Annotated in this window: 51 protein-coding genes, 3 pseudogenes and 1 riboswitch (2 of these 55 running past the window's edge); of the genes and pseudogenes, 10 read left to right on the top strand and 44 right to left on the bottom strand. The window is 34.9% G+C overall.

Features of this window, described 5'->3' with window-relative positions; all coding sequences use genetic code 11:
* On the top strand, window positions 1–521 hold the 3' portion of the coding sequence (locus I7822_RS00510; RefSeq protein ID WP_207974851.1) for a hypothetical protein. 358 nt of this gene lie to the left of the window's left edge; the window shows 521 of its 879 coding nt (coding positions 359–879); its start codon lies off the left edge, out of view; it ends in the stop codon at window positions 519–521.
* A gap of 145 nt (window positions 522–666) precedes the next feature.
* On the opposite strand, the gene I7822_RS00515 is transcribed toward I7822_RS00510, so the two are convergent.
* The 11 genes from I7822_RS00515 to I7822_RS00565 form a co-directional block, all read right to left on the bottom strand.
* A complete protein-coding gene (locus tag I7822_RS00515; protein ID WP_207974852.1) occupies window positions 667–2,658 on the bottom strand; it encodes a beta-galactosidase in 1,992 nt (663 codons plus the stop codon).
* Between the two features lie 47 nt (window positions 2,659–2,705).
* Window positions 2,706–3,383 (bottom strand): rhamnogalacturonan acetylesterase, encoded by a 678-nt coding sequence (locus I7822_RS00520; RefSeq protein ID WP_207974853.1) that lies wholly within the window; start codon window positions 3,381–3,383, stop codon window positions 2,706–2,708.
* A gap of 52 nt (window positions 3,384–3,435) precedes the next feature.
* The gene (locus I7822_RS00525; protein WP_207974854.1) at window positions 3,436–4,470 is read right to left on the bottom strand and encodes a glycoside hydrolase family 88/105 protein; all 1,035 of its coding nucleotides are present in this window, start codon (window positions 4,468–4,470) and stop codon (window positions 3,436–3,438) included.
* Window positions 4,471–4,511: 41 nt separating this feature from the next.
* A complete protein-coding gene (locus I7822_RS00530) occupies window positions 4,512–5,810 on the bottom strand; it encodes an ABC transporter substrate-binding protein (protein ID WP_372442068.1) in 1,299 nt (432 codons plus the stop codon).
* A gap of 509 nt (window positions 5,811–6,319) precedes the next feature.
* On the bottom strand, window positions 6,320–6,958 hold the full coding sequence (locus I7822_RS00535) for a YesL family protein (protein ID WP_207974856.1): 639 nt from the start codon (window positions 6,956–6,958) through the stop codon (window positions 6,320–6,322).
* A gap of 107 nt (window positions 6,959–7,065) precedes the next feature.
* The gene (locus tag I7822_RS00540; protein WP_207974857.1) at window positions 7,066–7,959 is read right to left on the bottom strand and encodes a carbohydrate ABC transporter permease; all 894 of its coding nucleotides are present in this window, start codon (window positions 7,957–7,959) and stop codon (window positions 7,066–7,068) included.
* Between the two features lie 3 nt (window positions 7,960–7,962).
* Window positions 7,963–8,862: a carbohydrate ABC transporter permease gene (locus I7822_RS00545; RefSeq protein ID WP_207974858.1), complete on the bottom strand. Its 900-nt coding sequence runs from the start codon at window positions 8,860–8,862 to the stop codon at window positions 7,963–7,965.
* Between the two features lie 89 nt (window positions 8,863–8,951).
* Window positions 8,952–10,262, bottom strand: coding sequence for an ABC transporter substrate-binding protein (locus I7822_RS00550; protein ID WP_207974859.1), 1,311 nt, complete (start codon window positions 10,260–10,262; stop codon window positions 8,952–8,954).
* 262 nt (window positions 10,263–10,524) lie between these two features.
* The gene (locus I7822_RS30120; protein ID WP_207974860.1) at window positions 10,525–12,069 is read right to left on the bottom strand and encodes a response regulator; all 1,545 of its coding nucleotides are present in this window, start codon (window positions 12,067–12,069) and stop codon (window positions 10,525–10,527) included.
* On the bottom strand, window positions 12,062–13,828 hold the full coding sequence (locus I7822_RS00560) for a cache domain-containing sensor histidine kinase (protein WP_207974861.1): 1,767 nt from the start codon (window positions 13,826–13,828) through the stop codon (window positions 12,062–12,064). The genes I7822_RS30120 and I7822_RS00560 overlap by 8 nt, the downstream gene beginning before the upstream one ends.
* A gap of 236 nt (window positions 13,829–14,064) precedes the next feature.
* On the bottom strand, window positions 14,065–14,436 hold the full coding sequence (locus I7822_RS00565; RefSeq protein ID WP_207974862.1) for a sensory rhodopsin transducer: 372 nt from the start codon (window positions 14,434–14,436) through the stop codon (window positions 14,065–14,067).
* A 631-nt stretch (window positions 14,437–15,067) separates the two neighbouring features.
* Between I7822_RS00565 and I7822_RS00570 the strand changes: the two genes are divergently transcribed.
* Window positions 15,068–15,574, top strand: coding sequence for an acyl-CoA thioesterase (locus I7822_RS00570; RefSeq protein ID WP_207974863.1), 507 nt, complete (start codon window positions 15,068–15,070; stop codon window positions 15,572–15,574).
* Between the two features lie 65 nt (window positions 15,575–15,639).
* Here I7822_RS00570 and I7822_RS00575 read toward each other — a convergent pair whose 3' ends face one another.
* The 4 genes from I7822_RS00575 to metE form a co-directional block, all read right to left on the bottom strand.
* Complete coding sequence (locus I7822_RS00575; RefSeq protein WP_207974864.1) at window positions 15,640–16,101, bottom strand: SRPBCC family protein; 462 nt, start codon at window positions 16,099–16,101, stop codon at window positions 15,640–15,642.
* A 368-nt stretch (window positions 16,102–16,469) separates the two neighbouring features.
* Window positions 16,470–17,924 (bottom strand): catalase KatA, encoded by a 1,455-nt coding sequence (gene katA / locus I7822_RS00580; RefSeq protein ID WP_207974865.1) that lies wholly within the window; start codon window positions 17,922–17,924, stop codon window positions 16,470–16,472.
* Window positions 17,925–18,657: 733 nt separating this feature from the next.
* Complete coding sequence (locus tag I7822_RS00585) at window positions 18,658–20,076, bottom strand: NAD-dependent succinate-semialdehyde dehydrogenase (protein ID WP_207974866.1); 1,419 nt, start codon at window positions 20,074–20,076, stop codon at window positions 18,658–18,660.
* A 360-nt stretch (window positions 20,077–20,436) separates the two neighbouring features.
* The gene (gene metE / locus I7822_RS00590) at window positions 20,437–22,725 is read right to left on the bottom strand and encodes a 5-methyltetrahydropteroyltriglutamate--homocysteine S-methyltransferase (RefSeq protein WP_207974867.1); all 2,289 of its coding nucleotides are present in this window, start codon (window positions 22,723–22,725) and stop codon (window positions 20,437–20,439) included.
* Between the two features lie 152 nt (window positions 22,726–22,877).
* A riboswitch (cobalamin riboswitch) is annotated at window positions 22,878–23,073 on the bottom strand.
* 360 nt (window positions 23,074–23,433) lie between these two features.
* Here metE and I7822_RS00595 point away from each other — a divergent pair.
* Window positions 23,434–23,841: a coiled-coil domain-containing protein gene (locus I7822_RS00595; protein WP_207974868.1), complete on the top strand. Its 408-nt coding sequence runs from the start codon at window positions 23,434–23,436 to the stop codon at window positions 23,839–23,841.
* A 75-nt stretch (window positions 23,842–23,916) separates the two neighbouring features.
* Here I7822_RS00595 and I7822_RS00600 read toward each other — a convergent pair whose 3' ends face one another.
* Window positions 23,917–24,417: a phosphatase PAP2 family protein gene (locus I7822_RS00600; RefSeq protein ID WP_207974869.1), complete on the bottom strand. Its 501-nt coding sequence runs from the start codon at window positions 24,415–24,417 to the stop codon at window positions 23,917–23,919.
* A 140-nt stretch (window positions 24,418–24,557) separates the two neighbouring features.
* Here I7822_RS00600 and I7822_RS30125 point away from each other — a divergent pair, with 140 nt between their 5' ends.
* Window positions 24,558–24,683 carry a hypothetical protein gene (locus tag I7822_RS30125; protein ID WP_260445562.1) on the top strand — a complete coding sequence of 42 codons (126 nt, stop codon included), beginning with the start codon at window positions 24,558–24,560 and terminating at the stop codon, window positions 24,681–24,683.
* A 63-nt stretch (window positions 24,684–24,746) separates the two neighbouring features.
* Here I7822_RS30125 and I7822_RS00605 read toward each other — a convergent pair whose 3' ends face one another.
* Window positions 24,747–26,042: a DEAD/DEAH box helicase gene (locus tag I7822_RS00605; RefSeq protein WP_207974870.1), complete on the bottom strand. Its 1,296-nt coding sequence runs from the start codon at window positions 26,040–26,042 to the stop codon at window positions 24,747–24,749.
* 417 nt (window positions 26,043–26,459) lie between these two features.
* Here I7822_RS00605 and I7822_RS00610 point away from each other — a divergent pair, with 417 nt between their 5' ends.
* The gene (locus I7822_RS00610) at window positions 26,460–27,299 is read left to right on the top strand and encodes an STAS domain-containing protein (RefSeq protein WP_207974871.1); all 840 of its coding nucleotides are present in this window, start codon (window positions 26,460–26,462) and stop codon (window positions 27,297–27,299) included.
* A gap of 82 nt (window positions 27,300–27,381) precedes the next feature.
* Here I7822_RS00610 and I7822_RS00615 read toward each other — a convergent pair whose 3' ends face one another.
* The 12 genes and pseudogenes from I7822_RS00615 to I7822_RS00670 form a co-directional block, all read right to left on the bottom strand.
* Window positions 27,382–28,941: a fatty acid--CoA ligase gene (locus I7822_RS00615; RefSeq protein WP_207974872.1), complete on the bottom strand. Its 1,560-nt coding sequence runs from the start codon at window positions 28,939–28,941 to the stop codon at window positions 27,382–27,384.
* 227 nt (window positions 28,942–29,168) lie between these two features.
* Window positions 29,169–29,375 (bottom strand): hypothetical protein, encoded by a 207-nt coding sequence (locus I7822_RS00620; RefSeq protein ID WP_207974873.1) that lies wholly within the window; start codon window positions 29,373–29,375, stop codon window positions 29,169–29,171.
* A gap of 89 nt (window positions 29,376–29,464) precedes the next feature.
* Window positions 29,465–29,671, bottom strand: a pseudogene (locus tag I7822_RS30545) (EAL domain-containing protein); the annotation flags it as partial.
* Between the two features lie 77 nt (window positions 29,672–29,748).
* Entirely contained in the window at window positions 29,749–29,964 is a 216-nt protein-coding gene (locus I7822_RS30550) for an EAL domain-containing protein (protein WP_372442069.1), read from the bottom strand.
* A gap of 117 nt (window positions 29,965–30,081) precedes the next feature.
* On the bottom strand, window positions 30,082–30,615 hold the full coding sequence (locus tag I7822_RS00635) for a nitroreductase family protein (protein WP_207974875.1): 534 nt from the start codon (window positions 30,613–30,615) through the stop codon (window positions 30,082–30,084).
* A gap of 503 nt (window positions 30,616–31,118) precedes the next feature.
* On the bottom strand, window positions 31,119–32,114 hold the full coding sequence (locus I7822_RS00640) for an ABC transporter permease (protein WP_207974876.1): 996 nt from the start codon (window positions 32,112–32,114) through the stop codon (window positions 31,119–31,121).
* 19 nt (window positions 32,115–32,133) lie between these two features.
* Window positions 32,134–33,624 (bottom strand): sugar ABC transporter ATP-binding protein, encoded by a 1,491-nt coding sequence (locus I7822_RS00645; protein WP_207974877.1) that lies wholly within the window; start codon window positions 33,622–33,624, stop codon window positions 32,134–32,136.
* A gap of 157 nt (window positions 33,625–33,781) precedes the next feature.
* Window positions 33,782–34,759 (bottom strand): sugar ABC transporter substrate-binding protein, encoded by a 978-nt coding sequence (locus tag I7822_RS00650; protein WP_207974878.1) that lies wholly within the window; start codon window positions 34,757–34,759, stop codon window positions 33,782–33,784.
* A 706-nt stretch (window positions 34,760–35,465) separates the two neighbouring features.
* Window positions 35,466–36,479: a LacI family DNA-binding transcriptional regulator gene (locus I7822_RS00655; protein WP_207974879.1), complete on the bottom strand. Its 1,014-nt coding sequence runs from the start codon at window positions 36,477–36,479 to the stop codon at window positions 35,466–35,468.
* Window positions 36,480–36,696: 217 nt separating this feature from the next.
* Complete coding sequence (locus I7822_RS00660; RefSeq protein WP_207974880.1) at window positions 36,697–37,695, bottom strand: LacI family DNA-binding transcriptional regulator; 999 nt, start codon at window positions 37,693–37,695, stop codon at window positions 36,697–36,699.
* Between the two features lie 323 nt (window positions 37,696–38,018).
* Complete coding sequence (locus I7822_RS00665; RefSeq protein ID WP_207974881.1) at window positions 38,019–38,882, bottom strand: methyl-accepting chemotaxis protein; 864 nt, start codon at window positions 38,880–38,882, stop codon at window positions 38,019–38,021.
* Window positions 38,854–40,029, bottom strand: coding sequence for a cache domain-containing protein (locus tag I7822_RS00670; protein WP_207974882.1), 1,176 nt, complete (start codon window positions 40,027–40,029; stop codon window positions 38,854–38,856). Before I7822_RS00670 ends, I7822_RS00665 begins: the two co-directional genes overlap by 29 nt.
* A 303-nt stretch (window positions 40,030–40,332) precedes the next feature.
* On the opposite strand from I7822_RS00670, the gene I7822_RS00675 reads away from it, so the two are divergent.
* Both I7822_RS00675 and I7822_RS00680 read left to right on the top strand, forming a co-directional pair.
* Window positions 40,333–41,388, top strand: coding sequence for an ATP-binding protein (locus I7822_RS00675; RefSeq protein WP_207974883.1), 1,056 nt, complete (start codon window positions 40,333–40,335; stop codon window positions 41,386–41,388).
* Window positions 41,389–41,784: a (deoxy)nucleoside triphosphate pyrophosphohydrolase gene (locus tag I7822_RS00680; protein WP_207974884.1), complete on the top strand. Its 396-nt coding sequence runs from the start codon at window positions 41,389–41,391 to the stop codon at window positions 41,782–41,784.
* A 62-nt stretch (window positions 41,785–41,846) separates the two neighbouring features.
* Here I7822_RS00680 and I7822_RS00685 read toward each other — a convergent pair whose 3' ends face one another.
* Window positions 41,847–42,011, bottom strand: a complete 165-nt coding sequence (locus I7822_RS00685) for a hypothetical protein (protein WP_207974885.1) — start codon at window positions 42,009–42,011, stop codon at window positions 41,847–41,849.
* A 437-nt stretch (window positions 42,012–42,448) separates the two neighbouring features.
* Window positions 42,449–43,777: a 6-phospho-beta-glucosidase gene (locus I7822_RS00690; protein ID WP_207974886.1), complete on the bottom strand. Its 1,329-nt coding sequence runs from the start codon at window positions 43,775–43,777 to the stop codon at window positions 42,449–42,451.
* 209 nt (window positions 43,778–43,986) lie between these two features.
* Here I7822_RS00690 and I7822_RS00695 point away from each other — a divergent pair, with 209 nt between their 5' ends.
* Together I7822_RS00695 and I7822_RS29680 are read left to right on the top strand one after the other, a co-directional pair.
* On the top strand, window positions 43,987–44,718 hold the full coding sequence (locus tag I7822_RS00695) for a MurR/RpiR family transcriptional regulator (RefSeq protein WP_207974887.1): 732 nt from the start codon (window positions 43,987–43,989) through the stop codon (window positions 44,716–44,718).
* Window positions 44,719–44,778: 60 nt separating this feature from the next.
* A pseudogene (locus I7822_RS29680) lies at window positions 44,779–45,298 on the top strand (tyrosine-type recombinase/integrase); the annotation flags it as partial.
* A gap of 68 nt (window positions 45,299–45,366) precedes the next feature.
* On the opposite strand, the gene I7822_RS00700 reads toward I7822_RS29680, so the two are convergent.
* The 3 genes from I7822_RS00700 to I7822_RS00710 form a co-directional block, all read right to left on the bottom strand.
* Window positions 45,367–46,329, bottom strand: a complete 963-nt coding sequence (locus I7822_RS00700; RefSeq protein ID WP_207974888.1) for an alcohol dehydrogenase catalytic domain-containing protein — start codon at window positions 46,327–46,329, stop codon at window positions 45,367–45,369.
* 91 nt (window positions 46,330–46,420) lie between these two features.
* Window positions 46,421–47,533, bottom strand: a complete 1,113-nt coding sequence (locus tag I7822_RS00705) for a flavin monoamine oxidase family protein (protein ID WP_207974889.1) — start codon at window positions 47,531–47,533, stop codon at window positions 46,421–46,423.
* Window positions 47,530–47,676 carry a hypothetical protein gene (locus tag I7822_RS00710; RefSeq protein ID WP_207974890.1) on the bottom strand — a complete coding sequence of 49 codons (147 nt, stop codon included), beginning with the start codon at window positions 47,674–47,676 and terminating at the stop codon, window positions 47,530–47,532. The genes I7822_RS00705 and I7822_RS00710 overlap by 4 nt, the downstream gene beginning before the upstream one ends.
* 719 nt (window positions 47,677–48,395) lie before the next feature.
* On the opposite strand from I7822_RS00710, the gene I7822_RS00715 reads away from it, so the two are divergent.
* Window positions 48,396–48,998, top strand: a complete 603-nt coding sequence (locus tag I7822_RS00715; RefSeq protein WP_243459181.1) for a carboxymuconolactone decarboxylase family protein — start codon at window positions 48,396–48,398, stop codon at window positions 48,996–48,998.
* A 411-nt stretch (window positions 48,999–49,409) separates the two neighbouring features.
* Here I7822_RS00715 and I7822_RS00720 read toward each other — a convergent pair whose 3' ends face one another.
* The 10 genes and pseudogenes from I7822_RS00720 to I7822_RS00765 all read right to left on the bottom strand — a co-directional run.
* Window positions 49,410–50,081 (bottom strand): ArsR/SmtB family transcription factor, encoded by a 672-nt coding sequence (locus tag I7822_RS00720; protein WP_207974891.1) that lies wholly within the window; start codon window positions 50,079–50,081, stop codon window positions 49,410–49,412.
* 300 nt (window positions 50,082–50,381) lie between these two features.
* Window positions 50,382–50,720: a bacillithiol system redox-active protein YtxJ gene (gene ytxJ / locus I7822_RS00725; RefSeq protein ID WP_207974892.1), complete on the bottom strand. Its 339-nt coding sequence runs from the start codon at window positions 50,718–50,720 to the stop codon at window positions 50,382–50,384.
* A gap of 295 nt (window positions 50,721–51,015) precedes the next feature.
* On the bottom strand, window positions 51,016–51,354 hold the full coding sequence (locus I7822_RS00730; protein ID WP_207974893.1) for a thioredoxin family protein: 339 nt from the start codon (window positions 51,352–51,354) through the stop codon (window positions 51,016–51,018).
* Window positions 51,355–51,561: 207 nt separating this feature from the next.
* Window positions 51,562–51,763, bottom strand: a pseudogene (locus I7822_RS00735) (metal-sensing transcriptional repressor).
* Window positions 51,753–52,064 carry a sulfurtransferase gene (locus I7822_RS00740; RefSeq protein ID WP_243459182.1) on the bottom strand — a complete coding sequence of 104 codons (312 nt, stop codon included), beginning with the start codon at window positions 52,062–52,064 and terminating at the stop codon, window positions 51,753–51,755. Before I7822_RS00740 ends, I7822_RS00735 begins: the two are co-directional and overlap by 11 nt.
* 369 nt (window positions 52,065–52,433) lie before the next feature.
* The gene (locus I7822_RS00745; protein WP_207974894.1) at window positions 52,434–53,204 is read right to left on the bottom strand and encodes an SDR family NAD(P)-dependent oxidoreductase; all 771 of its coding nucleotides are present in this window, start codon (window positions 53,202–53,204) and stop codon (window positions 52,434–52,436) included.
* Between the two features lie 479 nt (window positions 53,205–53,683).
* On the bottom strand, window positions 53,684–54,610 hold the full coding sequence (gene trxB, locus I7822_RS00750; RefSeq protein WP_207974895.1) for a thioredoxin-disulfide reductase: 927 nt from the start codon (window positions 54,608–54,610) through the stop codon (window positions 53,684–53,686).
* 313 nt (window positions 54,611–54,923) lie between these two features.
* Entirely contained in the window at window positions 54,924–56,120 is a 1,197-nt protein-coding gene (locus I7822_RS00755; protein WP_207974896.1) for an MFS transporter, read from the bottom strand.
* A 255-nt stretch (window positions 56,121–56,375) separates the two neighbouring features.
* Window positions 56,376–56,696, bottom strand: coding sequence for a thioredoxin (gene trxA, locus I7822_RS00760; RefSeq protein WP_207974897.1), 321 nt, complete (start codon window positions 56,694–56,696; stop codon window positions 56,376–56,378).
* Window positions 56,697–57,117: 421 nt separating this feature from the next.
* Window positions 57,118–57,671 carry the 3' end of an MFS transporter gene (locus I7822_RS00765; RefSeq protein WP_207974898.1) on the bottom strand. 739 nt of this gene lie beyond the right edge of the window, so the window shows 554 of its 1,293 coding nt (coding positions 740–1,293); the start codon falls outside the window, past its right edge; its stop codon occupies window positions 57,118–57,120.

Raw genomic sequence — 57,671 nt, forward strand, 5'->3', positions numbered from 1 at the left:
TCTATTCTGACGAAATTATGGAAGGGTTAAGACAAGCTCTAAATATCAAAAATCATACAACTGAATCTAATAAAACCATCATGTCATTAAAAAAAGCGGAAGTGATGGACCTATTCCTTAAGAAATATAATATTGATACATATGAGGAAATGATAAGGATCGTTAATTTAATCTACGGCATAAACCTACCAGGGATTTCATCACTAGAGGATTCACGTATTTCTCTATATTCTAAAAATCAATGGTTGCTTCAAAAAGATACAAATTTATTTGTCGTCTACACAGGAAAAGGTGATATAGATGTTAAAGTGTATCCTACTCCGTATTACATTAAACAAACTGGTCTAACTGTATTACCCCAAGAACTTCAAAAAGCCTTACTAAATCTCGGCTTTCGTTTTGATGTTGAAAAGGAAGCCTATTACTATCAAAATCCGTCCGGTGAAACAGTATCAGATTCATTCAAAGGACAAACTCTTAATGCGATTCGAGCAGTTGTTGGTAACATGATGGTCGATTAATTGAAATGTATTGAATCATTAAATTGAAAAAGACAAAGCCACTACGCATAGAAGCTTTGTCTTTTTTCAAGAAAACGAATTTATGTTTTATACAAATGGCTGAGTGCCATTCATTCTGAGCCATTAAAATGGTACTTATTCCTACTCAATCATTTGTAAACCGAATTATTTTATATTGAAAAGGTTCGATTTCACATTTCCTATTCGAAATATGTTCATATGTTAATTCATCAATTCCATCATAAGGGAGAGTAACTGTTCCGCCCATACCATCCATATTGACAATAATCCATACTAGATATCCATTTCCTTGTCTTGGCGCTACGATTGTCCCTTTTGATACATCTGTTTTGATCGTAACATTTGCTTCTTCAGCATAATGATTGACACATTTTTTCAATAAAATGTCTCCTTGCTCCCCTATTGGTAAAGAGCCTAACATAACAATTTTGCCTTTTCCACGGCTATTTTCTGTTAAGAATGCTTTTCCTGCAGAGATCCCCTTCTTAATTATGCCTACTGACTTTCCTTCTTTTGGTTGAAATACAGAACTCCATATTCCTAAAGTTGCACTTGTTTCCATAAACTCTCCAATTGATTCAGTACCATCCATAGGATACGTAAATAGAGTTTCTACACCAGCAAGTTGATCTAACTCTCCTAATGCAGCATTTGTATGAAACGTATGATTTTTCGTTCTACCACCTGTAAGCGGTCCAACAATCCATATTCCACCCTCCTCAACAAATTTCTCTGCTTGAGAAATATAGTCAGGCGATAAATAGTGAACAAATGGAGTGAACAGTAATTTATATCCATTTAAATTCGCTCGTTCAGGAATAAGGTCACGATGGTAGCCAATCGATAAAATTTTCTCGTAATATTCAATCATAAGTGCTCGATAATCTAAGCCTTGATGAGGCTCCGTTTTTATAAAAGCCTTCGCGATATCTGAATAAGTAATTGCTACTTCAGCTTGAATGGGTTTTGTAGTCAGGATAACTGATTCTATTTCTTTTCTAGCTTTTTCTACTTCCATTACATTCTCAAAGCCAACTGTAGGTTTTCCCCATGCACTAATAACAGATCCATGTGGTTGTTCACATCCTGTGCGTTGCTGTCTCCAAAGCCAATAACAAAAGGCTTCTGCTCCTAATGCATAAGCCGCAACAGCCTCTGCTTTAAGATAGCCATTTGGATGTGGAGCAGCATAGCTTTCTAATGAAGCACTATAAGATGGGCTGGTTTCCATAATCCAAAAGTCTTTACCCTTTTTAAAATTCCGCCACAAATCACAGTTAAATAAATAGGAAGCAAAATTATTTTGTTCTGCATACGTATCAAATGAAGCAAAATCCAGATTTTCGTAAAGTCGCTCATTATCAACATGAAAAAAGGTTGTGCTATTATGTGTGATCGGTGCTTGAGAATGTTTACGAATAATTGCTGCTTGTTCATCTGAAAATTCTGCAATTTTTTCATATGAAAATAACTGATACATTGTCTTTAACGATGAATTATGTAGAAATGGTGCCGGACCAGGCTGTGGAACTTGGTCAAATTGATGATAATGTTGGCTCCAAATATGGGTTCCCCATGCTTCATTTAATTCATCTATTGTTCCATAGCGCTTTTCTAACCATTCATGCCATAGTGTCTTACATGTTGTACACATACATTCACTTACATGACATTTAAATTCATTGTCGATTTGCCAACCTATTACTCCGGGAAGCTTTCCAACTGCCTTAGCAATTTCCTCAGTAATAATTGCAGCTCTTTCACGAAAATAAGCATTATTAGTACAAATATGCTGACGAGAACCGTGTCCCATCACCCGTCCTTCCTCATCAACATACATACGTTCTGGGTGATTGTGGGTTAACCATATAGGTGGGGTAGGTGTTGGTGTACACATGACTGTTTCAATTCCATGGTTACTCAATTTATTAATCATGTTTTCAAAGAAACTTATATCAATCTTCCCTTCTTCCTTTTCAATGATTGACCAAGCGAATTCACCCATTCTGACAACATTTATCCCTGCTTCAATCATTAAATTTATATCGTCTTCTATAGCTTCTTCATCCCATAATTCGGGATAGTACGCAGCTCCATGATATAGTTTATTGCTCATATAGTCTGCCCTCCTCAATCTAATTAGTGAAAAAAAAGAAACCTTGATTAGTCAGTTATATAACACTTAATCGATAAATCTAATTCATTTATACCTTCAATGACTAGCTTTGCTATTTCATAAGCTCCAGCTTCGCAAAAATGGGTATTATCCTCAATCCCATCAGGATAGTTTGGATGTTCGTTTGGCAAGAACATCGTAAATAATCTCCGTGATTCTTCTTCTCCCAAGGCTTCATAAAGGCGCTTTGTTTTTGACCATAAATCAATTAATGGTACATCAAGCCCTTCAGCTAATTGGATCATGGCTAAAGGATATTCTCCTAATGTATTTTCAAGATGTCCATTTTCATCAAACTTTCGACGATGTACGGATGTAAGCAGGATTGGATGTGCTCCTTTTTCACGAGAACCAGTTATATATTGACTTAAATAGAATTGATATGTGGTATACGGCTCTGTCCCATAGGATTTTTGATCATTATGGCCAAATTGAATAAATAAGTAATCGTTTGGCTGAATGTGTTCTAGTATTGCCCTAAGTCTACCTTCTTCTATGAAACTATTTGAGCTTCTTCCACCGAGAGCTTCGTTAAAAACAATGATATTTTCTTTAAAAAAGGTTTGAAAAACTTGACCCCATCCAGCCATTGGAGCTTCATGCTTTGGACAGTTTGCGACAGTTGAATCACCTGCTAAATAGATCGCTTGTCTCTTCTGATCCATTTAGAATCTCCTCCTTGCAAATAGTTGTTAAATGATCAGATTTTTTTACAGATTACCGGTATACCTGTTTGCTAGTCTTTAATAATTCCGCTAAGAAAACGAGTACTAACCCTTGTCCCCATCCTTGAATCCGTTTATATGGTACATTTTTATATCCGGCTGCATCTTTCATAACTGCAGTACCAGCTGAAACCTTAGAGACTTTTCCATCTTCTTCAATTTCATTTATAATTCCATTGATTGCTTTTTGGGTGTACTTATTATAGAGGGTACCTCTAGTAAGAATGGCAGCTGCAATGGCTGATGATCCAGAGACTTCAAAGTATGATGTTGGGTCATCAACAATGGTGTGCCATAAACCTGATTCATCTTGTAGTCTAACAAGTGTACTTAATTGATCTCTTAATGAGCAGTCGATGATCATATAAGACGGATGCTGAACCTCAACTAACTCCAATGCTTTTGCCATTGTTAAGGCAGCCCAACCATTTCCACGAGCCCAGTAAATTGATGACATATGATTTTTGGCAATATTGTCCCAACCATGGTAATAAAGATTTGTCGTTGGATCTTGAAGGAAGTTTTCATGGCCATGATATTGCTTAAGTCCGTCTTCAACATAATCCTCTCGATTTAGTAGTTTTCCAACACGTAATAAAAATAAACCTGCCATCATCATCGTGTCGACCCATGCCTGTTCTGGAAAAACATCCTTCACAGAGTTAACAGTATGCTGAAATACTCCATCAGCAAATCTTGGAGCATCATTTTTAAGGTAATCTGCCATCTCTTTGATAACATTTAAATATTTCTCATCTTCTGTAACGTTAAAAAGTGTAATAAGTGCATGTCCGATCGAGACACCGTTAATTGATAACTTTGGTAATCCATCTTCAAGCCATTCATCAACCCATGATTTTAATAGATCGATATATTCTTGTTTTTCTGTTGCTTCATATGCTTCAGCAACTCCATAAAAAGCCACACCACCAGGCAAATCCCAGTTAAAATCCATTTGAAATGTACGTTCCACTACAAGATCGATTAAATGACGAATTTCCGCTTCATCAAATTGAAGTTTTGGCATACCATTATCCCTCCATTACTTTATCCTACTATTTTAATCTTCTACTTACTTTTTAAAATACTATCTGCTTGGGCTCTGAATTTTTTTGCACCTTCTTCAGGCGTAATTTTTTTGAATAAGATCTGATCTGAAATATCTTTTAGTGCTTTCATTACTTCCGCACTTCCTATTGGATCTGGTGGATAATATTCTTTCGTTATTTTTTTTGCCTCTTCTACATATTTAACAATTTTTGATTCACCTTCTGTAAGCTCTGGTTTAATGGCTTCAGATACTTTCGCGGAAACAGGTACTCCGCGTTCACCTTTTATTAATTTATTTGCTTCAATATTATTTACGAAGAAGTTAATAAATTTTGCGGCTTCAACCTTATGTTTTGAGCTTTTTGGAACTGAGAAAAGCATGCTTGGCTTTAAAAATAATGCTTTATTTTCAAGATGCTCAGGTGGCAGATGCAGTGTTAATTGTGCATCTGTTAATTGATCAAAGGCTGCATACTGGTTTGAATAATTCCAAGTAATCGCAGAAGTCCCCTTTACAATAAAGTCATCCTCCACACCTCGAACTACTGCTCCCTCATCAGGAGTTGGAAATGCATTTCTATCAATTAGCCTTACTTGTCTTTCGAAATAATCGACAAATAATTGATCATCAGTATAGGCAAGACCTGTTCCATCTTCTTTATAGAACTCTTCACCTTTTGTTCTTAAATAGTAAGGAAAAAAAATATCTGGTGGATTCATCCCATTTGATCCGTAAACATTTGCCTTTTTCTTAATATCTAGGGCAACTTGTTCCATATCATTCCAAGTCCAACTATTTCCATCGATGTTGATTCCAGACTTCTGCAAGATATCATCATTTGTAATAACAGATAGAACATTAATACCGAGTGTAAAACCGTACATTTTATCACCGATTTTCCCACTGGATAAAACACTTTCATCAATGGATGAAACATCAATCGTTTTGTCATCTATATACGGTGTTAAATTTTCTAACAAATCGATTTCACCATATTGAGATAAATACGCCATATCCATTTGCAAGACATCGGGAAGCTCGTTAGCAGCAGCCATTGGAGCTAGCTTTTTCCAATAATCATCCCAATATGCAAATTCTGCCTTGATATCAACATTTGGATTTTCTTTTTCATACATTTCAATAACCTTTGTTGTATACTCATGTCGTGGTTGACTTCCCCACCATGCAACTCTTAATGTAATGCTTTCTTCTCCACTTCCTCCACCATCACTTGTCTTCGTTTTACTCTCTGAACTACATGCAGTGAAAGTAAACAAAAACACAAAAATTAGGGCTAAAAGCAAAGCTTTTTTCACGTTCATCCCCCTCATTTTATATGTAAGTGCTTACATATAAAGTTTAATAGGTCAAAGAATTATTTTTAATATAATAACTAGACAAAATTGTTTAAAAAACAGAGGAATCCTTTATTATATCAGTAAAAATATCTATTAACCTATTATTATTGTAATCATTAATTTTCTGTAAGTCTACACCTTTGGATTGTTATGCAGGGATCTTTCAAGAAGGCTCTTTTCTAAGAGATTGTTGCTTTAAAACGAAAACTGCTTAAGGTTGATTGGAGCAGATTGCGAGCCTCCTGCAGGCGTTTACGCCTTCGGAGGCTCACCGCCCTCCCCGCGAAAAGCGAGCATCTGGAACGGAAATCAACCACACAGCACTACTTGGTAAATAGCAACAAAGTTTGCGAAAAAGCCTTCTAGAAAGACAATTCAAAAAAACACAAAGCGAAAGATCGTCATCCTCTTTCGCTAATATGGTCATTATTTAATTTTTGTTATCGATAATTTTTCAATATGATTGCTTAACTATTTTCCATAACTGTTTGGTGCTTTCGATTCATTTTATTGAAGGCGTTGTTCGCAGGCTTCGTAATTGCTAATGCTAAAACATTACCACTACAGATTATGAGTAGAGGGGGAGCATATGAGAGTAATAATAATAATCCAACACTACCTACTAGAATCAAAAGAGTAGAAAGTGGATTGTAAATCATAACAAAAAATGAATTTTTTATTACATCAAAGGACTTCATCTCATAATGAACAAACATAGGAAAAATATAAAATAGCATACAAACAAATATAATTGAAATGATATAAAAAGGAACTAATAAAAGGTTCTGGATTGACTGTGAAGCTTGTTGCAGGAAAAGAAAATCGATCAGTAATACTACACCCATTAACATAATTATTGAACCTAGAATATTACCTTTTAGAAACTCCTTTTTATATGAACTCCAAAATGTTTTAAAAACGGGAATATCCATTTCACCTAATGCCCATTTACGAACAACAGCGAACATTGCTGCCGTTGCAGGAAAGAAGCCAAAAATGATGAAACCAAGTAGTGAAAAGAATATCCATAATAGGTTCAATAGAGCTAGTCTTGAAATCCATTCCAGAATACTGTTTACTCCACCCATAAATCCTGTTGTTTCCATCCTACTTCCTCCTCATTCTTACTTCATCACTCAACTAAAGCTGTATCATGAATAATAGGGTGAAGAATGCATTTGCAAATCGTTTTATTCTCACCCTTTTTTTAACCTTAACCTTTTAAACCACTTGTGCTAATCCCTTCAACAACATGTCGTTGGAATAAGAAGAAGACAACAAATACAGGAATTAACGTAACGATCGACATCGCAAACATCGCACCCCAGTTAGAAACGGTTTCATTACTTAAGAACATATTTAATGCCATTGACACTGTATATTTATCAGGACTGTTTAAATAAAGAACAGGTCCAAGTAAATTATCCCATGTCCAGTAGAATGAAAAGATAGCAGCAGTCGCTAATGCTGGTCTAATTAATGGTAGAATAATTTTATAAAAGATTTTAAATGTGTTACATCCATCAATTGTTGCCGCCTCATCTAGTTCTCTAGGAATTGTTCGGATAAATTGTACCAATAAGAAAATAAAGAACGGATGTCCAAAGTATGCTGGAATAACAATTGGTTTAATTGAATCTAGCCAACCTAGTTTTGAGAATATAATATATTGAGGAATCATGACAACCTCATAAGGTAGCATCAATGTAACCATCATGATAGCAAACCAAAAGCCTTTTCCAAAGAAATTCATTCTAGCAAAGCCGAAAGCAATAAATGCCGAGGATATGACTTGGCCAATCATCGTAAAAATAACTAGAACGACAGTATTTTTAATGAAAACACCGAATGAATTTCCTCCAATCCCTTCCCATCCTTTTGAAAAGTTATCTAATATCCATGGATCAGGAATAAGGGACTTTGCTGTTACAAAGATCATTTCACTAGGTTTGAATGAACTCATTAAGAGCCATATAACTGGATAAAGCATTAATAATGCAAAGCCTCCAACGAGTACATGATAAACCCACCACTTTGCAGATTTTATTCGCGGAACACTAATACTTTGAGGATTGGTTATTGTTTTAAGATTTGCATTTGTCTTCATCTGTTATTTCCCCCCTTCAGATTCATAGTGAACCCAGTACTTAGATGTAAAGAAGATAATTGCAGTTAAGATCCCAACTATAATCAACATAATCCATGCCATTGCAGAGGCATATCCCATATTGAAGAATTCGAAGCCTTGAATAAAGAGATAAAGTGAATAAAGAAGTGTACCATCTAAAGGACCACCAGTACCTTTTGAAATGATAAACGCAGGAACAAAGGTCATAAATGCAGCAATTGTTTGCATAATCGTATTAAATAAGATAACAGGACTTAACATCGGTAATGTAATCTTAGTGAATTTTTGCCAATAGTTAGCACCATCTACACTTGCAGCTTCGTAATAGCTCATAGGGATACTTTTTAAGCCTGCTAAGAAAATTAACATTGAAGATCCAAATTGCCAAACAGATAAAAAGATGAGCATCCACAGTGCTGCAGTCGGGTCACCAAACCAGCGTACATCAGGAATGCCTAATAAACCTAAAAGAATGTTAACAATTCCTTCGTCACCGAAAATATTACGCCACATGATCGCAACTGCCACACTCCCTCCTATTAATGAGGGTAAATAAAACAATGATCTGTATAGTCCTACTGCTCTAGAAGTAGTATTTAAAATCATTGCAACTAATAGGGCGAATCCTAGTCTTAAAGGGACACCTGCAAGAACATAAATAAGTGTAACTTTAAGTGATTGCCAGTATCTTGGATCAGCAGTAAACATTTTTTTATAATTTTCAAGCCCTATCCATGATGGAGTTGAGAACATATTATATTGCGTAAATGATAAATACAGTGAGGTTAGAATTGGGATAAACGTAAATGCCAAGAATCCAATAACAAAGGGACCTATAAACAAGTATCCTCCCAAATTTTGCTTTATAGCGCGGGCACTCATACTATCATTTCCTTTCTTTAAAAAATCGACTTTTCATTTAAAATACGATAGCTGATCGTATGGTGATCAGCTATCATCTATCTCTAAAATTATTTATTTTGAGACAAAATACTTTCTGCCTGTTGTCTAAACTGTTTTGCAGCATCTTTAACCTCAAGCTGACCATAATTCATTTGCTCAGACAAACTATCAAGAAGTTCGATCACTTCTCCAGCGCCAATTGGGTCTGGACCATCGAATTCTGAACTATTTTGTTCAGCCCATTCTACACTATCAAATACTTGAACTTGTTCAGGAGATAGTTCAGGTTTAAGTGCTTCTTTGACTGCAGATGAACCTGGAATACCACGCTCACCCAAAATCAGTTTATTCGCCTCAATATCATTTACAAAGAAATCAATGAATTTCGCAGCTTCTTCTTGATGCTTAGAATTATTTGCAACCGACCAGAACATACTCGGTTTTAAGTATAAGCCTTCTTTTGTTCCTGGTCCTGGCATAGGATGAATGCTTAACGGTCTATTAGCAACTTGTTGTAAACCTACAAATTGGTTTGACCATTGCCAAATTCCTAGCGCATCTTTTGTAACAACTGGATCATCTTCAATCCCTTTTAATTGTGCTAAATAATCGGGAGTTGGCACAACACCATCTTTTACCATATCTGAAGTCATTTCAAAGAAATCTACAAATAATTGATCATCATCATAGCCTAAAGTAGTACCGTCTTTACTATAAAGTGATTTTCCTAATGTTCTTAAATAGTAGTTGAAAAATACATCTGCTTTCATTCCTGTATCAACAAATACGCCTGCATCTTTTGCTTTTTTAGCCAATTCCTTATAGTCATCCCATGTCCAATTCTCATCCAGGGATTCTACCCCAACTTTTTTCAACAACTCAGGATCATAATGGAAGCCAACAACATTTACCCCAGCATTAAATCCATATAATTTATCACCGAGTTTCCCACCATCAATGATTTTGTCACTGAAATTTGTTACGTCAATTTGCTTATCTAAAAATGGTGTTAAGTCTGCTAACTGGCCATTTTCAGCATATTGAGAGAAGTAAGAAAGATCCATTTGAATAATATCTGGTAATTGTTGAGCTGATGCTTGAGGTGCTAGCTTTTTCCAATAATCATCCCAGCTTGCATATTCAGCTTGGATTTTCACATTCGGATTTTGCTCCTCATACATTTTTATAACCTCAAGTGTATAGTCATGTCTTGGTTGAGAACCCCACCAAGCTATACGAAGTGTGATTTTTTCATCTTCACCATCACCTTTACCACTATCAGAATCAGAACTAGATCCACCAGATGAACTACTTCCACTACATGCCGCTAAAGAAAATACCATTACAACTGATAGCAACAAAAACAGCAACTTCTTCATTTTTATATCCCCCTTTTTATTATCCTGTTAACGCTTACAATGTTTATTTTATAGGCTTTTTCACACGATTTGAATTTAAAAATCAGATATCTATGTTTAAAAAACAGAGTATTCTTACCATTGATACATTGTTCTTTAGCCCTATTCATAGACTTTGGAGTTGGCTTTCAAAGCGCTTATTCACACTATTAGAATTTTATAGTTTCAAATACACTAAAAAACTCATTATCTAAAAAAAGCGAAATTAGATAATGAGTTTAAATTATTGTAAATATGCTTTTCGATATTCTGATGGAGAATATCCAGTATATTTCTTAAACACCTGACTAAAATATTGAGGATTATCACCAAATCCAATCATTTCAGCTAGTGTAAACACCTTCACATCATCCATCAGTTCAATCTGTTCAATTGCTTTATTAATTCGGGCCTGTGTAACATAGCTTGAAAATTTCTCACCGGTTTCCTGTTTAAATAACTTACCTAAATAATCAGCATTCATGTAAACTTTGTTTGCTACCCATTTAAGTGAAAGCTCAGTATTCCCGAGATGCTTATGAACAAGATCCATCATGCTATGAATGACTGCTGAGTGGTTGGATTTATGTCTTTCATAATGAACCTGAGTAATCTCATGTGCAATTATGACAAAAAATTCTTTCATTTGCTGAATTGTATCCATATCCATTAATGAAGACATTTTTTCCATATAATTTTGAATTCCTTTTGAATCAGAGCTTTGAATCACTTGTAAAAATAGCTGCATGACATAGGAACGGGTTAAACTAGTGGAAAGCATTCTTTCCGTTAAATCATGAAAAAAACCAGAAATTTCACTCTCTACCTTTTCCCAATTCCCTGACTTTATTAATAAGCAAAGACTTTGTCCATCATAATCAAAATTATAAGGTTGTTTTTCATGGCGAATATCACTTTTAGTTATAATACTTCCTTCCCCTAAATAAAAGCGATGATTCAAACATTCAAGTGCTTCTAAATAAAGTCTTCTTGCCTGTGAAATACAATCTACTTCACTAATTGCAACAGTCATATCCATTTCATAAATTTCATAGAAATGAGTTCTTAGTTGTTCAATCTTTTCCTGCAGGCTTGCAAAATTGTCATCATTTACAAGAAACAAAACATATTCTCCTATATTTGTTGATAAAATCGATGGGGTAAAAAGATCTTCCCCTAGGTTTTCAATAACAAACATATGTTCATAATGATAGTCTCCCTCTAGTCGAAACACAATTAACCTAATTTCCTCTACTTGAAAATTAATATGAAAAAGCTTTTCGTAAAATTGAATTCCCCTGTTACCATCATTTTTACTCGTAATAAATTCTTTGAGCAATTGTTTTCTTACATAAGGCTGTATCTGTTCAAGGCGACTTTTCATATCCAATAGAAACCGCTCTCTATTTTCTTCACTCTTTAATTCATTAATTACATTTTTCATTGCATCAATAATAATATTCTCATTACAAGGCTTTAATAAATAATGTTTCACACCATATTCCATTGCTTGTTTAGCATAGTCGAATTCACTAAAGCCTGATAGGATAATAAATTTAATAAAAGGGTGTTCCTTTGATACTCTTTTAACTAATTCAAGTCCGTTTAATCCAGGCATCTTAATATCACAAATGACAATGTCTGGGAGCTTTTTTATAATGATGTCATAGGCTTCAAGACCATTTCTTGCTGTTCCGATTAATTCAGTCCCCATGTCCTCCCAGTTTATGATGCTTGAAATCCCTTCTAAAATAATTCTCTCATCATCAACTAATAATACTTTATGCATAGTCCCACCTCGTTTGATATGGTATGACAATGAGTACCTTTGTTCCTTTATTGATCTTACTATCAATCTGTAAACCATATTGATTGCCAAAGACGAACTTAATTCTAGAGTCGATATTACGTAATCCTATTCCATTTCCTCTCGTTTTGATTTCACCTTTTTTCACGCATTCAAGCTGCTGCTCGTCCATGCCAATGCCATTATCTTCAACAAGGAGATGAAGCAAATCACCGTTTTTATATGCTGAAACACTAATCCTACATGGCTCAATCATCATTTCCAATGCATAATGAATCGCATTTTCAACCAATGGTTGAACAATAAGCTTAGGGAGCATACATTCCTTCACATCTTCATGAATCGATAAATGAAAATCTAAACGTTCTTCAAAACGGAAACGTTGGATGGTTACATAATGTTCGACCATATCGATCTCCTCTTGCACTGTGATGACATCATCTTTTAAACTAATTGCATTCCGTAATAAATAGCCAAGAGATTCTACCATTTTAGATATTTGCTGTTGTTTATTGATCTTCGCTAACCAATTGATTGATTCGAGAGTATTGTATAAAAAGTGTGGATTTATTTGAGATTGTAAGGCTTTAAATTCAGTATCTTTAACTAAAAGCTGCTTTTCATAATTTTCTTTAATGAGCTCATTAATTCGCTCAATCATGACGAAAAAGTTCCGATGGAGAATTCCAACCTCATCTTGAAACTGTGAGGGCTTAAAGGTATCTGCAACTTTAAAATCTCCATTTTGTACATACTTCATGGCGGAAACTAAATTTTCGATCGGATTTGTGATTCGCTTAGAAAACTGAATAACTAAATAAATGGCACTTAAAAAGAGTGTAAGGAATAAAAAAATCACCACAAATTTTATAGCCGTTACCTTCGCAAACATCGTTCCGAAAGGAATCACATTCCAATAGGTCCAATTTGCGTAAGGGGATTTTGAATATGTCACGAAGTAACTTCTGCCATACACTTTTTGGAATTGATAGCCTTGATTCGTATCCACTGTAAAATTAAGCTTATCTAAATGGGTAAACGGCTTTTCTGTAAAAAAGATGTCCTCACCTTTTGAGATGATAATAATACCTTCTTGCCCTTCCCACTCTCTAGGGAGTTCTTTAACAATTTCATCCAATTTAACTTCAATTACTAGGGTTCCTAATTCCTCAAGACTTAAATTCCGAGATGATTTTAACTGCCTTGTTGAAAAAATTGAATCTTTCGAATCTTCGAGCGAAACCCATACATTACTCCCATTACCAGCTTTGGCTTTTGTGATCATTTCTTCTTTATGCTTATCTAATAGTGATGATGGTGTGCTACCTGCACGATATTCCGTTCCATTTACATCAAATAGTTGGATAGATTGAATATACTTCTCTGCTCCAACATAACTTGTTAGCTTTTCCCAAATCTCTCTTTCAATTTGATATTGCTCATATTTAGATACTTCGTCTTTCGTTTTGATTAATGCATTTTGAATAACATTGTCAGACATAATTTTATATGTTACTTCCTCAATATTTTTTAATTCATCTTCAATTCGATTAGAGGACATAATTAAGACTTGTGAGGATTTACGATAAATTTGTTCATCATAACTAGAAAAAGCATATTGAAATCCGACAACAATGAATGCTAAACAAACAACCATAATAATCGAAATAAAAACAATTAACTTATACTTAATTTTTAAGTTTTTATACCGGGTTGAAAGATACGAGATTAGTTGCTTCATAGCCCTTTGTACCCCTTTAATTTGCCTAATACCCAACAAACGAAAATCATAGTAAAAATAAATATAGTGAAAAGGAGCAGTAACAGGGATTGTAAAATCCTCCACCACTCCCAAACTACCTACTAATTATTGTTTATATATTATGTTTTGTATTATGAATTAATTTGCAGCGATTCGCAAACGTTTTCATTATTGCTTACCAATTTATTCTTTCCATTATTAAATATTTTTGGTAATTATTTTAGTGGATATCCCATTGTCGACATAAGGGCTAATCCTGGTTGAGTAGAATCTAATCGACTATATTGAACAATAATCGGTAGATCACTTTCAACTTCAATCGAATATGGAACACCAAATGGTATCGTATCTCCATCAAGCTCTAAAGTTGAGGTTCGAAGATGATTACTTCTTTTCCCTTGTACGATTACAGGTATTCTTTCAATTGGGTTACGATCCTCAAAATATATTGAAATAAATATATTCGCATCGTTTTCATTGCAATTTAATATACAAATAGATTCATGGCTTGTAAGTTCCCCAGAACTTAGTGGTGGAATATATCCATCTGGAATGATCCAATGTGTTTCACCCTTTTTTTTATTCAAACAAATCTCCTCCTAAATAAATTACTTACTTTGATAATTAAATCATTCGTTCAAATTAGTTTTAATTTGTGCGATTATGTTCATTATAATATGGTTAGCGATATTTAACAGTACTTTTTGTAAAAATGATTATATCTTAGCTAAAAGCCTCCGTTAAATCTTATTGTTGTTTTTTATATTGGCTGTTTTCGCGAACTTTGATGCTATTTACCAAGTAATGCGGTGTGGTTGATTGCAGCGAGAGTTGCTCGCTTTCCGCGGGGCGGGCGGTGAGCCTCCACGGCGTAAACGCCTGCATGAGTCTCAACTGTCCCGCTGCTTCTGCAGGAGTCTCGCAATCCGCTCCAATCAACCTGAATTAGTTTTTGTTTTAAAAGCAACAATCTCTTAGAAAACAGCCTTTATATTAGATAGGAAATTCTTGCTCCCTCAGTTTTCAACAGTTTTGTTTAAAGAGCCATCGAAAAGGAAATACGCTTAAAGGAATAAAGAATGAGTATATTTTCCAGGTTTCGTAAACAATATCATAAAATGTTGTTAGGGTTTAATACAAATAAATTGACGCTGTTGATTGAAAAAAGAATAATGAAAACAGAGGATATTCATTACAGACAGTCAGGAGAGAATGCAAATGGTTGAAAGAGCCGCAAAAAAATGCAATGAATCACTTGTTATTAAAACTAGCAGAGTTTTCCCATTGGATACAAATAACCACAATACATTATTTGGTGGAAAATTAATGAGCTATATTGATGATGTAGCATCGATCTCTGCAGCGAAGCATTCTCGATGTGAGGTTGTAACAGCGTCAACAGATTCTGTTGATTTTTTAGTCCCAATACGTCAGAGCGATTCTGTTAGTTTAAAATCCTATGTTTCATCAGTAGGACGCTCCTCTATGGAGGTATTTGTAAAAGTGATAGCTGAGGATTTAAGAACAGGGGAACGAAAGCTTGCTGCTACTTCCTTTTTAACATTTGTAGCTTTAGATGATCAAGGGAAACCTGTCCAAGTTCCAAAAGTGATTCCTGAATCTGATGAAGAAGTTATGCTTAATAATACTGCAGGTCAACGGATTAATGTACGAAAAGAACGTCGAGAGCATAGTGAAGCATTTGCAAATGTAGTAACACTTTGAATTGTCTCTAACTAAAACGAGGCTATGATAATGCCTCGTTTTCCCTTGCAAAATGACTTTAACTATTATTCGTTATTATTTTCTGCCATGTTCTTAATTTTAGGAAGTACTTTTCCCCAGATCTCAGCACTTAGATCACGGTATTTCTCCCCATCTTTCATAACAGAAAAATCCCCCTGTAAGATATGGAGTGACGTCTTTCCATCTTGCTCCGACAAATTGAAGGTAATACCGTCTTCCTCGGTAACTGGTGGCCTTTCTGAACTACGAACATCAAACACAGTAAAGCGCAAAACTTTATGTAGCTCAAGAGCTGTGACATTTCCTTCAACAATGACTGTTTCGTCCTGACCTTTCCAAAGAACGGGACTACCAAAGTTCCATTCAGATACTATGGAAAATTGTGGACCTCCACTTGAGAACTCACTTGCCCACTGATCTGCATAAGTAGGGTTTGTAAGCGCCTCCCATACCTTTGCACTAGATGCATTGATTTCTATTGATTCATCAACAAAAAGCTTTTCCATATGTACCTCCTAATATAATAAACATAGTTTCTCATTCAATTATACTTTTAGAAATCCGTTCAATCAAACCTATATAAACACTTAAAATTTAAGAACAAAAGCTCAGGGCTCCTTCATCAACGCTGCAGAATGAGCACTCCGGAAACACGATTAGCATTAACAATTCGATGTTGACTTATCACTATGAGGAGTGTGAAGTTCGCTAAGCGCTGGATGTTAAAGTGTTATCCAAAGTACATATATTTTATAATTTCCTAAACGAAAATAGAGCACCCAAAAAACGGGTGCTCTAAATGAGAATAAGTAAGAAACTATTGAGAATGATGTAAGGTTTTTCAACGAAATATATGAATCTATCTGCTAAGAGATTATTTCACTGATTCTGGAACTGCTAACCCTAAACCTTCTGCGATACGTGTTCCATATTCAGGATCTGCCTTATAGAAGTGCTGAATTTGACGTAACTTAATATCGTCTCTTTCAACAGGCTTCATAGCACCAACAATGTTGGAAACTAGATGTGCACGTTGTTCTTCAGTCATTAAGCGATATAGGTCACCTGCTTGTGTATAGTGATCGTTATGATCATATCCAACACTATCTGCTACACCAGATACAGGGTATGCTGCTTGCTTATGCTCAGGAGTTTCAGATGGACCACCAAAGCTGTTTGGCTCATAGTACACAGACTTACCACCATTGTCATCAAAGCGCATTTGCCCATCACGCTGATAGTTTTTCACTTCATTTTTCGCACGGTTAATCGGTAGTGCTTGGTGGTTAGCACCTACACGGTAACGGTGTGCATCATGGTATGCGAATAAACGACCTTGTAGCATTTTATCAGGTGATACATCTACTCCAGGAACAAGTGTACCAGGTGAAAATGTTGCTTGTTCTACCTCCGCAAAGTAGTTTTCAGGATTTCTGTCTAATACCATACGACCAACCTCGATTAGTGGATAGTCTTTTTGTGACCAAACCTTTGTTACATCAAATGGATCAAAACGGTAAGTATCTGCGTCTTCTAAAGGCATAATTTGTACATATAATTTCCAAGCTGGAAAATCACCTTTTTCAATCGCATTGAATAAATCTTCTGTATGATAATCAGGGTTTTCACCTGCTATTTTTGCCGCAACTTCAGGACTGATGTTTTTAACACCTTGCTCTGTTTTGAAATGATATTTGATCCAAACTCCATCACCTTCAGCATTTGTCCATTTGAATGTATGGCTACCAAAACCATGCATGTGGCGTAATGTAGCTGGAATGCCACGATCAGACATAAGGATTGTTACTTGGTGTAAAGCTTCTGGTGACAATGACCAGAAATCCCATATTGCATTAGGATTCTTCAAATGTGTTTGTGGATCTCTTTTTTGTGTATGGATGAAATCAGGGAATTTGATGGCATCACGGATAAAGAATACCGGTGTGTTATTCCCAACGATATCGTAGTTACCTTCTTCTGTATAAAATTTAACTGCAAATCCGCGTGGATCACGAACTGTATCAGCTGATCCAAGCTCACCAGCAACTGTTGAAAAACGAATAAATAAAGGTGTCCGTTTTCCTACTTCAGATAAAAAGTTAGCTTTCGTATATTTAGACACATCATTTGTTACTTCAAAGTAACCGTGAGCACCTGCACCTTTTGCATGAACAACACGCTCTGGAACTCGTTCTCTATTAAAATGTGCGAGCTTTTCTAAAAGGTGTACATCTTGTAATAATGTTGGGCCGCGATCTCCTGCTGTGATTGAGTTCTGGTTGTCCCCTACTGGAGCACCCCAGCTTGTAGTAAGTCTGTTATTAGTCATTTAAGAATCACCTCATCAATTATTTGAACATGATATTATAATAACATCTCTCAGATAAAAATCAATACCTTTTTATAATAATTATAATTTAATATTAAAAATTACTATTTAATAACTCTAAAAATAATTAGCTTGTGGGTTTGTAGGGTGGGTACTTTTTATATCACTGTTAATATCACGACACTTTTATTACTATGTTATTGATTATGAATCTATTACTATTAAAATTATTTTTTGTTAGTAAGAACAATCAATGTGGACGAGTATTAACCACGACACTTGCTTTTATTGAACCAACCAACTATTCGAGCTCTTTTCTCACTTGAATTGAACCACTTTTTCACTTTATTGAATCCCTCATCTCATTTATTTAACCACTACTCTGATTTTTTGAATCAATTTCCTCGTTTTTTGAATCACCGCACTATTCGTGGCTCTTTTCTAACTTGTTTTGAACCACTTTTTCGCTATTAACACTCTACTCACAAATCCTGAATTATTTACATGAATAACGAACAAAAGCTCAGGGCGCCTTGAACAGCCTCGGGCAAATAAGACGCTCATGAATAAAAGGTATTTTTACCTTCAATTCATGAGTGGCTTATGACCCAAGAGGGGCTAGGCGCTGGAGTTGGAGCTGGATGCCTAGCACTTAACCACAGTACTAGAATTTTATAATTTCCTAGATAAGTAAAAAAAGCTTAGCTAATTTTTAGCTAAGCTCTCATAGATACTATAATCCTAGGGAAATATATTTTATTTCTAAGTATTCTTCAATGCCATGATGGCCACCCTCGCGACCAATTCCACTTTGCTTGAAGCCCCCAAATGGAGCTTGAGGTGTTGAAGGAAGGCCATCATTTAAGCCAATTATTCCATATTCAAGGGCTTCTGTTACTTTTATTCCTTTTGTGATATTTTCAGTAAACACATATGCTGCCAAACCAAAGATAGAGTTGTTCGCTCGTTTAATCACTTCTTCTTCTGTCTTGAATGTGGTAACAGGTGCGACTGGTCCAAATGTTTCATCTTTCATACATAACATATGATCATTTATATTTGAAAGTATTGTAGGTTCTATAAATAACCCTTCTTTTCTTGTACCACCAAGTTCGACTTTAGCCCCATGTGATACTGCATCCTCGATGTGCAGAAGTACTTTTTCAACCGCTGCTTGATCAATAAGTGGACCAATATCGCTCCCTTCTTCTAGTCCATTGCCTATTACTAATTCTTTTACTTTTGGAATTAGTTTTTCAATAAAAGCTTGGTAAATTGATTCGTGTACATAAATGCGATTTGCGCAAATACAAGTTTGCCCTGCATTTCGATATTTTGCTGCGATCACACCATCAACTGCTTTATCTAAATCTGCATCCGCTAATACTATGACAGGTGCATGCCCACCTAGCTCTAATGATAGCTTCTTAACTGTTTGTGCTGATTGCTGCATTAAGAGCTTTCCGACTTCTGTTGATCCGGTAAAAGTTAATTTTCGTACTCTGTCATCTTGGAGCCAGACCTCACCAATTTCCACAGCATTCCCTGTAACAACATTAATTACACCCTTAGGAATTCCTGCAGTTTCTGCTAACTTTGCTAATTTTAATGCTGTAAGCGGCGTTTGTTCTGCTGGTTTAATCACAACTGTACATCCAGCTGCTAGTGCAGGAGCTACCTTCCTTGTAATCATTGCAGCAGGAAAATTCCATGGGGTGATAACTGCGACTACACCAACTGGTTGCTTTTGCACAAAAAGACGTTTATTTCTTTGAGTAGCTGGGATTGTTTCACCATAAATCCGCTTTGCTTCTTCTGCATACCATGATAAAAACCCATTTGCATAGTTAATTTCACCAATTGCTTCTTTCAATGGCTTTCCTTGCTCCATTGTCATTGTTTTCGCTAAATCTATTAATTGTTCATTGATTAAATCATGCCATTTGTGTATTAAGTCTGCGCGTTCATAAGCAGAATATGCTGACCAACTAAGATAGGCATTACTTGCCGCAGCAACAGCATGTGCAGCTTCAACTTTTCCTCCATTTGGAACAGTCGCAAAACAATCGTTTGTAGCCGGATTCGTAACCTCGATCGTTGGTAAATCTTCCCCACTCCATTGTCCATTAATATACATTTGATAATGTTCCATTATGTTCCTCCTTTAGTTTTAGTCCTTATAAGTGATACTTATTAATCTATTCTGAATTTTATCTGGTCGATCAAAGAAAAATAATTCGTAGTTCATAGAAATTTCCTGTATCCATTATTTTCATGGATTACATAGATTTCTCAATGAATGACGTTAATGTAAGCTTAAATCATAATAAAGCATTAATACAAGACAAAACTAGTAATATATTAAGAGTTAATGTTACGTACAAAAAAAACAACTTCCTTCAGTTATTAGATTGTTTTTCTAGACAAAAAAGCACTACATACCAAAACAGTAGTAGTGCCTAACCTCTTTCTTCTATCTAATTAAGCCTTTATCACATTCTAAAAAATTTATTTAAACAGTCTCAACCGATTGAAGCTTTTCTCTATAATTGTGTGCAGCTTCAACCATTACCTTTAATGCTGCAATCGTTTCAGCTTCCCCTCTTGTTTTCAAGCCGCAATCCGGGTTAACCCAAAAAGCACGGTAATCCAACACTTCAAGTGCACGTTTAATATTTTGTGATAATTCGTCAATGGTTGGAACACGTGGGCTATGAATATCATATACACCTAAACCAATTCCTTTATTGTAATGATGCTGTTCAAAGGAAGCGATTAATTCACCGTGACTTCTTGATGTCTCAATTGAGATTACATCTGCATCAAGTTCATCGATTGCATGAATAATATCATCAAAATTCGAGTAACACATATGCGTATGAATTTGTGTATTATCTTCCACAGATGATGTAGCTAATTTGAATGCGTAAACTGCTGCGTTTAAGTATTTTTCTGTTTTTTCTTCTTTTAATGGTAATCCTTCACGCAAAGCAGCTTCATCTACTTGAATCATCTTGATTCCACTTGCCTCAAGGGCTTTAACTTCCGCGCGAATCGCTAAGGCTACATGATTTAACACATCTGTACGGCTAATATCATCACGGACAAATGACCAATTTATGATCGTTACCGGTCCTGTCAGCATCCCTTTCACTGGTTTTTTGGTTAGAGATTGGGCATAAACAGTTTCCTTAACGGTCATGTTTTCTATGCAATAAACATCACCAAAAATAACAGGAGGCTTCACACAACGCGAGCCATACGATTGAACCCAACCAAATTTCGTTATCGCGACACCTTCTAGTTTTTCTCCAAAAAACTCAACCATATCTGTACGCTCAAACTCACCATGAACAAGAACATCTAATTCAAGTACTTCTTGAATATCAATCCATTTCTTTATTTCACTTTGAATATATTGCTCATATTTCGCAGCAGATAGCTCACCTTTTCTCCATTTCAATCGTTGTTTCCGTACTTCCTTTGTTTGAGGGAAGCTTCCTATTGTTGTAGTAGGAAGGATTGGTAATTGAAATTGTTCTGCTTGTAATTCCTTACGTATTTTTGAATCAATACGTGATGAAGAGTCATTTTCCCTATTTTTCATCGCGTCATGAACCATTTGAACATTACGATGTGCCGAATTTTTCAACGAATGAACTGCTTGATCATATCTTTCTAGTTCAGCAACACCTAATTCATCATTAGCAAACTTTGTTAGGTACACAATTTCTTCAAGCTTTTCATCAGCAAACGCTAATGCATCTTTTATTTGCGTGTCTAATTTTTGCTCATTTTTTACCGTTACTGGAACATGAAGCAAGCTACAAGATGGCTGAACAATAAGTCGATTTTCATCAACGAAGCTAGTTAATTCTTTCAATAGAGATGCTTTTTCAGTTAAGCTTGATTTCCAAATATTACGACCGTCAACAACTCCTGCAAAAAGTACCTTATCATTTGGAAAACCATATTTCTTTAAATTTTCAACATTCACACCTTCATCATGGACAAAATCAAGACCAATACCTTGTACTGGTAATTGAGTAATCTCTTGATAGAATTCAATACTTTCAAAATAGGTTTGAAGGATGAACTTTACATCTGGAACTCCACCTTGAAAAGCTGTATATACTTCTTTAAACTCATTGATTAACTCTTCCTCTACATTCTTAACTAAAATTGGTTCATCAATCTGAATCCATTCTGCGCCAGCTTCTTTTAGCTGCTTAAACACTTCTATATATAAAGTTATAAGTGAATTTAATAACTCAGCTCTTTTTTGCTCATCATATCCTTTAGATAAGGAAAGTAATGTAATTGGACCAAGGATAACCGGTTTACCATGTATTCCTAACTTATTTTTAGCTTCCAAATACAAGTTTAGTATACGATTTTCTTGTAAAGTAGGCTTTGCGTCCTTTAATTCTGGCACGATATAATGGTAATTAGTATTAAACCATTTCGTCATCTCTGACGCAATTTTCCCGCTGCTTCCTCTAGCAATCTCGAAATACGTTTTAAGTGAAACCTTCGTTTCTCCGGTTTTAAAGCGCTCAGGAATAAGTCCAAACATTGCAGCAGTATCTAATACTTGATCATAATAGCTAAAATCACCAATAGGAATTAGATCAATTCCTTTTTCTTTCTGTTTTCTAAGATGTGATAAGCGAATTTGTTCCATTTCGCTATAAAACTGTTCCTCATTTATTTCGTTTGACCAAAATAATTCTAAAACCTTTTTCCACTCACGATTCTCACCAATTCTTGGATAACCGATATTTGAACTTTTTATACTCATTTTATTAACTCCTTCTATGTAGATTATTTTTCCAATAAAAAAGCCTCTCTAATGGATTAATAGAGAGACGATTGATAGACATAGTTAACTAGAGTTGAAATGAATAAACAGGTTCAACATATGACCACCACTCCTCCCTATTTCGCGTAGGTAATAAGTGCACACAATAGGCAGGTCTCCTGACTTAGGTTCCTCACTTCATATCCCTTCCCATTTCAAACTTGAAACAGTGGATTGTGATATGTAGCTCCCCATAACAGTGGCGCGACCGTGTCGGATTTACACCGAACTTCCCTTTTAAGTTAAAAGTCTTTATTTTCTTTTAACACCCATTGACTGAACATTATTAAATTTTAAAATATATTTAAAACATGTGACTTAGATTATATCATTTTTTGTTTTTTAGCAAGTTTTTTTACTAATTAATCGTTTATTATTATGACTAAATTGTATATTCATTAATTGTTGTTTACATAACATTATTATGTAATTATATAGATATCCTTCACAATTCATACTAAACAGAATCTCACTACAAATTTCTTTTTAAAATTGAATAACATGTAGCATCTTGTTGGTTTCTGCGCTTTCCCGAGAAATAACGAAGAAGATAAGGCCCTTACAATTAGGCATGAGCCGTGACACTCCGCTAAAACCCACATAAACTTATAAGGATTTCATCCATATAAAAAAAGGAGCGATTCCTTCATGAACCCTTACGGATACGGTTATTACCATGAGTTTGTCCCACATCAACCTAATTTGTATAATCCATATGATTATCATCCATTCGTTCAACATCAGGAACAATTTGAGGATACAAGACAACCAACTCTTGAAAGAAGAGTAAATGCACTTGAACGACAAACAGAACGACAAACAAGGGAATTATCAAGACTTAACAATGAATTAAAAAGACAAAACGAAGAGCACAAACGATTAAACCAAGAATTCAATCGATTAAATCGCGAATTCAACCGAGTAAACCAGCAAGTAACACAAGTAAATGAAAGAGTTGAACAACATACTCGCCGATTAAACCGTTTAAACCAACGTCTACGTGCAGTAGAAAATAAATTTGATTTTCCATTTACACCAGGTGAAGGCGGTTTTTAATTAATTCGTTCTAATGAACAAAAACAAGGGTGATAAAATGAAGAACATTCCTACTATCATCCTTGTTTTTGACATTCATTTTCTTATCAGGGGAAGCATGTTAACAACTATACTTACTATACTACCAATAAAAGCACTTCTAACAACATCGAACGGATAATGAGCCCCTGTCCATATTCGTGAAAAACCAATTAGTACTGATAACCCCAACATAATAAAACCAAAGATTTTGTTGGAAATAAAGATCATCGTTGAAACAGCAAAGGCCAGCAGTGTGTGTTTACTTGTAAAAGTTGAATCCAGTTTTGATGGTATTAAAAGATTTGCTTTACGGGTCATAAACGGTCTTGGTCTAAACTTATATTGCTTTATTAGGACATTAATACATAGGTTAATCATGAGCGAAATCAATGAGTGATAAAATACTTTCCTTTTTTGACCTTTTCGTAGCCACATTAAAAATAAAACAAATGCGAAAATGTAGCGAATCTTATTAGATGCAAAGACCATGATATTATCTAAGAAAGTATTTTTACCTGCAAAGTCATTTATCCATTTAAATAGCCTTTGATCCATAAAAATACCTCCTAATTTTTTTGTCGACATTATTATTCTCTAATCATCAGGGAGTATGTAAAAAATGAAAATTAGATAGAAAATAAAAATATTTCTATTGCACATAATATTGATGATAACGCTGGAGAGGAGGTACAATAATGACAAACCGCAATGATAACCGCGAGCGAAAAAACAAATACCCTAATAACAAAAAGCAGGATACAGAATTCTCAAAGGATATAAATATTAGAAGCGAAAAAACGAAGCAGGATTTACAAAAGTAAAAAAGAGAGAAGATTTCAACTTTAGACTGTTGATGTCTTCTCTCTTCTCATTTATCAAAAAATTCATCGGGTTCTTTTAGAGCGAGAAGAAGTAGTTGTTTTACTCTTTCTCCTACTATCATTTGTTCTATTTCTAGAAGGAGCTTCAGATGCTCTCCCTGCTTTTTCTTTACTAATTGGACGGCGTGCCTTTTTTATTTGTGAGCTTCTTTCCTGCTCATAATCATCACGATCAGGAATACTTATCCCTTTTATCACTTGCTTTTCTAATGTTTGACCAATCCCTTTTTCTATCATTCGTAAGAAATCAAGGTCCTTGGGAGCAACTAATGTAAAGGCTACACCATCTCCACCTGCTCGTCCTGTACGGCCAATGCGATGAACATAACTTTCAACATCATGTGGAATATCATAATTAAACACATGTGTTACACCTTCTACATCTAATCCCCTTGCAGCGACATCTGTAGCAACTAAAAATTGAATTTTCGCTTCACGAAATCGCTTCATCGCTTTTTCACGCTTTGCTTGAGTTAAATCACCGTGAAGTTCGTCAGAATCATAGTCATTGGCGATAAGAGCTTCTTGAAGCTTTTTCGCACGAATCTTCGTTCGACAAAAGATAATTCCCAAAAAAGGACGATGTTCTTGTAATAAATGTAACAATGTCTCCTGCTTTCGTCGATCCGTTGTTTCAATAACAATTTGTCTGATCTCATCAACTGTGATTCTTTTCGCTTTTACTTGAATGTTTTCTGGTTCAAGCATGTATTTCTTAGCGAGAGACCGAATTTCACTTGGCATTGTAGCAGAAAAAAGCATCGTTTGACGTGTTGAAAGGGTCTCATAGATAATGTCATCTACCTCTGGAAGAAAGCCCATATGTAACATTTGATCAGCTTCATCTAATACAAGCATCTCAACAGTTGATAAATCAATTGTTTTACGTCGAATATGATCCAATAACCGACCTGGAGTTGCCACAACAATATGCTGAGCACCTTTTAACTTTTTCAACTGGTGCTCAACGTCCTGCCCTCCGTATACAGCTAGTACATTGATATCTTCTAGGTTCTCAATCATTTTTTTAATTTCTTTTGAAATTTGCTGTGCTAGTTCACGTGTTGGTGTCAATATCAAAGCCTGAATATCTGACTTACTACTATCAATCTTTTCTAAAATTGGAAGAACAAAAGCTAATGTTTTACCAGTTCCAGTTTGTGCTTGGGCAATAACATCCTTTCCCGCTAATATAGAAGGAATTGTTTTTTCCTGGATAGGTGTAGGTGTAACAAGTCCTAATGACTTTAACGTATGATTAATTTCTTTTCGAATTCCTAGTTGTAAAAAATCAGGCAATGTAATCACGTCTCTTTTCTTAAATTAATGCTTTATTGTTGTTTATGTACTGTTGATAAGCTCTTTGACATCTATCTCCAGTTCATACGTCGCTTAACGGGCGCCCTGAGCTTTTGTTTGTATAAAGGCTTATATACTATAGCATATTGAATAGTATTTTACAGAGAGAATTTAATTATAACCTATTTTATTTCCTAAACTATACCATCTCCAAATACATTTTAAACAAACGTTTAATTAAACAACTAAAAAAGATAAAACAAATCCTCGCAAACATTGATATAGGCTAATAAAGAAAATAAGTAAATGAGCTTTCTTCGTTTCAAATTTCGCAAGCTATGTTTGATCAACTTTTAAACGATATAAAGTAAAATATGGTATTATTAAATAGTTGACTAAAATTTGGGAGCGATAGCATTGAAAGAAGAATTAAATTACATTGGACAAAAAATTATAAACAACAGGAAAATTTTAGCTAACAGTGTCGCTGAGTTACAGAAAAATTTATATGATTCAAGCCAAAATTATCTCATCAGGTACCAAGATACTGATAATAATCGCGCATCACACCTGATTGAACTTTTAGGAAAATCGTTAATAGATAAGCAACAATTATCTAATGAAATAGTTGCTTGGGCAAAAACAGAGGCTGGTTATCTCGTAGATACTATTTCGTTAACGAAAGCGCTAAGGTCTTTGGCTTTTTATCGAACGGTTATATGGGATGTTTTCACCGAGGAGTTAGAACAACAACAGTTTGCCGCACTAACAATGTTAGATGTTAGTAAAATTATTGATCCATTATTAGATGAAATAAGTGCAGTATTTGGGGAAGTATTCCAAGACCACAGTAATAAATTAATGAAAATAGCTTATACAGCATTAGAAGAGCTTTCGGTACCTGTTGTTCCTATTAACAAAAATGTCGCTGTTGTTCCACTTATTGGTGAAATTGATACACATAGATCTCAACTAATATTAGAAGTGACAATGGAAGAATCTTCAAAACTCAAACTCGAATATCTAATTTTAGATGTCACAGGAGTGCCGGTAATCGATACAATGGTTGCAGACAATTTATTTAAAGTGATTTACGCTTTGAAACTTTTAGGTGTGGAAACAATTATTACAGGTATAAGACCTGAAATTGCGCAAACCATCGTTTCAATTGGTGTTAATTTTAAAGGAGTTACAACTTTTGCAGATTTACCTACCGCTTTATCTAGTATTGATCTAAAAGTAGTACATCAAAACTAGGTTTTTAAAAAATTAACTTCACATACTTTTATAGGAAAGCTGAGATCTAGAACAGATTCTCAGCTTTTATTTACTAAAAAACTTATTTAACCTCCTGATTTTTTAAATCCTCACGTAATAAAAACTTCTGAATCTTCCCACTTGCATTTCTAGGTAATTGATCGACGAAAATATATCTTCTTGGACGCTTATAAGGTGCAAGCTTTTCAGAATGCTTACAGAAGTTTTCTAAATCTTCGGCAGTCAGATTTTGATCTTTTTTCACGACAACTGCTATTACCTTCTCTCCCCATAATTCATCAGGTTCTCCAAGAACAGCTACATCTAGTATTCCTTCATGCTCATAAAGAGCATCTTCTACCTCTCGTGGGTAGACATTTTCTCCACCACTTATGACCATATCATCCACTCGATCTGCAACAAATAAGAATCCATCTTTATCTAAGTATCCGAGATCACCAGAGTGATACCAACCTTTATAAAGTGCTTCCTCACTGGCCTCTTTTCTATTAAAATACCCAATCATCATAGCTGGACCTTTCACGATAATTTCTCCTACCTCTCCAGGCGGTAAAATATCTTCAGGCTCAGATGGTCCGTTTTCATTTGGTTTAACAACTCTTACTTCGTGATTAAAGCAAGCTCTTCCAGCTGAACCTGCTTTTGAAAGCTGTTCATCTTTCCCTAGAAATGTGATAGCTGGTCCCATTTCCGTCATTCCATATGCTTGCACAAGTTCGATACCTAGTTTCTCCTTACATGCATTGACTAATACAGGCGCCATTGGTGCTGCACCATAGAGACCAAGCTGAAGTGATGTTAAATCATAGAGTTCTAGATTTTCTTGTAAAAGCATATTCCACATCGTTGGGGCAGCAAAAAAACTTGTTATCCCTTCATCTTTTATTGTATGTAACACTTCCTTTGCATCAAAGTGATGGATAATCACATTTTTTGCACCGATATGCACTCGAGGCAGAAAACAGCAATGAAGTTCTGCACAATGGAACATCGGGGCTGTTACAAGACCAATATCACTTGCAGACATTGTTAGAGAGCTAATACAAATTAGGCTATGCTCAATCATATCACGATGACGGTGCATTACCCCTTTTGGTCGACCTGTAGTCCCACTTGTATACATAATTGCGTAAGTATCTGATTCAAATACTTCTGTCGTTGGTTGTGTTGTTGAAGCTGATTTAACGTTCTCGTGATAGGAAGAAGCATAGGCTGGGGTTGATTCATCAATAGACCAAAAAGAAACGGACGGGAACTGGTCATGTATCTTTGTAATTTGGGGTTCTAAAGCATGTTCAAACAAGACAATTTTCGGCTCAGCATCATGCAGAATATACGCTACTTCATCTGCTTTTAAACGGAAATTTATCGGATTAATAATTGCCCCGATCTTTGCTGCAGCAAAATAAACTGTTACTAATTCATATGAATTGAAAAGAAATGTTGATACTCGATCACCTTTGCGTACACCTGAAGCAAGGAATGTATTTGCAAGCTTGTTTACTTTCTCGTTCCACTCATGGTATGTCCAGCGAATTCCTCTTGTACGATCCACCAACGCTTCCTTATTTCCAAATTTAGCAACGGTTTGTTCAAATAACTTACCAATCGTTAAATACATTTTCATTCCTCCCCCTCACGAATAGAAAGCGATTACATTTACTGATTGAAATCAAAGTAGATTACTGTCTATATGATATTTCTACTAATTTCATAAAATTCCTTTTTCGATTTCGAAATAAAGAACAGTAGAAAAACTTCACCTTATTTAATCACTGAAAGTATAAAAAACACCGTGTAGGTTGTAAACAACTATCTACACGGTGTTCTTGATACGATATATCTTTATTAGCTTCCCATTTTCCTACGTGTATTACTAGTTTTTTTGGCTTGCTGACTTTTCATCTTTTGATTTTGACCCAATCCTTTATTTGCCTGTTTTCCATTTGCTTGAGCTTGTTTTTTATTTGCAAGCTGTTGTTTCATTAACTCCTGTAAGCTAACCTTCTTTTTTTCTGTAGGTTGTGTATTTTGGTCGTTATCATGATTTGACATGGATATATCTCCTTTATCGTTAGAAATCATTTATAAGCTTTAACAGATGCTTTCCAATCAATTATAATACAATATTAATAAATAAACACCTAGAGAACAAAGATATTACCAATTTTACTTATCAGAATCCAAGAAAGTTCGTTGTATTTGTTTCCAATTAATGGTTTACTGAAGTAATTGCCTTGACAAAAATCACAACCATACTGATTTAAGACTTGGTGCTGGTATTCTGTCTCAATTCCTTCAGCAACTACTGTTAAGTCTAAGTTATAAGCTAATTTAACAATTGCATCTACAAGCGAAACATTTTTTTATTTGTTAGCTCATGAACGAAAGATTTGTCTAGTTTTAATACATCAATAGGAAGCTTCATTTAGTAGGATAACGAAGAAAAGCCCGTGCCGAAATCATCAATTGCGATCTTTATTCCTATGTTTTTCAATTCATTAATTGTACTAATAGCGTTCTCTTGATTCTTATTCATAATACTATCAGTTATTTCAAAGACCAAATTTTTAGGATCAACACCAGTCTTCTCAATAACATCCAAAACATCTACTATTAACGTTCCTTTTTCTAAAATACACACTTCAATTAGAACTAAAAATCAAGTAGGAGGAATAAAAGTAGAAAAACGTAAGGATACTGTCTTTAAAATAAAACCTTTACGTTTTTCTACTCAAATTAAGTACACCTTAAATAATAGTTAATGATTCTGATCGAATAATCCATAATGAATCATTTCTTTTTTATTTGGTAGATCCTTCTTATTTGGCTTTTCTTTCGCATAGCCTAATCCCAAAATAGCAAGCACTCTTCGGTCATTCGGTATATTTAATGCTTCTCTTACATGCATTTCCCTTTTTTCAGATTCAACCTCATCAGTCGCATTAAAGACTGCCCCAAAAGCACACCCTAGCCCAGCGTTTACAGCAGCTAACCAAATATACCCACTTGCAATTGAAGAATCCTGAATCCAATACTTACTAATTGTTGGACGACCTGTAATAACGATCGCATAATTTGCTTCTTTTAACCAAGGTACATATGGGGTTGTTTCAGAAAGATGATCAAGCATTCCTCGCTCATTCACAACAATAAACTCTCTCGAAGGTAGATTATTCCCTGTAGGTGCTAGCCATGCTGTTTCTAAAATCTCCTCGATTTTTTCAGATGGTATAGGTTGATCTAAAAAACTAGTGATTTCCCTTCTTCTACTCACCACAAGGTTAAATTCCATTCTATTTCCCCCAGTCACAAAAATAAAAGAATATTTAAAATACATCTTTTATTTTAACAAATATTCACTAAATAACCAATTTCCACTACTTATCCTTCTGTTTTATACAGGAAAAACAATACAGGACCTTGTCTTCGGTTATCAATCCATTTAAAAACCCATCTAAACAATATATAATTTTCTCACAATTAGAACATTTTCCTACTTCTTCTCTCATTATGATCTCCCTCCATTAATTCATTTCTCTAAATAACTAATTTGCCATTTAACATGTTTGCTACATTTATAGCATGATTATAACTTTATATGTCTCTATTTCATTATCTAGAGCAAACACATTATTTTGCCATCGAATTTTCATAGCTAATTTTTATTCCTAGTATTATTAAGCTTCTATGATTCTAACAAAAACACCCAATACTTCTTTAGTTTTTTTAGAATAGGAAAAAGCTAGACCAATAAAGTCTAGCTTTTACTTCCGTTCGATTCCTTTCAAATAATGATTACGCTTTTTTATTTTTACGAGCATCAATCAAAACAGCGCTTACAATGATAATACCCTTTAAGATTTGCTGCCAGTAAGATGATACCCCTAATAAATCAAGCCCATTGTTCAGAACTCCGATAATTAGTGCTCCAATCATTGTTCCCGCAATTGTTCCAACGCCTCCAGATAGACTTGTTCCACCAATTACTGCTGCTGCGATGGCATCTAACTCAAACATATTTCCCATACTTGGTTGTCCTACACTGATTCTCGCAGTTAACATCATGCCAGCAATGGCTGAAAGTAAACCAGCGTAAGTGTAGATCATGATTTTATAACGGTCTACATTAATCCCACAAATTCTTGCCGCTTGTTCATTCCCACCAATTGCATACGTATATTTACCGAACTTTGTTTTACTTAACATTAGATGAGAGATAATTCCCATAACAATAAAGACAATAATTGGAAATGGAATCCCAATGATTTCACCTTTACCAATAAACAAAAATGATGGCGATAAATCTGGAATTGGTCTTCCATCACTATATAATAACGCCAAGCCTCTTGCAGCAATCATCATTCCTAGTGTAGCAATAAAAGCTGGAATTTTTCCTTTTGCTGTAATTGTACCGTTAATCAATCCAGCAAGTGCACCAATTCCAAGGCCAATTGCTAAAGGGGCAATGATTGGAAATTCACCCGGATGAGCAAAACTTGCTGATGCGACGGAAACTAACGCAATAACTGATCCGGATGACAAATCAATTCCTGTTGTAATAATAACCATCGTGACACCCATTGCAACAATTCCGATAAATGAAATTTGACGAACAACATTTAATAAGTTTTGAGTTGTTAGAAAGGCTTCTGATAGAAATGACATTGTCACCATCATTGCGAGTAAAACTAGTAATATCCCATATTTACTAGTTAGTTGCGTCCCTTTCTCTTTCCAAGCATACCTAGTCTTACTAACACTCGTAACTGTGCTGCCAACTGGATTATTCATCTTACACCCTCCTCTAGTTTCAACTATAAGCAACCTCTAAAATTTTCTCTTGATTTGCTTCTTCCCTACTTAATTCTCCTTTTTTGCTGCCTTCATGCATGACAATGACACGATCACTCATTCCCAATACTTCAGGCAATTCAGAAGAAATCATAATGATGGCTTTGCCTTCCTGCGCTAACTTAGACATCAATTTGTGTATTTCTGATTTTGCTCCAACATCAACACCTCTAGTTGGCTCATCTAAAATAAGAATATCTGGATCATTTAACAACCATCTCGCTAGCAACACCTTCTGTTGATTTCCACCGCTTAGGTTCATAATAAGTTGATCAATACTAGGTGTTTTAATATTTAATCGCTCAACCTGTTGCTTACATGTTTCATCAACTAATTTTTTATTGACATACCCCAGCTTTGAAAAATGATCGATATTCGAAATAATCATATTTTCTCTTATTGAAATCGGAAGAAATGCTCCTGTTAATTTTCGATCTTCTGTTAATAATGAGAGCTTGCGTTTAATTGCATCTTGAGGTGATTTTATTTTAACCTTTTCTCCATGGATAAAAATCTCGCCTGAGTCAGGAGGATCAATGCCGAAAATACTTTCGATCACCTCTGTTCTCCCAGAGCCCATTAACCCTGCAATCCCTAATATCTCACCTTTTTTTACTTCAAAACTTATGTTTTTGAATTTCCCCTCTTTTGAGAGATTGTTAACTTCAAGAACGACTTCCTTAATTTCTGCTGCTTCTTTATGGAAGACTTGTTTAATTTCTCTTCCTACCATCATTTGAATTAATGTATCTTGATTTAATTCATGTGCACCTTTTGTTCCGATATACTGACCATCTCTAAAGACAGTAATATCATCACAAATTTTAAAAATCTCATCCATTTTATGTGAGATATAAATGATCGAAACACCTTTCTCTTTTAACGAATGAATAATATCAAATAATTGCTCGACTTCTTTTTCTGTAATTGCAGATGTTGGTTCATCCATAATAATTAAATCAGCATGATATGACACAGCAGTTGCGATTTCAACCATTTGCATATTCGCTATGCTTAAGTCTTTCATTTTTGAAGTTGGATCAATCTTCATATCGAGTTTTTCAAATAACTTCCTTGCATCCTCCACCATTTTCTTATCATTTACCCAGCCAAATTTACCTTTTAAAGGTTCTCTGCCTAAGAAGATATTTTCCGCAACGCTCATATGAGGAACTGGACTTAATTCTTGGTGAATCATCGATATCCCATTCTTTAATGCTTCCTTTGTACTCGAAACGTTCAATTCTTTCCCTTTATATTTAATCGTTCCATGGTTAGGCGTATAAATTCCAAAAATAATTTTCATGAGTGTAGATTTCCCAGCACCATTTTCACCCATTAATGCATGAACAGTCCCTTTCTTTACCTTCAATTGAATATTATCTAGCGCTTTTACTCCTGGGAATTCCTTTGTAATATTTTGCATTTCTAAAATATATTGTTCACTCACGTTTACACCACCTAGTAATTAGTAGTTTACAGGTTGACTCAAAAGGGCCTGACCAATCTAAGCATGAATTGTATTTATATCCGTCAACTCATTAAATGAATATTTATGTTGAAGAAGTCAGACCCTTTGGTTTTGAATCACCTTAAAATTTTCTAAATTATTTCTCCCACTTCGCGATATACTCATCAACATTCTCTTGAGTAACTAATTCAAATGGAATATTTATGAAATTATTTTCAAGTTTTTCTCCTTTAACAGCCTTAATAGCTGTTTCAATTGCACCCTTCCCTTGTCCATAAGCATCCTGGAAGGCAGTTACATTCAACTTTCCATCTTTTACGTATTCTAAAGCATCAATTGTTCCATCAATCCCTGCAATAATGATATCTCCGCGCTTACCAGCGGCCTCAAGGGCCATGATTGCACCAATCGCCATTTCATCATTATTTGCTACAATTGCATTGAATTCATCTCCAGCTTGAATCCAGTTTTCCATTACAGTCATACCTAGAGATCTTTGATAATCACCAGTTTGTTCACGGACTAGTTTCATATCTGGATTTTTCTCTAAGACATCTTTATTTCCTTTTGTTCTATTAACAACTGATTCTTGGCCTAACGTCCCATTCATAATTCCGATATTTCCTTTACCACCAAGTAACTCTGCGACTTTTTCCATTTGAATTGTACCTGCTTCAACAGATTCAGAGCCTACATAAGCATAAATCTTTTCCATAGTCTCTTCATCTGGCATTCTATTAACGACAACAACAGGTATTCCTGCCTCATTTGCTGCATCAACCATCGGACCTACAGCATCTGTTTCAACAGGATTAATTAAAATCGCATCTACCTGCTGAACAATAAAAGTTTCAACTTGTGAAAACTGTTTACCTGCATCATTTTTCGCATCTACCATACTTACTTCAACATCATCATGAGCTTCATCATATTCTTTAATTCCATCGTATAAATAGGAAAGCCACTTATCATCAAAAACAGGCATAGCAGCACCAATTACGATTCCATCTTTTTCTGAATCACTCCCCGCAGTTTCACCTGACGCACAGGCAGCTAACAATCCTAATGTAAGAATAGCAATCATTAACATACTCATTATTTTTTTTAGTTTCATAAGTAAACCCCCTATAATAACTTTTAGTGAAACGCTTACATTTTGCGTTATAAAAAATTGCAAACTACTACTTAATTACCTGATAAACCGCGCATGATTCATAATAGGTTAACACTCATTACGAAAGCGCTTTACTTTTTTAATATGTAAGAGTTATTCTAAGATGTTACCTTAAGAATTGATCGACTTAAGCATTCCAACCAATAGATATCCGGAAAATGCCCCCCTTACCCCTTTAGTAATTTTGGAATTACCGTCCGATATGTGTATTGTAATCGATTTCAAATCCCGTTATCGGGTAATCGATAACCCCTATTTGTATATTATCTTATGGCAAATTACTTTTCAACACCTTTTTTGAAATTTTTTTGAATTTATCTTTTCTTAAAAATCTTTTATAGTGATCACCTGCAAATGGTTTCATACTTAATCCAATGTTTTAAGTATTAAAACCTACAGTTTATTCTATAGTTCACTATTATGCACACAAAAAATACCCCTATCTACTAAGTGTATGATATAGGAGTATTATTTTATTAACTGGCTCTGTTAAACAGCACTATTGGTAATAAGGGCAATCGGCGGAAGAAACTGCTGTCAAGAACCCGCAATGTGGAACGGCGAGGAGACATCTTTCTATACTCTAACCAGTAACAGATAAAACTAAATACATGTTACGTTCCATACTTCTCATTAATTAATTGTTCTAATTAGCGTCTTTTTCATAAACTCGAGCTGTTGTTTCACGAATCACTAGATCTGGAAGCATCTTAATTCGTTGCTTCGATTTATTTGTTTTATCAATTTTACTAATAAGAAGATCCATTGCTTGTCTACCCATTTCACCTAAAGGCACAGAAACTGATGATAATTGTGGTTCAACGATTTTACACATAAATGTATTATCAAAGCCGATAACAGATAATTCGTTTGGAATTTTTATTCCGCGATGTTTTGCCGCCATTAATGTACCTACAGCTAAAACATCATTACAACCAAAGATTGCAGTAGGTTTATCCTTGCTATCTAGAAGTTTTCCTGCTTGTTCAACTGCTCTATCGATAGTAGTTTCACTTTGGTAAATCAATTTTTCGTTATATTCCACATCTGCATTTAATAACGCTCGCTTATAACCCCTAACACGCTCTAAACTGCTTTCTGCATCTTCAGTCATTAAGCCTATTTGCCGATGACCTAATGATAGTAAATATTCGGTAACTTTGTATCCCCCTAAAAAATCATCAATGGTTACACAATCAATGCTAAGTTCTGGGCGTTCAAGTGCAAAAAGTACTAATGGAAAATTCTCATTTATAAGTTCTTTAAGAACTTCATCATTTTTAAATTTTGAAGCAATAATGAAGCCATCAACCTGCCTCTGACGGAATAAGGTTACTTGTTCTTCTTCTTTTTCTGGGTCATTATTCGTATTACAAATTAAAATACTAAATCCCAATTCACGCCCATATGCTTCAATTAATTTCAGGTACTCAGAATAAACAGGATTGTTCATATCTGGAATGATAATTCCGATTGTGAATGTATTTTTCCCTTTCATTGCCGATGCCAATACACTTGGTTGATAGTGAAGATCCTCCATAATTTTCACTATTTTCGCTTTTGTCTTTTCACTTATGCGCCCTTTATTATTTATAACTTTGCTTACTGTAGTAGCAGAAACCCCTGCTTCTCTAGCGATATCATAAATGGTAGGTTTCATCTTTCCACACTCTTTCAAACTTTCTATTTTCATTAATCGATACCTTTAATTATATCATACCCTCTAAAATGTTTAGCTGTTACACTCCCTACTGTTATATAAAAAAGAGTCAAATCATATTTTGATTTGACTCTTTTCTTATTCTTATTCTTATTTCAGGTTATCGATAACCCACCAGCGCCTTTTAAAAATTGTTTTTGTGAATTAAAAGATACTTTTAGTAAACCTTACTAGTTGAGTTTCTTATAATTAACTTCGGCAACACGTGTATTTTTTGTCTTGTTTTATGTATACCTTCTATCTCAGCTAATAATATATCTACTGCTTGAGAGCACATGCTCTGGATTGGTTGATCAACAGTTGTTAAGGTCGGGTCGCAGCATTTCGATAATAGTGTGTTATCAAATCCAGTAATTGAAAGATCCTGAGGAATGACTAAGTTTTTTTCACGTGCTCCAATTAAAATCCCAATCGCAAGCAAATCATTTGCACCAATAATTGCTGTCGGTGGATTTGGTGTATCCAATAATGCTTCTGTAAGCTTCTGCGCATGTTCGACACTAGAATTACATATCATTATCAGGTCATCCTGAACATCTAAACTATGATCTTGCATTGCCTGTTTGAAGCCACGAATTCGCTCCTGACTGCTTGTGGCATCCTCAGCAATTACTGATATAGTTTTATGACCTTGTGAAATTAAGTAATTAGCTATTTCATACCCCCCAACAAAATTATCAACTGTTACAGTATTCACAGTCAGGTTAGGGTGAGATTCAGCAGCTAGTAGAATCACTGGAACATTTTCCTTTAGCAACTCCTCAACGAGATTCTTATTTTTAAAACCACCAGCAAATATAAAGCCATCGACGCTTTTTTGTCGTAGCAATGAAACGTAATGCTCTTCTTTTTCCGATCTAAAATCAGTACTGCAGATAACTAGGTTATATCCACGTTCATGGGCACGGTCTTCAACCTGCCGTGCCATCTCAGCAATAAAGGGATTTGCGATATCGGGTAGCAAAAAACCTATTGTAGAGGTTCGTTTACCAGTTAAAGCTGATGCAAGGACACTTGGCTTGTAATTTAGCTCGTTCATTGCACTCAAAACTTTTTCCTTTGATTTTTTTCCAACCTGCTGTTTATTCAAGACCTTTGATACGGTAGAAATTGAAACACCTGCTTTTTCTGCAACATCATAGATCGTAATTTTCACTTTTTGTTCCCACTTTCCTACAAAAATACTAATTTCCCATTACACAACCATCTAAAATAAAGGGAATATTAACCTTTCTACTTACTACAAGTCTAGCCCACTTTGGTAGCATTTACGGTGCAAGAGATAAATTATTGTTTGCGCTATTTTTGTTCTATTTCTAGTAAACTGAAAGCGCTTTACTATTTTTATTGTAATGACATTTTATTTTTAATCAACCTTTTCTTAAAAAAAATAAAATGTTTCTAAGATACTAATACATAATTTAATTAACAAAAACCCCTAAAATCACAGGTTAATATGACTTTAGGGGGGCATGTTATTTATATCTTAAACCTTTTAATCATTTCTCGTAAATCCACAGCCATATCACTTAAAGATTGAGCAGATGATGTTATTTCTTCCATTGAATTCACCTGCTCTTCTGCAGAAGCTGCAACTTCTTGTGTACTTGTTGATGCCTGTTTAGATATTTCAGCAATCGTCATAAACGAAGATGTAACTTCTTGTGAGCCTGCAGAAATCTGCTCTGCAGTTGCTGCCATATTATCTATTTGTTCAGAAACGAGGTTTGTTGCTTCCATAATCTCGACGAAATTCGTTTTAGTTGTATTAGCTATTTCTAATCCCTCTTTAACTTCATAAGTTACTTGATTCATCCCATCAATAGAACGAGCCATATCTCGTTGAATTTCTGAAATTAATATCCCAATTTGGTTAGAGGATTGCTTGGACTCTTCCGCTAATTTGCGAACCTCATCTGCAACAACTGCAAAACCTCTACCATGTTCCCCAGCACGCGCTGCCTCTATCGCAGCATTTAGCGCAAGTAGATTTGTTTGATCAGCTATCCCTGTGATCACTTCGATAATCTGTCCGATTGCTTTTGAGCGATCTTCCAATGATTTAATCATTTGATTAGAAGTTAAAACTGAATCCTGAATTGAACTCATTTGTTGAACTGTCTTATTAACTGATTCTCCACCTGAATGGGCTTTTTGAATGGTAATAGTCGAGCTTTCAGCAATCATAGACGCAGATTCAGCAATTTGCTGGATTCCAGACGCTACTTCTTCCAAAGCTTTTACACTTTCTGATACACCTTCATTTTGCTGCTCAGAGCCTCTTGTAACCTGCCCAATCGTCAACGTGATTTGTTCAGTTGTATGTTTTCGTTTGCTCCGCACTAGCAGTCAATTCCTCCGAAAAGTCGGCTACATGTTCTGAACTATCGCCGACTTTTCGGATAAGATCTTGTAAATTTATCAACATTATATTGATGCTTTCGGTAAGTTTACTTATTTCATCCTTACCCGAAACTCTTAAGGCTTTTCCGGTTAAATCTCCATTTGCAATTTGTTGTACATGTTCAGTAACTAGCTTGATTGGTCGACTAATTCTACGAGCGACAATCAAAGCAATCATTAAAATCCCAATCATAGATAATCCAGAAATCACTAATGTAGAGTATTTACTTTGATCAGTTGCTGACAGAATCGAGTCCATAGACGTTTTAAAGTACAATCCATAACCAGCTAAGTCGATAGGAGTATACGTAATTACATACTCTTTTCCTTGTTCTTTGATTACTGAATTGCCTGATTCCTTTTTACCTTGTTCAATAAGGCTTATAAATCCGCTAGAAATATCAGTTTCTGATACATTTTTCCCAATCCAGTCTTTCTGAGAGTAAACTTGGAAAACATTTTGATTATCAACTAAAATTGGATCTATTGTTTCAGATAATGTGCTTCCTAAAAATTGATTAATTAAATCTTCAAAATTAATCGAGGCTGACATAACACCTAATATATCCCCATTTTCCCCTTGAACTGGAGATGCTACTACCACAATTCGATTTCCAGTTGCCTTTGATGTTAACACGCTGGAAATCGTAGACTCCCCGTTCATACCACTGATAAAATATTCACGATCTGATAGATTCATAACCCCAATATTCGCTTCAGTAGTATGAGCTTGGACTGTACCGTCTGGTGCTGTAAAAACTACTGTTTCATAAGTAGGTGATTGATCTTTTACTGTTTTCACCAATGCCAATTGTCGTTCAGGAGTAAGAGATAACATTGCATCTGTTTTTGCTGCTAATTGTACTTCGCTCAATCGTCTCTCAATCCATTGTTCCATACCTTGAGCAGTACTCAATGTCAAGCTTTCTAGCGCTGCTTGCTCTTTCTGAACCAATTCCTTACTATTTAAAGAATATAAGATAGCAGAAACTATTCCCAGTGGGAGCAATCCAACAATAAGGAACCATATGATCAATTTTGATCGAATTGTTGAAAGCGAAAAACCATGTAATTTATTCTTTTCCATGTTGTCCCCCAGTAATAATATATGATAGATTTATTATATCACCATCCAGTCACCTAGGATATATGACCCAGATAATTTCACCTAGTTTATTTATTTTAATTAAACCAAATGAAAATTAGGAATTTAAACTCATTTCGAACCTTTCCCTATTCAAATATCTTAATTCCACTACATTTTTGGAGAATAACCCGCTTTAAAATTTTCTTGATTTTATATTATTTTCAAGAAACTTGAAGGAAAATCTACAAGTATATAGAACTATAATTATCAATTACAAAAGTAAGCTTACCAAAGGATGTATGTATGATGGATCATAGAGTAAACGAAATTAATTATCGTACTCTCGTGCCTAGAAAAAATGGATTTGTATTTAAATTTGTTAAAATAAATAACGATTTTATTAATACATATATCGAAGGGGATCTTTTAGAAAAATTAGCCTTAACTCCTTCAATGGTCATTGGTAAAACATTATTTGATTTTCTTCCAAAGGATATTGCTGCACGAAAAAATAAATTTTATGAAACGGCCTGGAATGGAAAAACGATTAATTATGAAGGTTATGTTAATGGAGTCTATTATCTTGCTTCATTAAGTCCATTAATTGTAAACTCGCAAGTTGTTGAAGTTAGTGGGATAGCTATAGATATTACTAAAGAAAAGAATAATGAAAAAAAGATAAGAGAAATGGAGAAACTATCTATAGTAGGTGAATTAGCTGCTGGAGTTGCCCATGAAATTCGAAACCCATTAACATCTATAAAAGGGTTTACCCAAATAATTAAAGAAAATATTAACGACGAAAAACTAAAAGAATATCTTTCTATTATGCTTGATGATCTTGATCGAATTAGTAACATTGTAAATGAATTCATGTTTATCTCAAAACCTAAAGAAACAATGGAAATTAAGCAGATTGAGATTAATATGTTAATTTCAAATGTGATTCATTTTATGGAACCACAGTCAAACTTAAAAAGTATATGTGTATCAACAGATTTTGACAAAACCATAGTCGCCCAGTGTGACCCTAATCAACTAAAACAGGTACTTATTAATCTTTTACAAAATGCAATTGAAGCATCTAGTGACAACAAAAACATAGAAGTTTTACTAAAAGAGATAGATGATCACTTTTACATGATTCAAATTACAGATAATGGCTGCGGAATGTCTAGTGAAAGACAAAAACGTTTATTTGAACCATTTTACACAACAAAAGAAAAAGGAACCGGATTGGGCCTTATGATGTGCAAACGAATCATCGAAACACATAATGGGACAATTGACGTTAAGAGTAAAGAACGACTGGGCACTGTTGTTAAGATTGTTCTCCCTCTTTCAAGAGAGAGAATTTAGATGGAAATAAAATTAATAGTAGTCGCAGCAATTATTGAAAATGACCAAAATGAAATTCTTTGTGCATTAAGATCACCTAGCATGTCATTGCCGAATATGTGGGAATTTCCAGGTGGTAAGTTAGAAAAGGGAGAGGATATCTATGCAGCTATTGAAAGAGAAGTCCATGAGGAGCTAGGCTGTAAAATTGAAGCTCAATACTACTTCCATGAAAACACCCATGAATACGAATCATTTAGCATTCATTTGATTTGCATGAAATGTAGGATCACAAAGGGAGATCCTATTCCAAATGAACATTCAAAATTGATTTGGTTGAAAAGAGAAAACTTAAGTTCCCTAAAGTGGGCTCCTGCGGATATTCCAGCTGTGGAACAATTAATGAAGGAAAAGTAGTCTACCTTTTAGGACGACCTACTTTTCCTTCAGAAACAAGAAATTGATAGACTTTTTATATGCTATTGGTCTCCACACCCTAAAGAGTTTGTTCTATTCGACTCCTGTAATTTCTGTTTTTCTATATTATCTATTGAAACAGATTCTAACCCATATCCTGTTGAGCTAATTTCTAATACATCTTCCTTACTTTTTAGGTGTAATTCCGAATCCTCGAACTTTACCATTCTTAAGTGCCTCCTTTATACTTTTTTCTATTTTCCTACACATTACTTTAATTATGTATGAAACATCATTAATGTTTCATACTAAAGTATATTCTTTTTCGCCCTTGGAACAAGATAAGAAGGCATTTCTTCATGCAGATGACACACAAAACTTACTGGCTTACTTCCTGAGTGCTTAACATAATCGACTAATCCTTAAAAAACAAAAGAGGAAGTTATAATTAAACTGGTACCCATGTCAAGGATACATGAAAAAAAGAGTCAAGCAACTTGAAGATGATTCCTATATTGATTTGGGGTCACGATGGTACAGTTAATGACAGCGTGACAACGGAAAACACTTGTGATAATGCCAAAAATATTACTATGATAATTATATTACAGCCACAGCATCTACTTTATTTTCTAATGTAAATTAAGTAAAAAAACTACACATTTTACACTTCTACTTTTTGGAAAAATCTTGGTAAATATTCTTTATGTGCTTCTAGCATTTCATCCAAGATAGCTTTACCAACTTTATCAGAAGGAACAAGCGGATTAATTGTCAGCGCAAGTAAAGCTGTATCATAGTTGCCTGTTACAGCGGCCTCAGCACTCACTCGTTCAAATGATTTGATTTGTTGTACGAGTCCTCGAACTGCAACTGGAAGATCTCCGTTGATGATTGGCTTTGGACCTTCTTTTGTAATAACACAGCTTACTTCAACAGCAGAGTTATACGGAATACTTGCAATAGCCCCGTTGTTAATTGTGTTAACCGGCTGAATATCACGTTTATCGTTATACATAGATGAAATGAGACGGACCGCTGCATCACTGTAATACGCTCCACCGCGTTCTTCTAATTGAGGCGGTTTAATTGCTAATTTAGGATCTTTGTATAACTCGAATAGTTCCTCTTCAAGTTTCTGAACGACTTCAGCTCTTGTTGTGCCCTCTTTAAAGTTTTTCAACTCTTTTTGCAACATTTCATCTTTCTTATAGTAGTACAGGTGATATGGACAAGTTAAGGCATTTAATGCTCGAATAAATTCCGGCTCCCAACCTTGTCCTTCTATGTTTTTAACAAAGCTGCTGTTCTCTGGATTTGATAACAGATCAATTACTTTATCTTTTACACTCACTCCGTCTAAATATACATCTAATCCATATACCATATGATTTAAACCAGCGAAATCAATACGAATACGTGAATGATCAATATCTAATAGCTTGGCAATCCCCATCTCAATTCCGATCGGCACATTACATAGACCAACGATTTTCTTATGGTCAGTGTAACGAAGAACAGCTTCTGTCACCATACCAGCAGGATTTGTAAAGTTGATTAACCAAGCATCTGGACATAATTCTTTAATGTCCTTTACAATATCCAAAATAACTGGAATGGTACGCAATCCCTTAAACAATCCACCCGGACCATTCGTTTCTTGACCTAATACCCCGTGGCTTAAAGGAATTCTTTCATCCTTAGCACGGGCATCGAGTAACCCTACACGAAGTTGAGTCGTAACAAAATCAGCATCTATTAAAGCTGCTCTTCTATCAAGCGTTAGGTGAACCTCGATCGGAAGACCCGCTTTTTCGACCATTCTTTTTGCAAGGTTCCCAACGATTTCTAACTTTTCTTTGCCTGCTTCTATATCAACCAACCATAGTTCCCTAACAGGTAGTTCATCATATCTTTTAATAAATCCTTCCACTAATTCTGGAGTATAACTTGAACCTCCACCAATAGTGACAATCTTAATTCCTTTACTCATTGTTTTAGCCTCCTAAAAAAACTGATTTACAAAAGCTATTCTAGAGGAGAAAAAGCCAGTTGAATATAGTTTTGAAAGCGTTAGATTTATTTTTCACAAAAAGGCATTTGTTTCACAAAAATAACACTGTGTTTCTCGGTTAATGTATAATAACTTTACGAATAATAATATGAAGAAAAAAAGAGAAAACATACAAGGGAGAGAAGGATTTGTTTACGGATGAGGTAATTGCTACATTCAATGATCTTGAAATTATACTTTACAACTATATTATTAAAAATAAAGCAAAGGTCATCTATATGCGAATACGGGATCTTGCCGATGAAACTCATGTTTCTACTTCAACAATAATGCGATTTTGCAGAAAATTAAATTGCGAAGGTTTTTCGGAGTTTAAAGTGAAACTTAAGCTTTTAATAGATGAAAAAAAGGAGCCAAAAATTAAAAGCAGCCAGTATGTGTTAGCGGAATTTTTTGAGCGCACTCAAAATGAGAAATTCACTTCTAAATTAAAGGATGTGGCACATACAATTTCTAAAACGGATACTGTCATTTTCATCGGAATTGGTAGTTCAGGAACATTGGCTGAATACGGTGCCAGATACTTTTCAAGCTTAGGGAAGTTCACTATGTATTTAAAAGATTGGTTCATGCCTATTCACGCTGATTTGAATAAAAGTATTACTATTGCTATATCTTTTTCTGGAGAAAATCCTTTTACTATTTCCCACATTCACAAGTTAAAAGAAAGAGGTAGTAAGATTTTAAGTATTACAAACAACGCACAGTCAACTATTGCCAAAATTTCTGATATAAATCTATCCTATTATATTACAGAGGAATTTGTTGACTCCTCGAACATCTCCACCCAAATTCCAGTTATATTTATATTAGAGGAAACTGCACGAAGGGTGTATGAAATAAGTAGGGGGAATAAATAAAAACTCAGCTAAGAATAATCTTGTATAACATAAATTCAAATAAAGCTTTTCCCCAATGGAAAAGCTTTATTTGAATTTATGTTCTCAACAGTTTGTAGAATAGGAGAAATTTTATCGTTAGAAAAGGATAGAATTAATTTGTCAAATCGCTAAGCTACTGTCCTTGGAAAGGGCCGAAATAACAAGCGTATAAGCAAAAATTGGCAGGTATGAGTCCGGTTCAATACCGTATCCATACCTGCCAATTAGAAGAAAGAGAGGTCTATTTTAATATACGATGTGTAATATGGCTGAATCGATACTTAGATCTTCGACAGGATAAAGATCCGGCTATATTTGTAACCAAACGGAATCCACATAAAAAGATGCGGTACATTATAAAACGAATTTCAACGTGCAAGGATTAAGAAGGAAATACATCTACACCAACTACGCAACAGTTATACCATTCACCTATAACAATGGTGCTCCTATTGATGTTATTCAAAGTTTTCTAGGTCACGAAAAGAGCGAAACCACTAGGATTTATGCCCAATTAAGTGGAAATCTTAGTAGAGAATTTTACAGAAAATATTTTTGAAAAATAAGAAAAAAGCAACGTGTCAGTTCTTTTTTACACTATTGTACCGTTAGTTAAGTGACCTAAATTTACTCAGAGATATTTAGAACAGCACGAAATCTTGTCGATGCAGCCATCATTTTATCATATGCTTCGATAGCACGTTCTAAAGGAAAGCTTTCAATTAATGGTCGTACATCCGTGAGTACACTGAAGTTAATGGTTTGCTGAATTTCTTTTGCTTGTCCAGTAAACGAACCCCTAACAGTATTTGGTCCTTTTAAAAAGTCCATTGCTGACAATTCCAATTGCTCACCAGAACCAGCTACAATAATTAGCTCGCTGTCTGTACCAAGCCCATTGATTAGAGAAGAAATAGCTTTAGCGTTCGGTGCAGTAGCAAGGATTACCTTGGCTCCACCTAATGCCTGTAAGATTTTAGCTGGTTCTTCTTTTTCTGAATCAATGTAGTGGTGTGCTCCAAGTTGACGTACCAGTTTTTCTTTATCACTACCACGCGAAATGGCAACAGTTCGAAATCCTGCTTTCGTTGCATACTGAACAGCTAGGTGCCCAAGTCCACCAATACCCTGAATAGCTACAAGATCACCAGGTCGAGCTTTGCTGTTTCTTAATGCACTAAACGTTGTTTCACCAGCACACATAAGTGGTGCTGCTTCTAATACAGATAATTTATTTGGAATGCTTGACAAACTATCCTCATAGGCAACCATGTATTCAGCGTAACCACCGTCCATTGTCAGACCCGTTACATGGTTGTACCCTCCATGCCATCCAATGCCGACACGTTCACCAATCTTCCACTTCGTCGAACCTGCGCCAAGTTCTTCCACTACGCCAATCACTTCATGACCAGGAATGCGAGGATACTCTGGAGAAGCCCCTTTAATAGCCATGGAGTCTCCATTACATACTCCGCATGCCTCCACACGAAGAAGTACTTGTCCTTCACCAGGCTGGGGAACTGGAATTTCTACCAGTTTCATCTTTTCTCCTTTAGAAGGAATTTGTATAGCTTTCATCATTTTCATCACATATTACCTCCTACAGTTTAGTAATGGAACTTTTGAACATAAGATAAAAAATAAATATTTAATTGTTTGATTGAATGTTAAGTTACCTTTATAAAGGTTTGTTTTTTAGATTAGTGATTTCTAAAACTGCCTGTTCAGCTGACTGAAGTGCACCTTCAAGATGTCCCCCATATTGTGAATTAGTCTCTGTACCAGCAAAAATAATTTTCTTTTCCCATAGCCCTCCTCGCGGCGGTTTACCATATATAGGAAAGTCTCTAAGGGGATTGATGTCTTCCTCAACAGCCGTTTCGAAATCTCTGGACCAATCTTTGTAAAGTATAGAACTTACGTTTTTGGCAGAGGGTCCAAAGAGCCTAACCAATTGGTCAATGACCAATTTTAAAATTTTATCCTCACCCAGTTCACGTCGTATTTTCGCTGGCATTCCGAAGAAACCAAATAATGCACCAGAGCCTGTATCAGGAGAAGCATCATGAATTTCTTGCAAAGGTCCAACCCAGCTCGATACGAAGCCAGAGAGCCCTGATTCCCTCCAAAAAGGACGATCATAGATTGCAACTGCCTTAGCCTGTCCTGCCATCCACGTAGGTTTGTTTACAAGATCAGTCATAAGATCTGTAGGGAGAGAAGGAGAGAATTCAATATGACGCGCCACAATTCGAGGAGGTAATGCTAGGATAACAGCACTTGCAGAAACCTTTTCTCTCTTTCCATTAGCAAGGTCTGCTTCAAGTGTGATAGCACCGGCTTTATCTAGTCGAATTGCTGTTACTCGCGTTTCTAGCTCGACTATGCCTGGCGGAAGAGTATTTGCTACAGCATCAATAAGGGATTGCACACCTCCTATGAATCGCACCGACCTTGCATCAGAGTTTTCTGGTAGTACATAACGCTCTGGTGGTTCGTTGTGGTATCGCTCTGAAAGCATTGCTCCTTTGGTGTATTGGTCAAAAGTTCCTAAATTCAGTTCTTTGACAAGATTAGCAATAGTCCTCTCGTGCTGAGGCCAGAACCATGTCGGCCCGAGGTCAAATTTACCCAAGTCAGGTCTGTTTGGATTTTGAGTGCTCAACACTCTACCTCCAATCCTATCTCTAGACTCTAGAACCCTACATTTGATGCCCTGTTCAGTAAGCAGAGACGCGGCACGAAGGCCACTTAAACCAGCGCCAACGATAATTACTATAGGATTGTTCATATTCTTTCCTCATTCCGGTCAAGCGTAAGCTTTCTAAATGTGCTTATGAAATATATCTTCCTTTTTGTAATTGCCTCTTCTAAATAAGCTTTCCCGATGTAACAAAATGGGATTTCTATATTTGAACAAACTTCAATCTTCATTATTTACCTCCAATTTTTTTAAAACTTTGTTCAGTTAGAAACTTCAAGGTTATTGCCGATTGTATAGAAAAAACCCCCTATATTATAATTCTATTCATCAATTGAATAGTTGAATTATATTCTTGAAAACCTCTTCAGTCAAGAAGAACGTATTCTTTTCTTTTTCTCATCTTCCATAGGACTAGGTGTGCTTGGCACAGAATCCACCTTTTCTCTGTTTTTTTCCTGTATGAGAGACGAATTTGACGAGGAAATATTCTTTTTATATACTGATCATCTTTTTGATTTAAGTTATGAAACGGAGCCAATAGTCCGAAATTGGAATCTCACCTGGACATCTATCTCTAATTCCTTTCGCAAATTCTATTCACCCAGCTCTTTATTACCCTATCGAATGAAGAATCTCCCTTAAACCATTCTGATACTTCCCCTACAGTACGGATTAGAAGGAGGATAATAGGTTTTTATTCGTCCCGTATGATATCTTTTTCATAATGCGCAGTCGTCAATTCCTATCATCTCCAATATCATTTCGCGTTTTAAAAAACTTTACCCTTTACATAAAAAAAGGTAGCTGCAAGCTACCCTTTATATCTTATTAGATTCACCCAATACGGATGGTATAGCAATATTTGTATCCATAGATTCTGTTTTTAGCGTTTCTTTACCTTAGTCTATATAAAAAATCTAATATAAATCGTTTAGGTGAATTTAGTAAATTGTCTCCTGATGTATTTAATGCATTTGTAACTTTTGACAAGAAGGCACTGGGGGCTGGTAAATTAAGCTCGAAATTAAAAGAGCTTATTGCAACAGCTGTAGCACATACAACAGGCTGCCCTTATTGTATAGAACTCCATGTCAAGCAGGCAAAAAACAAGGAGACATCAAAAGAGGAAATAGCTGAAGCAGTGATGGTTGCCACTGCCCTTAAGGCAGGTTCGGCTCTTGCTCATGGAGTTAACGCTCTCAATGCTTATGATAAAACTGATGATGATGAATTGTATAGAGCAGCTTATTTTAATCGATTAAAAGAGTTTTCTCAGTTAAACGGAGACACTTTTAAAGCATTCATTGCATTTGATCAACAAGCAATGAAAGCAGGAGAACTTAGTGTTAAGGAAAAAGAGCTCATCGCAATAGCCGTAGCACATACAACAGGGTGTCCTTATTGCATCGATATTCACACTAAAGGAGCAAAAAAAGCAAAAGCGACTAAGGAAGAAGTAGCTGAATCTATAATGGTTGCTACAGCACTAAAAGCAGGATCTGCCCTTGCTCATGGAGTAAATGCATTAATTGCATTCGATGAGTCCATTTAATGTTGAAGTTGGCTAATATGAAAACTAATACGAGTATTGTTTGGAATGTTGTAATTTATACATACCGGTGGTACAAAAGATTTTAATTTAAACATTAAAAAGGTATTAGTGAAAAATACATGTCAGTAAGAAAGGTAGCACATTTTATGAATCACATCGATGAAAGAATGTATTATAAAATTGGCCTTTCCCAATATGAACAATAATAAAAACATTATTTATTCACTTTGTCCATTCATACTGACATTATAAAGCAATATTTTTATCGCTATAAAAATAACCATTTGGTTTAATAGTGTATCGAGACTCGCCAATACCCAAGTTGTGAATACAATTTGCATTGTTTTTTTGTAAAATCAATGCAAATTGAAAGCATATGAAAGTTCATAAACTATAGTCATGAAATATATATTAATGTTTTTGTTCCAGATACTTCTGCCATTCATGAATACTTTCTGCCATACGGTAAGCCATAAACCCTTGCTCTTTCATTTTTTGCGTAGCTATGGCTGAAAAAGCACAGAATTTACCTCTGCAATAAGCTATAACTTCTTTATCTCTCGGTAATTCATGAAGATATAATTCCAACTCTTCCATAGGAACAGAGACCGCGCCTTCTATATGCCTAGCTTCATATTCCTCTGCTGGACGCAAGTCTATGAGGGTGATATCTCCACTATTTAACTTTTCGTAAACTTCATCCATCGTAAGAGTATATAAACCTTCCAAGGGACGTAAGAAATCTTCTTTAATACGAGTGATATCTGAAAGTTGATTTTCACCAATACGCCATAAGGAAAACAAAAAATCAGTAATAGATGGATCAGCTAATGAATAAATAGCATATGTTCCCTTTTTAGTAAACTTAACTAATCTTGAATCATTCAGAACTTGAAGATGGCGAGAAACATTTGCCACATTCATACCTGTATCCTGCGTCAACTTTTCGACAGTTTTTGGACCCTGAGCTAGTAAATTTAATATCTCAAGGCGTTTGTCACTCGATAAACATTTTCCAATTCTTGATAGTTGTTTATACAATTCATCTTTATAATCTTTTGCAGAAGAAATGAGTTCTTCCATACTAATCATCCTTTATTATTCAATTGATTACATTGCTGATGATACTATAGTTGAAGTAAAAATAACAAGATAATGATTTCCTTAGCTCATACTCAATCTGCAAGAGAAAACATGTGTGAATTAAAGAGATGGATTATAGAGACTGTTTTTCTTGTGCAGGTTAGCAATAATTTAAAAAAATTTAACTAACAATATCATCATTTACAATGCCTAGATCCATTGATGTTACTGTTTCTAAATTATTATGGTTAGATACAAGGTTAATTATTAAAATGCAGAAAACTTATTAACACTGTTAAATTAGTTTAATACTGCTGTCATATGTTCAGTCGTAACTGACCAGTGTGATGCAGTCCAATATTTAGATTTATCCTTTACAAAAATAACTTGTGGAGATTCATGCTTCACGTTCAAGTCTTCTGCAATTTTATTAGAAACTGCGCGTGATTCAATCACTTTAACAAGATTGTAGTCTACATTATTATTTGGTGATTCATCTAAATAATGCTCGTATTCTTTAAGCGCATTAGAGCTCACAGGACAGGTAGTACTATGCTTTAATATGACCTGTCCACGCTTTGTAGATTTCTCTAAAATGTCATCCCACTCTTCTAAACTTGTTATTTCTTTCCACGTCATTTCATTCCCCCCTCAAATTAAATGTAATAGGCTATACCGTATTAATAATCAAATCTCAAGCTTTCGGTGTAGTTTTCAAAGTAATAAACCTCAATTTCATTAAATTATTCAATTGATTAATTGAATTATAGTATGGAAATTATTATAAGTCAAGTGAAAATAACCACCTTGTCTCTATCTCAAGAATATATACTTTGCGCCTATTTAATTTAATCCTACAAGATTATTTGAAGATATTGTTTAATTAAAGGAATCAATACCCTCACCTATTAAATTCAACTGGTCCACGTTATTTTTATTGCTGATTATACATTCCATAAATTTTCTCTATTCGTTTCTCTAATTTATCAAAGTGAATAAAACGAGCATCTCTTAATACTTCTTTTCCATTTATAAATAAAAGTAGTACAGGTACAGTAAGAATAGAGAATTTAGCTGCTATTTCTTCTACCTCATTGGCGTCTATATGTCCTAGGTGGATATGTGGAAACTTGTCTAGTAATTCTCTTAGTCTTGGTAAAACAGCATGACATATACCACAATCTTGTCTAGACACGTATAAAAAACTTAATTCTTGATTTCTCACAAAATCTTCTACCATATTCATAGAAGTTAATTCTTTTAATTTTTTCATTTTATTGCTCCTTTATTGATTGTTTAGACTACTGCAACAGCATGATCTACCTTAATATTTTAACGCTAACGAAATACATATACATGTAATGGTATAAAAATAATTAAATTAGTTACCTCTAAGATTATTCTTAAGTATAGGTGTTTCTTATCTACTCTTAACTAATAAATCAATGGCTTCTTTTACTAAATTCTCTGTTTTTCCATCTTACTTAACATTTTCTCTAACAACATTGTTCAAGGTTATTCCTAACCATTACACCTATTTCTCGATTTAAAGCACGGTAGGAATCTGACAATTGAGTCATAACCTCTCTGCAATTTTCTTCCTGCTCTATCATGTTTAATACACCTTTCACTTGTCCTGCAATTCTTTTTAAACGATTTTTAACATGTTGATCATACTCCATAATCCAACATTCTTTTCTTATGGTGATCAGTGCATGGATATTTTGTTAATTCATAGCTATTAATCGTAAACCCTTTTTTTATCAAAAAACGCACTCCTAAGTTCAATTCTAATTTATCTCCAGCTATAACATGTATTTTACCCCGGGGGGTTTCCATATAAAAGCGCTTTAGGTATGCAAAAGGAATATATAAGATATCGTCCTTGGAATATGTTGAGGTTTCATTATAATCCCGAATATCTAATACAATGATAGTAGAATCTTTTAATTTATTTTTTTTAATACAAGGAATTCCTTTCAATGGGTAATATCTCTTATATAGTAAAAGTAATATAGGTATTAATAATAAAATGATCAAATAAATAATTTAAAAAACCTCCCTACTAAAAATTTTGATTTATAAAACAAAACTATATACCTGCAGTGGTGTATAACCAATGAATTTCTCCATTAAATTATAGACCGTATAAGGCTTCCTGGATTAATTCCTTGTTTTTTAATACATTTTCAACCCATTCTTCATTTGTACGGTAAAACAAAGAAAAAACCTTCTCTATAATAAGTATTAGTTCAACTTATTCTCTTTCTTAGAAAGATTAATGTAATCTCTTTCACATTTTTGATGATAGAAAAAGGAACAATCATTTTTATGATTGCTACTTTTTTATTTTTATCTTAATCGAGCTGTAACTCCACCATCAAGTGGCATAATGATGCCTGTAATCCATGATGATGAATCATCTGCAAGGAATAAAACTGCATTTGCTACATCGTCTGGAGTACCATTGCGTCCAATAGGATGAAACGCATTAAAGGTTGGTAATACTTCTGCGACTTGTTCTTCTGACATAAAAGTATTGTAAATTGGTGTTTCAACAACTGCAGGTGCTACTGCATTTACTCGAATGTGATCGCCAGCGAATTCTACGGCTAAATTTCTTGTTAAAGCATGTCTTCCTGCCATTGCAGCAGAGTATGCAGATGAAGGAGTTGCTTCCACTGCTTGAATTGCCCACATAGAACCAGTATTTACAATTGCTCCTCCTCCACGTTTTTTCAATTCTGGTATAACTGCTTGAGAAGGATAGAATGTTCCTTTAACGATTGTATCTAAATAGGATTGTAGATCGTCCTCTGTATGGTCAAGGAATGGTGTTGGATTAAATTTTCCTGTATTATTAACTAATACATCTACACCACCAAACACTTCTACTGCTTTTTCAACCAAATTCTCCGAAGTTTCTTTTTTACTTATGTCACCGGCTACATATAAAACTTTTTTGCCAGTTGGGTCAATTTCTAAAGCCGTTTCCTTTAACACATTTTCTCTACGCCCATTAATAACCACATTTGCTCCTTCTTCAAAAAACCTTTTTGCAGTGGCTTTCCCAATCCCAGTACCTCCACCAGTTACGATTACAGTTTTGTTTTCAAATCTCATTATCATTCATCTCCATTTTTTATTATTTAGTTCAGTGGTTCCATCGATCCTAATTGGAAATCCTTTTCAAGTTCATTTCCACCTAAAAACATATTATTTACTGTTGTTAGTTACCTATTATTAATTCATTTACTATAGGTAACTATATTAACTACCTACTAACAGGTAGATTTAATCTTAAAAGTTTATTCCAATTCGAGTTTTGAGAGAACTACTGTTCATCTTGAAAATATTTATGTGATTCGCAAATAAATTATTCAATTGAATAATAGAATAATAGCATCAGAATTCCAACTCGTCAATTAAATTTATTTACCTTATAAGAATAATTTTTCATAGTAGCTACTATCCAATACTAACCCTCCCTCCGATTCAAGGAAGGTAGCTTAATATAGGCTATATTTTAAAATAAACCCTGATAGTATGAATGAATTAATTATTTATTGTGATTAAGGTAATTTTAATGTTTCTACTTTTCCTTAGTGCTCTAGAGAGTCGATGAATCTCTCACTATCAATTGCTGCCATGCTGCCACTACCTGCAGCAGTGATAGCTTGACGGTAACGGCTGTCCTGTACATCGCCACAAGCAAAGACACCTGGAATATTGGTTTCAGAAGTGCCTGGATTGGTTATGATATAACCATTATTATCTGTTGTAATCTGACCATCTAGAAAACCTGTGTTCGGATGATGTCCAATAGCTACAAATATGCCATTTGTATGGATCACTTCTTCTTTTCCAGAATCATTGTTTACTACCTTAAATCCATTTACACCTTGATTATCAGCAATAACTTCAACCGGGGTCTTATTTAGCGCCCATTCAATCTTTTTATTCGCACGAGCACGATCCTGCATAATTTTGGATGCTCTAAGTTCTTCACGTCGGTGTACTACAGTAACTTTGGAGGCAAATCGTGTCAAAAAGTTTGCTTCCTCCAGTGCAGAATCGCCACCACCAACAACAATTATTTCCTTGTTTTTAAAGAAGAAACCATCACATGTAGCACAAGTGCTAACACCATAACCGATATTATTTTGTTCATTTGGAATTCCTAGATATTTAGCACTTGCTCCTGTGGAGATAATGAGGGTTTCGCTCAAGATTTCTTCTATACCCTCTACTTGCAATTTAAATGGCCGCTCCGACAAATCCGCTTTCTTCACCCAACCAGTATAAAATTCAGCTCCAAAGCGTTCTGCCTGTTTTCGCATATTCTCCAGTAGTTCTGGCCCCATGATGCCTTCTGGAAAACCAGGAAAATTTTCAACTTCAGTCGTTGTCGTCAACTGTCCTCCAGGTTCTGGTCCCTCAATGACAAGGGGTCTCATATTGGCACGAGCTAGGTAGATTGCTGCAGTCAGCCCAGCAGGTCCTGTGCCTACGATCACTGATTTATACATTTTTTATCCCTCCATGTATTTATGATGAGTATGATTTATAAGTTCTTAAAAGGCAGTGCATTTTGACCACACTAAGCCTTCGTTTATATATTCAATTAATCAATTGAATAATTGTATTATATTGTTAGAAATCCTTTTCGTCAAGTAGTCAATACCTATCTTCTTTAGAAGCCCCAATTTGGTAACCATTCGTTAACAAAAACAGGGTTGCAGTAGCAACCCTGTTTCTTCAACACGTAAATTTAAAACAATTACTTTAAGTTAATTTATAACAAGCGATACTTTATCTAATAAAAAAAATGACCAATTATAATTATACCTTATCAATTTCGTGATTCTTATATTTGATCATAGATACAATTCCTAAAATAGGTCCAATCGCTAATAATGAAAAAACCCATTCCCAACCAACAAAGCTCTGAATAATAGGGATTAGATTTATAGAAAATATGGTTATTAGAAATCCAATACACATTTGAAAAGTAAGAGCTGTCCCTACATATTCAACTTCTGCAACTTCTGAAACTGCTGCGGAAAATTGGCCAGAATCTGATATGACAGACATCCCCCAAATTATAGAAAGTATTAAAGTTAACCAAATAGATTGACCAAATGTAAACCCAATAAACATGGAACAAATAGCGCTTATAAACATAGAAATAATTGTAAGATTGGATCTTCCGATTTTATCTGAGATTATTCCACCTAATACACAACCAATTCCCCCTGCAATTCCTATTGAAATAAACGAGGAAAATGCAATGAACTTAAAGGAAATTTCTGATGAATAACTTGTAAAACTAGCGGTCAAAAAAGCAGGAAGCCATGTCCACATCGCATACAATTCCCACATATGGCCAAAATAGCCAAAGTTAGCAAGCATTACTGGTTTATTCGTTATTACTTTTCTAATTAATTTAAATGAGAAAGGCGCCATTTTTTTCGATGTTTCTGGAGCATCTACTAAAATCCATTGGACAATCATTGCTGCTAGTAAAGCCAAAAATGAACTAAAAATAATCACTAACTTCCAATTTAAAGTAGAAAAAAACATCACTACAAAATGTGGTAAAGATGACCCTATGGTTAATGCAGCTATTAAGATACCGATAGCCAGCCCGCGTTTTATGGGAAACCATTGTGATAAAATTTTTACAGCTATTGGGTATACCCCTGCAAGAGTTATTCCAGTCAATATCCTAAGTAGGATACCGAAAAAAGCATGATCGACTAGTATAAGTACGCTATTCAAAATTGCTCCTAGAAACGCTGAAGTTGCAAAAACCTTTCGAGAATTATAACGGTCTGCAATCCCAAAATATGAAATAAATAATGCTCCAATTACAAAACCAATTGGAACAGAAGCAGACAGCCATCCTTCTGAGTTTGAACTAAGGTTCCAAATTATAATTAGTTCTGGTGCAATAACAGATGCACTAAACCACAAGCTTAATGCGCATAATTCTGATAATCCAATCCATACTAATGCTCTCCAAGAACCTGGAATCATAATATCCCCCTTTTAAAACGAATCTTAATATTATAATTTCACAAATTTTTTCCATTAGCTGAGAACCCAGTAGCTTCAGGAAAACCAGGGAAATCTTCAACTTCAGACGTTGTTGTTAAATGTCCTTCAGCTTTACGCCTTCTAATCTCAATAAGTCTCATATTCTAAATCATAATGATTAATCAACTTATCTTTAGCTGAAAAAATCGGCAATTACTATCAAAAGTATTTGCCGATTTTCCATAATCCTCTTCTTTAATTGCTATTAAGTTCTAAGATTTTATCTTCTAGTACATGCTTTTGGTTTATACCTACCATCTTATCTACCACCTTGCCATCTTTAAACAGTAGTAATGTGGGGATACTCATAATGCCAAATTGTGAAGCTAATTCATGCTCATTGTCCACATTAACTTTGGCAATTTTCGCTTGTCCTTTCATTTCACCAGCTAATTCTTCTACAATCGGAAGTTGAACTTTACAAGGTCCGCACCAAGGTGCCCAGAAATCAACCAATGTCACGCCTGATTGAATGTGGTTTTGAAATGTCTCTTTTGTCAGTGTTATTGCTCCCATAAAAATAACCTCCTCTATTTTTTACTCTTATTAATGAGATACAATTAATTACCACAATTATAATAATCAATTGATTAATTGAATAATACAATTAAAAATACTTTTCGTCAACCCCAATAAGAAGTTGTCTTTTACTAAATGAAAAAATATTAACTTCTATAACTATCCATTCAAATAAAAAACCATTAAGATCTGTCTTATATGATGTAGTTGTTATAATAATGATTACGATAAAACACAAAAAAAAGCGGTTCTATAAGAAACGCTTTTAGTTACAACATTTAGTGATGAAGTTGCATTTAAAAATACACTCAGAAATTTTTAGAGCAGCACAAAATCTAGACGTTGCAGCCATCTTTTTTCCATTTACGCAGGCACCCTTAACTAGTTGCCAGGTAAGATTCTCTTGATTAGAGGTTTTTTAGACCTTACTTTGATTATTTATAGCCCAAATGACAACTGGAATTAGTAATAATGAAAGCACAGCTCCAGCAATTGAAAGAGCAGCATAACTAAAATGAGCCACAACCACTCCAGATAATCCTCCTCCTAATGCTCCTGACAAAGCAATTAAAACATCTACAGAACCCTGCGTCTTAGCCCGAGTAGCTGGTGAAGTAGCATCTACAATGATTGTTGTACCACTAATTAAACCAAAATTCCAGCCAAGTCCAAGTAAAACAAGTGCCGTTATGAGTACTTCCATTGAATCAGCAGATCCCATAGAAGCTAGACTGCCAGAAGCTAGTAGTGTAACGGCAGAAGCAATGGCCATGGCAGTACGACCAATTTTATCAACTAGATAACCCGTTACTAAAGAAGGCAAAAACATCGCACCTACGTGAAGTGCAATGACAAGCCCAACTTCACTCAGACCATGCCCATGATGTCCCATGTGTATTGGTGTCATTGTCATTATCGCCATCATAACAAATTGAGTTAAAACCATTATTGTAGCACCTGCAAAAATGCCTC

Origin of the sequence: Metabacillus bambusae (genome assembly GCF_017497975.1) — a bacterium.
GTDB lineage: Bacteria > Bacillota > Bacilli > Bacillales > Bacillaceae > Metabacillus > Metabacillus bambusae.

Bases quoted from the DNA above. Each gene is read 5' to 3' on its own strand.
- I7822_RS00515 (WP_207974852.1), bottom strand. From the start codon at position 2,658: ATGAGCAATAAACTATATCATGGAGCTGCGTACTATCCCGAATTATGG.
- I7822_RS00520 (WP_207974853.1), bottom strand. From the start codon at position 3,383: ATGGATCAGAAGAGACAAGCGATCTATTTAGCAGGTGATTCAACTGTC.
- I7822_RS00525 (WP_207974854.1), bottom strand. From the start codon at position 4,470: ATGCCAAAACTTCAATTTGATGAAGCGGAAATTCGTCATTTAATCGAT.
- I7822_RS00535 (WP_207974856.1), bottom strand. From the start codon at position 6,958: ATGGAAACAACAGGATTTATGGGTGGAGTAAACAGTATTCTGGAATGG.
- I7822_RS00540 (WP_207974857.1), bottom strand. From the start codon at position 7,959: ATGAAGACAAATGCAAATCTTAAAACAATAACCAATCCTCAAAGTATT.
- I7822_RS00545 (WP_207974858.1), bottom strand. From the start codon at position 8,862: ATGAGTGCCCGCGCTATAAAGCAAAATTTGGGAGGATACTTGTTTATA.
- I7822_RS00550 (WP_207974859.1), bottom strand. From the start codon at position 10,262: ATGAAGAAGTTGCTGTTTTTGTTGCTATCAGTTGTAATGGTATTTTCT.
- I7822_RS30120 (WP_207974860.1), bottom strand. From the start codon at position 12,069: ATGCATAAAGTATTATTAGTTGATGATGAGAGAATTATTTTAGAAGGG.
- I7822_RS00560 (WP_207974861.1), bottom strand. From the start codon at position 13,828: ATGAAGCAACTAATCTCGTATCTTTCAACCCGGTATAAAAACTTAAAA.
- I7822_RS00570 (WP_207974863.1), top strand. From the start codon at position 15,068: ATGGTTGAAAGAGCCGCAAAAAAATGCAATGAATCACTTGTTATTAAA.
- I7822_RS00575 (WP_207974864.1), bottom strand. From the start codon at position 16,101: ATGGAAAAGCTTTTTGTTGATGAATCAATAGAAATCAATGCATCTAGT.
- katA (WP_207974865.1), bottom strand. From the start codon at position 17,924: ATGACTAATAACAGACTTACTACAAGCTGGGGTGCTCCAGTAGGGGAC.
- I7822_RS00585 (WP_207974866.1), bottom strand. From the start codon at position 20,076: ATGGAACATTATCAAATGTATATTAATGGACAATGGAGTGGGGAAGAT.
- metE (WP_207974867.1), bottom strand. From the start codon at position 22,725: ATGAGTATAAAAAGTTCAAATATCGGTTATCCAAGAATTGGTGAGAAT.
- I7822_RS00595 (WP_207974868.1), top strand. From the start codon at position 23,434: ATGAACCCTTACGGATACGGTTATTACCATGAGTTTGTCCCACATCAA.
- I7822_RS00600 (WP_207974869.1), bottom strand. From the start codon at position 24,417: ATGGATCAAAGGCTATTTAAATGGATAAATGACTTTGCAGGTAAAAAT.
- I7822_RS30125 (WP_260445562.1), top strand. From the start codon at position 24,558: ATGACAAACCGCAATGATAACCGCGAGCGAAAAAACAAATACCCTAAT.
- I7822_RS00615 (WP_207974872.1), bottom strand. From the start codon at position 28,941: ATGTATTTAACGATTGGTAAGTTATTTGAACAAACCGTTGCTAAATTT.
- I7822_RS00620 (WP_207974873.1), bottom strand. From the start codon at position 29,375: ATGTCAAATCATGATAACGACCAAAATACACAACCTACAGAAAAAAAG.
- I7822_RS00635 (WP_207974875.1), bottom strand. From the start codon at position 30,615: ATGGAATTTAACCTTGTGGTGAGTAGAAGAAGGGAAATCACTAGTTTT.
- I7822_RS00640 (WP_207974876.1), bottom strand. From the start codon at position 32,114: ATGAATAATCCAGTTGGCAGCACAGTTACGAGTGTTAGTAAGACTAGG.
- I7822_RS00650 (WP_207974878.1), bottom strand. From the start codon at position 34,759: ATGAAACTAAAAAAAATAATGAGTATGTTAATGATTGCTATTCTTACA.
- I7822_RS00655 (WP_207974879.1), bottom strand. From the start codon at position 36,479: ATGAAACCTACCATTTATGATATCGCTAGAGAAGCAGGGGTTTCTGCT.
- I7822_RS00670 (WP_207974882.1), bottom strand. From the start codon at position 40,029: ATGGAAAAGAATAAATTACATGGTTTTTCGCTTTCAACAATTCGATCA.
- I7822_RS00675 (WP_207974883.1), top strand. From the start codon at position 40,333: ATGATGGATCATAGAGTAAACGAAATTAATTATCGTACTCTCGTGCCT.
- I7822_RS00680 (WP_207974884.1), top strand. From the start codon at position 41,389: ATGGAAATAAAATTAATAGTAGTCGCAGCAATTATTGAAAATGACCAA.
- I7822_RS00685 (WP_207974885.1), bottom strand. From the start codon at position 42,011: ATGGTAAAGTTCGAGGATTCGGAATTACACCTAAAAAGTAAGGAAGAT.
- I7822_RS00690 (WP_207974886.1), bottom strand. From the start codon at position 43,777: ATGAGTAAAGGAATTAAGATTGTCACTATTGGTGGAGGTTCAAGTTAT.
- I7822_RS00700 (WP_207974888.1), bottom strand. From the start codon at position 46,329: ATGAAAATGATGAAAGCTATACAAATTCCTTCTAAAGGAGAAAAGATG.
- I7822_RS00705 (WP_207974889.1), bottom strand. From the start codon at position 47,533: ATGAACAATCCTATAGTAATTATCGTTGGCGCTGGTTTAAGTGGCCTT.
- I7822_RS00710 (WP_207974890.1), bottom strand. From the start codon at position 47,676: ATGAAGATTGAAGTTTGTTCAAATATAGAAATCCCATTTTGTTACATC.
- I7822_RS00720 (WP_207974891.1), bottom strand. From the start codon at position 50,081: ATGGAAGAACTCATTTCTTCTGCAAAAGATTATAAAGATGAATTGTAT.
- ytxJ (WP_207974892.1), bottom strand. From the start codon at position 50,720: ATGACGTGGAAAGAAATAACAAGTTTAGAAGAGTGGGATGACATTTTA.
- I7822_RS00730 (WP_207974893.1), bottom strand. From the start codon at position 51,354: ATGAAAAAATTAAAAGAATTAACTTCTATGAATATGGTAGAAGATTTT.
- I7822_RS00745 (WP_207974894.1), bottom strand. From the start codon at position 53,204: ATGAGATTTGAAAACAAAACTGTAATCGTAACTGGTGGAGGTACTGGG.
- trxB (WP_207974895.1), bottom strand. From the start codon at position 54,610: ATGTATAAATCAGTGATCGTAGGCACAGGACCTGCTGGGCTGACTGCA.
- I7822_RS00755 (WP_207974896.1), bottom strand. From the start codon at position 56,120: ATGATTCCAGGTTCTTGGAGAGCATTAGTATGGATTGGATTATCAGAA.
- trxA (WP_207974897.1), bottom strand. From the start codon at position 56,696: ATGGGAGCAATAACACTGACAAAAGAGACATTTCAAAACCACATTCAA.